Raw genomic sequence first — 57671 nt, 5'->3', positions numbered from 1 at the left:
TTCCCGATCCGGGCAATCGCCTTCTTGGTGCCCCGGACCTTATCGACCGAGTACACCTGGCCCTCGTCATGGATGGATAATATCGGCTTGATGTTCAGAAGCGAGCCGAACAGGGCCGCCGCCTTGCCAATTCTCCCGCCCCGATGCAAATATTCCAGCGTGTCGACCAGGAAGTAAATCCGGGTGCCGCTGCGCAGCTTATCAATCAACGCCAGAATGTCTTCCTTGCTCTTGCCCTGTCTGGCAGCGCTCGCCGCCGCGACGGCGAGCAGTCCGAAACCATATGAGGCTGACCTGGAGTCGTATACCGTCACATCGGCCTTATCCTCGATCATGGATTTCGCAAGCTGCGCCGACTGGAAGGTACCGCTCATCGCCGAGGAGAGATGCAGCGAAATAATCGGTCCGCTGCCTGCATCCGCCAGCTTCTGGTACACTTCTAGAAACTCTACAGGCGATGGCTGGGACGTTGTCGGCGAAACCTTGGAACCGGCCAGACGGTCATAGAACTCGTCGGCACTGATATCCACCGCATCGCGAAACGCTTCCGAGCCGAACAACACCTGCAGCGGCACCGTCTCGATGCCCAGTTCCCTGCGCAGCTCCGCCGGAATGTCCGAGGTACTGTCGGTAACGATACGTACTTGGCTCATAGGCCTCCCCCTATTCAATGAATTCTGCTATTCCGCAGAAATAATATAATAATACAATGGTTGTCCGCCGTCATGCACTTCGATCTCAACATCTGCATAAGCTTCCTGGGCATAATCGACCAGTTGCTGAGTCGTGTCGCTGACCGCGTCCTCTCCCGCGTACAGTGTCAAGATTTCCGCGCCGTCAGCCAGCAGGCTGTCAATCAGCCGGCTGCAGGAAACGGTCAGATCCGGATCAGAGACCACAATTTTACCGTTATGAATCCCGATATAATCGCCCTGCTTAATCTCGATGCCGTCCATCTGCGTATCACGTACGGCATAAGTGACCTGCCCTGCCTGTACGTGCCGGGCGGCCTCGTTCATAGCCTCCGTATTATCCTCCGCAGACGCACCTTCCTGGAAGGCGATCGCCGCGGCTAAGCCTTGCGGAATGGATTTGCTCGGAATCACGATCAGCGTCTTGTCCTCGATCAGGCCGGCAGCCTGCTGAGCAGCCATGATGATGTTGGAGTTATTGGGCAGCACGAACACGGTACGGGCTTCGACCTCTGACACAGCCTTCACGATATCCTCCGTACTCGGATTCATCGTCTGGCCCCCATGGAGCACTTGATCGACGCCCAGGCTGACGAAGATGCCGCTCAGGCCCTCGCCCGCAGACACAGCTACGAAGCCGTAAGGCTTCAAGGAATTCGAGGCTCCGGCAAGCTCCCCAGCCTCTGATGTCCCGTCCGGAACAGCCGGAGCCGTAACAGCCGTTTCTTCGCCATGCAGCGCGCCCCCCTGACTGCCTGCCATCATCTCCGACTCCAGAATATGAGTATGCTGATCGCGCATATTCTCGATCTTGATACGGCTCAATTCGCCGTACTGCTGGGCATGGGTCATCACCGTACCCGGATATTCGGCATGAATATGCACCTTGACAATGTCGTCGTCCGCGACGACAAGCAAGGAATCGCCGAATGCCGACAGGTCGCTACGGAACCTTCCTTCATCGAAAGTCTGGGAACCCGGCTTGGCCTTATCCAAACGCACCATGAACTCCGTACAATACCCGAACTCGATATCCTCGGTAGCCATATGCGCCTGGGCGCTTCTCGGCTCCGCATGGGCTATCCGAGCTTCCAGCAGCTTCACCTGCTCGACCAGATCGCCCAGCGGCTGCACGGCACCGAAGGCGACGTAAGGCATATCGGCCGGCTCGATGATCTCGTGCTCCGATTCCTGCTCCAGCACAGCCTGGAAGCCCTCGTAGATCAGCATCAGGCCTTGTCCGCCAGAATCGACAACCCCCACCTGCTTCAGCACGGGCAGCAGATCAGGGGTCCGGTCCAGAGCCTCCTGTCCGCTGCGGACCAGCTCAGCCAGCACCGCCGCGATGTCTGGCTGGCGCTTGGCAGCAGTAACGGCATGTCTTGCCGCCTCCTTGGCAACGGTCAGAATCGTTCCTTCGACCGGTTTGACGACCGCCTTGTACGCCATATCCACGCCGTTCTGGAATGCCGCCGCCACCGCCTGGGCGCTAGCCGATTCCAGATCCGAGACTGCCTTGGCGAAGCCGCGGAACAGCTGCGACAGGATCACGCCCGAGTTGCCTCGGGCGCCCATCAGCAGACCCTTGGCCAGTACCTCGGCGGCTTTGCCCAGATGAGCGGAAGGCTTGCGCCGCAGCTCCTCCACGCCTGAGGTTAGCGTCAGATTCATATTCGTACCAGTGTCCCCATCCGGAACCGGAAAAACGTTAAGCGCATTGACCCGGTCGACATTCGTCCTGAGCCGGAGTGCTCCTTCCTCCACCATGCGGATAAAATCCGTTCCGTTTAATTCAATGAAGCGCTTACTCAAAAAGACCATTCCCCTTCCTGCTGCTCCCTATCGCGCCGGCCTGACCGGTCGCCGTGCTGCCCTTGTAGTCTTATTGCGCAATACGTACGCCCTGAACGAAGATATTGACGGCTTCCACCTGGAGTCCGGCCACCTCGCGCAGCATATATTTGACCTTGGTCTGCACATTATGTGCGACAACAGAGATTTTCGTACCATAGCTGACGACTATATAAAGGTCGATCGCGAGGATCCCGTTCTCGTCACGGTGCAGCTCAACCCCGCGGCTCAGGTTATCCCTGCGCAGCAGCTCGGCGATTCCGTCCTTGAACGAATTGCGCGAAGCCATCCCGACGAGGCCGTAGCAATCCAGTGCTGCAGAGCCTGCGAGTATGGAGACCACATCATCCGTCACATATATTTTTCCGTAAGGTGAAGCCAGTTCGACAGCCATCTCCACAACTCTCCTTTTATTTACATCATACGATGGACTATATGAAGATCCTACAGTCGTCTTTGAAGGCGCTTCAACCAACTGCTTTTGTTCCATTGTACTATAAGTATAAGAAGAAATAAACAAACAAGCGGGAATTGCGGTAAGATTCGCCAGCGTTACGTTGACGGCCCAACCGCTCTATGCTATGATATTTAAGTATGTTTATGAGTGTGTATGTTGTAAGGAGGTGTAATAGATGTCCCGCAAATGTTTTATCACTGGCAAAAGCCCTAGCACCGGTAACCATGTATCCCATGCCAATAACAAAGCAAAACGTACATGGGGAGTCAACGTCCAGAAGGTTCGTATTCTGGTGGACGGCAAGCCTAAGCGTGTTTGGGTAAGCACCAAGGCTTTGAAATCCGGTAAAGTTACCCGTGTGTAACTTTTCGCTTGCAGACAAAAAGCACCTGGCCTCAGGTGCTTTTTTTGTTGGCCTCCAACCCTGGAGGCCGTTGCTGCAGGGATCGCCGAACCGGAGGATGAGGGGTCCGCTGTACGCTCGGTGAATAAGGCCTTCTGCGATTCGAATGAGGCTGCGATCGCCGTTGCTCCCGACTCTCCGCTCGCCAATCGCCGAATCTTCTAGTTCTTGCTGAACGTATTCAGCACGGCTTTCACGAAGCCACCTAAAAATTTCGGAAGCTTGATTGTGTAGAATTTCATTTTGCACCCTCCTCCCAAGCTTTGCTTGCAAAGCCACTTTCGTAAGTGAGCAGGAATTCCGGGCTTTGCACCGCAAAGCCGATTGACAGATCTCTCTCCCGCCCAACTCTGTCTCTAGCAGGGCCGATGGCGGAGTGTCCTCTTGCTTACACCCTCCCCGCCGCCGCCTTGCCGCCTGTGCAGGCATGGCCCGCACATCGTCTCCTCAGAAGTATATTCCGCCGCTGGGCAAAACGTGACTTGAATCATCCGCAACCTTTCCTGCAGATGCTCGCAGCAGCAAGCCGGTACGGTGAGACGGAGACTCTTTCTGCACACAAAAAAGGCTACAAAAGCCTTTCAACTTTTGTAACCATGTTATGCCGCGAGTCGGCTATTTATGCAATTTTCTGTCCTACTTCGCCAAAGTCTCAAGCCCCTCTTCCCGCTAGGCAGGAGGAGGAAGCTGCATAAACTGATAGATCGCATAGAAGAACGTATACACAAAATACGAAGCAACAGCCGTGCACACGAACCCGATGCGCATACCTCGCGAATCATTGCGGATGAAGAATTGATAACCTATGTAGAGCGCTCCCAAGGAAAACACAAACTTGAACAGGTCATCCAGAACGGAGAAGATAAAGATCAGGCCGCCGCAAAGCATGCCGAATAAAATCACTTTCAGCACTCGCATCCGCCCGATCAGCTTCCTTCCCCGCGAATGGCGCGAATCGCCGCGGCACGGTCCGATTGCCCGAACACCGCGTTGCCCGCCACGAGTATCGTTGCTCCCGCTTCAGCCACCTGCCGGGCCGTAACAGGGTTAACGCCCCCGTCCACCTCGATCTCGACGTGGGATAAGCCTCGCTGGTCCAGCAGGCTGCGCAGCTGCCTAATTTTGCCGAGCATGGCCGGAATGAAGCTCTGCCCGCCAAATCCGGGGTTAACCGTCATGATAAGTACCAGATCCAGAAGCTCCAGCGGAGCATATTCGAGTGCCGTTAGCGGGGTAGCCGGATTCAGAACAACGCCGGCCTTGACGCCGGATTCCTTAATGCCATGCAGCGTACGGTCCAGATGCGGGCACGCTTCCGCATGAACGGAGATCAGATCCGCTCCGGCTTTAGCGAACGCCGGGACATATCGATCCGGCTGCTCAATCATCAGATGTACATCCAGAAACAGCTGAGTTTTAGGCCTTAGTGCCTCAACCACCAGAGGGCCGAAGGTGATATTCGGTACGAAATGACCGTCCATCACATCGATGTGCAGCCAGTCGGCTCCGCTACGCTCGACATCGGCGACTTCCTCGCCCAATTTTGAAAAATCTGCGGATAAAATAGATGGTGCAATGCGCAGCATCACTAATACCTCCTCTTTTGATCCCGAATTTCTTCGAGAAATTGGGTATAGCTGGAGAATCGCGAATCCGCGATCAAGCCCAGCCCGTGCGCCTCCTGTACCTTACAGTCCGGCTCATGAAGATGCAGACAGCCGCGGAAGCGACAGCGTGACGAGTAGGCAGCGAATTCGCGGAAGCAAGCTCCCAGCCCGTCGGCATCGACCTGCAGGAAGTCAAGCTGGCTGAACCCTGGCGTGTCAGCGACGATACCGCCGCCCGGCAGACGAAGCAGCTCGACATGACGGGTCGTATGCTTGCCCCGGCCCAGCTTCATGCTGATCTCGTTCGTCTCCAGCCGAAGCCCGGGGATCATCGCGTTCAATAAGGACGACTTGCCTACCCCCGATTGTCCGGCAAACACACTGATCCGCCCGGACAACCGCTCCAGCACCCGCTCGACGCCAATCCCTTCCTTGGCACTCGTCAGGATGACCGTGTAGCCGATGGATTCATATAGACGGACCACCTCATCCAGGCTCTGCGGTACGCTGGCAGCATCCAGAGAAGAAGCTTCTTCCTCGCCTGCTTCCGGCGAAGCCCACAGATCCCGCTTGGTCAGGCAAATCACCGTCTCCAGTCCCGCACTCTCTGTGTGAACCAGGAACTTGTCCAGCAGCGGCAAGTTCAAGGCCGGTTCATTGACGGAGAATACGAGCACCACCTGGTCCACATTGGCGATAGGCGGACGGATAAGCTCCGAGGTGCGGGGCAAAATCTCCATCACCGTTCCTTCTCCATTATCGGTCAGCTCGTAGGCGACCCGGTCTCCAACAAGGGGAGAAACGCCGCGCTTCTTAAATATTCCCCGAGCCCGGCATTGGATCGACTCGAGCTCGGTCGTATGCTCAGGCAGCACGTAATAATAACCGCTCAATGCCTTGACGATCAATCCGCTCGGCATTATGAATTCCGCCCTCCCGTAGATGTTGTCGTTGTCGTATTCGCTCCTCCTCCGCCGGCTGGAGGCTGCGTCCCGCCTGCACCGTTGGCAGGCGGATGAGCTCCTTCTCCGGGTTGCTTGGCTCCATCTGCCGGAGGAGTTCCCGTGCCGATGTTCGGCGTTCCTGTGCCCGGCGTTACGGGCTTGCCGCTTTTTTGATCCTGATAATCCTTGTAATTTACGGTAGTTATGTCTGCCGTCTTGTTATCCACCTTGATCTGAATCACAGCCTCTTTATCCGGTGATACCGTCAGCTTGACCTGCAGCATCTCGGTTTTCGTGACATCATTCAGTGTCTGATATTCAAATGGCGTATCGTAGACGGCATCCGTCAGCAAAATTTTAACCGTAGACGGCGATCCTTCCTTGGCCGGCTTGATCGGTACGTTCACCGTCATCTGCCCAGCCTCAGGCGGCAGCCCCGAGCTCACAATCAAAGAAATTTCCGAGCCGGGAGCTACGTCATCATTAGGCTTGAACGGGAACTGATCCATCACCTTGCCCTTGGACTGCTTGTAGCTGGCTTCCTGTGTAATGCCATCCTTGGCCAGCTTCAGACCGCTTACGAGAATCATGTTCTTGGCTTCTTTCTCCGTCTTGCCGATCAGATTAGGCATCTTGACCGTTTCTATGCCTTTGGAAACGGTCAGCTTGACCATCACCGCAGCAGGATCGAGAAACTCCGTCAAGGCTGCAGGCTGCTGTTCGACAACCGTATCCGGCTCGACGTCCATGAACTTAGGATCGACCACGATATTTGTATCGGGAATACCAAGCTGCTTCAGTTGTGCCCTGGCCTCACTCAGCTTGAACTTGTTCAAATCCGGCAGCTTGAGCTTATCCGGTCCTTGGCTGACGGATAGAATAACCTTGGAGCCGACATTGACCTTTATCATCGCCGGACTTTGCCTGATCACCGTGTCTTTGGGCGAGTTTTTCTCATCCTTCACATACTCAGGGACCGGTTCTAGCTTGGCATTCACCAGCTCCTGATGCGCCTGCGCGAGCGTTTTGTTGACGACGTTAGGAACATCCACGGTTTCAATCGCGACCCGCTTCTTTACCTCGCCGACAGCGTACCACATGCCGCCCAGGAGGCCGATCATCACAATGATCAGCACAAGAGGCTTCACCCATCTGTTCTTCCTGGGGGTAGCTTCTTCCTCATCATCATCCTCCGGCTCGTCGGCTCCTGCAGACCGCTCCAGCTCGTACTGTCCCGGCCGCAGCGCAGGCATGACCCGGGTCCGCTCCTCGTCGAGCTCGTCATCATCAACGAAGCTGACCTTCGCTTCATTACGCCGCTGCGGGAGCAGGCACGTATCCAGATCAGCCAGCATATCGACCGCCGAACGGTAACGCTCCGACGTGCTCTTCCGCATCGCACGCAGAATGACATTTTCCACACTCTGGGGAATTAGCGGATTGACCTTACGCGGCTCCTCTACATCCTCCTGCAGATGCTTGAGCGCTACACTGATCGGGCTTTCGCCGAGAAAGGGCAGGCGGCCCGTCAGCATCTGGTACATCACAATCCCCAGCGAATATAGATCGGACTGCTCGCCCGTCGGCGTTCCCTTAGCATGCTCCGGCGAAAAATAATGAACAGAGCCGACTACGGAGCCCGTCTGTGTAATCGTCGAGGAAGTGACTGCGCGGGCGATGCCGAAGTCGGTCACCTTGACGCGGCCATTCTTGCCGATTAGAATATTGTGCGGCTTGATATCACGATGTATGATCTGATTATGATGGGCATGGTCGAGAGCGTCGCAGATCTGGCTCGCGATATGGACGGCTTCCTCCACCTGCAGCGGCGCTCTGGCCTTGATCAAATCATTGAGCGTCGTGCCTTCGACATATTCCATAACAATATAATGAATATCATCTTCCTGACCGACATCATAGATGCTGACTACATTCGGGTGGGATAAGGAAGCGGCTGCTTGAGCTTCCCGGCGGAAGCGCTGGATGAACTCCTCGTCATGCACATACTGCTGGCGCAGTACCTTAACGGCAACATGGCGGTGAAGCAGCATGTCCAGTCCCTTATATACAATAGCCATACCGCCGCCGCCGACGCGCTCGAGAATTTCATATCTCCCTCCTAGCTGTCTGCCGATCATTCCATTCCTCACCCCGCTTCCCCGTCAGTTTGTTCGCAATCCGGTCCGGCCGCATTTTCAATCAAAATCACCGTTACGTTATCATCCCCGCCTGCCGAGAGCGCTTCCTGAACGAGCAAGCGAACCTTGTCCTCCAGTCCGCCCTCCGTCAGGACTGCCTGCAGGATCAGCTGGCGCTCAACCAGACCGCTCAGCCCGTCACTGCATAACAGCAGAATATCTCCAGGCTGCCAAGAGATCTCCTGCACGTCAACCTCAATGGACGATTCGGTACCGAGCGCCCGGGTCAGCACATTGCGCCGAGGGTGATGCTCGGCCTCCTCGCGCGTAATCTGTCCGTTCTTCACCAGCTCGTTGACCAGGGAATGATCCTCGGTCAATAGCTCCAGCTGGTCCCCACGGACACGATAAGCCCGGCTGTCGCCGATATGACCGATAACCGCACGATCCCGGCTGGCCAGCACGGCCACTACCGTCGTGCCCATGCCATGATAATGCTCCCGTTCGGAAGCGAACTCGAATATTTTCCCATTGGCTGCTTCGATGGCAGTCCGCAGCCGCTCTCCGCGCTGCTCTCCCGACAAATCAGGCGACATCGAGAGGAGTCCCTGGGGAATCCACTCGATCGCCATCCGGCTGGCCACATCTCCCGCCTGATGACCGCCCATTCCATCCGCTACGATTGCCAGCGACCACCCGTCTCCCTGCTCTTGGACGAAGGCGCTATCTTCATTAACGGCTCGAACCAGTCCCACATCGGATAAATAGGCCACATTCAGCATCGCTCTGGTCACCTCGCACCCGACTCCATATGTTTCGCCCGAAGCTGACCGCATGCAGCGGCGATATCGCTGCCCTGCTCGCGGCGGATCGTGGCATTGACTTTATTTTTTTCGAGTATGCGCTGGAAGGTAAATATATCGTTACGCGGCGTACGCACGTAATCGCGTTCCGAGACATAGTTCACCGGTATGAGGTTCACATGCGCCATCGGGAAGGTCTTCAGCACCTGCGCCAGCTCCTCGGCATGCTCCGGACGGTCGTTAACCTGACCCATCAAGGCATATTCAAAGGTAATGCGGCGCCCTGTCTTGGCCACATAATACCGGCAGGCTTCCAGCAGATCCTGGAACGGGAACCTGCGGTTGACCGGCATCAGCTTGGAGCGCAGCTCGTCGTTAGGCGCATGGATTGAGATCGCCAGATTGATCTGGGTATCCTCATCCGCGAACCGGTAAATATTCGGCACGATACCGCTCGTCGATACCGTAATATGCCGCTGGCCAATGTTCAGCCCCTTCGGATGAATCATGACGTTCAGAAACTTCATCATGGCATCGTAATTCTCGAACGGCTCACCGATCCCCATGATGACGATGCTGCTCACTCGTTCCTCTGTCGCATCCAGGAGCTGCTGAGCCTTGACCACCTGAGCGATGATCTCGCCGGAAGTCAGATTGCGCTTCAGACCGCCGAGCGTGGACGCACAGAACGTACAGCCGACCCGGCACCCGACCTGCGTGGTAACACAGATGCTGTTGCCGTAGCTGTGCTTCATTATGACGGTCTCGATCGCGTTCTTATCCGTCAGCTCGAATAGAAACTTGACCGTACCGTCCTTGGACCGATAGTGGGCAACCTCATTGAGCGTGACGAAATCGAACTGCTCACGCAGCTTGTCCCGCAGCGATTTGGGCAGATTCGTCATTTCGTCGAAGCTTGAAACTCTTTTCACATACAACCAATCGAAAACCTGTCCGGCCCGAAAGCCAGACTCTCCATGTTCCTTGGCCCAGACCTGCCAATCCTCCAGCGTAAAATCGTAAACGTAGGGTTTGAGGTTCTTGGGCATCTTGCTTGCTGGCATGTCCATCATTTATCACAACCTGTTTTATCTAAAGTGAAGGCCTTTCGGACTTAGCTTCCGAGAAGGCCACGTTTTATTTTACCACAATTTACGGGATTATGCTCGTCTGCGCAGACGCGCGATGAAAAAGCCGTCTGAGCCGTAATCATAAGGCATGATCTGGATCATGGACGACGCGCTTCCGGTGGAAACGGATGAAACCTCCTTCGCATCCGCAACGCCGGCATCGGGGCTTCCCGCGGCGACTGCACCGCCGTGTCCAGGACTCCCAACCCATGGCGGCGACGGATCCGGATGGAACTCCGGATGCCCGGCCAGAAACCGGTTCACTGCCTCTTCATTCTCACTGCGCTCCACCGTACAGGTGCTATAGACCAGCACGCCTCCGGGCTTCAGCAGCGGCGCTACCGCATCCAGCAGCTCCTGCTGGATCTGGCTAATAGCGGCAATCTCCGCCTCCGACTTGCTCCACTTCAGATCTGGCTTACGGCGGATTACCCCGAGCCCCGAGCAAGGAGCATCCAGCAGAATCCGGTCGAAGCTGCCCGGTGGATAATGGTCGGCAAGCTGCCGGGCATCTGCCGTCAGCGTGCGGATCGACTTGAGGCCGAGCCGCTGCGCCTGATCGTCGATCAGCTGGCGCTTATGCTCGTGTACATCGCAGGCGACGACCTCGCCACGGTCGCCCATCTTCTCCGCCAGATGCATCGACTTGCCTCCAGGAGCGGCACAGCAATCCAGTACACGCTCGCCCGGCTGCGGATCTACCCATTCGGCCACCAGCATGGAGCTTTCGTCCTGGACGGAATACAAGCCACGCTCAAATTCCGGTGTCAACGCCATATTGCCGCCTCCGCGAACGACGACTCCGGCCGGTGCCAGGGCAGAGGCTTCCGCTTCCAGACCTTGCCCGCGCAACCGCTCCAGCAGCTGCGACGGCTCGGTACGCATCCGGTTGACGCGCAGGCTGACCCGCGGGGCTTCATTGTTGGCACGGCAAATATTCCGGGCCGTCTCCTCGCCGTACTGCGCAATCCAGCGACGCACGAGCCATTCGGGATGAGACTCCTCCAGTGCGATCTTAGCGGCCGGTGCAAGTCCATCCGGCAGAACCAGCTCCGCCTTACTGCGGATCACATTTCGCAGCACGCCGTTGACCATACCGGAAATCCCCGTATGCCCCCGGCGCTTCGCCAGGTTGACCGCTTCATTCACAACGGCATGATCCGGCACCCTGTCTAGGTATAGCATCTGGTACAGGCTCAGCCTGAGCAGGCTGCGTACCCAGGGCTCCAGCTTCGCCAGACCCTTGGCGACGAAGCGACCCAAGTAGTAGTCGATCGTATTCAGACGCTGCACGGTGCCGTATACAATCTCCGTAGCCAGTCCGGCATCCGGCTTGTCCAGCTTATACGCCTGCAGCGTCTGGTTCAGCAGCAGATTGCTGTAGGCCCTATCCACTTCCACGCGGGTGAGCACATCCAGTGCCGCCTCCCGGGCGGTACCGCGTACTGGCTTGTGCCCGGAAGCAAGCCTGCCGGCAGGCTTGGCGCCTCCCGAAGAAGACTTTCCGCCAGTGGCTCCCGGCCGATGGGCGGTTCCGTTCTTGCCCTGAGCTCCCGGAGTGCCTGTCCGGCGGCTCGCTGTTTTCCCCGGCTGATCCGGCTTCCGGTCAGATGAATGCTCGCTCACGATTCGTCATCAGCTCCGTCCTCTGCCGCATGCCCCAATACTGTGCCCACGGCCAGTTGACCGCCGCGAGCGAACGTAGCAGCGTCCATCGTCTTCTTGCCCGATGGCTGCAGCTCAATAATCCGCAGCACGCCGCTGCCCGTAGCTACCTCAATACCGGCAGGGCCAGCGCCGAGCACGGTTCCAGGCTGCACGCCGGTTGGCGAAGAAGCACCGTCCGGCTTGGCGCATGCCCAGACCTTGAGCACGTCGCCGTTCCACAGCGTGAACGCGCCCGGTCTCGGATGCAGAGCCCGCACCAACTGCCAGATGGCAAGCGCCGGCGCGTTCCAGTCGATCCGCTCCTGCTCGCGCGTAATATTAGGCGAATATACGGCAGCCGCGTCATCCTGAGGAACGGCCTGAACCGTCCCGGCCAGCAGCCCGGGCAGCGTCCGCTGCAGCAGTTCGGCTCCGGCGATGCTGAGCTTATCGAACATCGTGCCGGTCGTGTCGTCATCTCCGATCGGCACCGCGACCCGGCTGATCATATCGCCAGTGTCGAGCCCTTCCGCCATATACATGATCGTGACGCCCGTCTCGGCGTCCCCGTTCATGACCGCATAGTGAATCGGCGCGCCGCCCCGGTACAGGGGCAGCAGCGACGCATGAATATTGATACAGCCGAGCTTCGGCAAGTCCAGCACCGACTTCGGCAAGATTTGGCCGTAGGCAGCCGTAACGATCAGATCCGGCTGCAGCTCGCGCAGTGCATCCACGGATTCACCCCGGCGCAGCCGCTCGGGCTGCAGCACGGGCAGTCCATGCGATAACGCCTCCACCTTGACCGGCGTCGGCGTCAGTACGCGCTTGCGGCCCACCGGACGGTCCGGCTGGGTCACAACGCCGACAACCTCGACGATCTCGTCCTCCAGCAGCGACCGCAGCGACGGTACCGCAAAATCGGGAGTTCCCATAAAAACGACTCTAGGCTTATGACTCATGCTTCACCCTCTTCAGGCTCTTCGGTCGAACGGTACATCGTTTCGGCCAGATCGGTATACAGAATGCCGTCCAGATGATCCACCTCATGCTGAATGCAACGGGCAAGAAGTTCGGTTCCTTCGATCACAACCTCCACGCCGTCGCGGTTTAGCCCCTTCACCTTGGCACGAGCCGCACGCTTGACATCTCCGCGGAGCCCAGGAATGCTCAGGCAGCCTTCGGCGCCCAACTGCTCGCCTTCAAGCTCGATAATTTCAGGGTTGATCAGCTCAATCAGACCGCCATGCTCCTCACCGCAATCCATCACGATCACGCGCTTGAGAATCCCGATCTGCGGAGCAGCCAGCCCTACGCCCTCGGCGTCGTACATCGTATCGACCATATTATCGAGCAGCTTCAAGATATTAGGGGTGATTTTCGGTACCGGCTTGCTCTTCTCGCGCAATACCGGATCCGGATCCATCACAATCATTTTAATAGCCATACCTTCCACACCTTCCTGTCTTCTATGATTCTGCTTCAAAGTACTGTCATCCAGGCGCTGTGGGTTCCTCCACGCATCTACGCATCGGATCCACCGCACTTTTCATAGAATATTACGAATATTACGTATAAGTACATCGAGGATTTCTTACATCAAAATTTGCGGGTCCACATCGATCGACACAATCAGCTTGTGCTGCTTTACCGTCTCGTCCAGCACCGAAGCCGCTTGTTTGACCAGCTCGGCAATCCGGTTTTCCCCCCGATATTTTATCATGCATTGGAAGCGATATCTATCCTTGATCCGGGAGATGGGCGACGCGACGGGCCCCAGCACCTCCAGTTCCTCCGTATCCCGAGGCAAATCCTCGGCCAGGGCTTTCAATCTGGAAGCCAGCGCTTCTCCGGAACGGATCAGCAGCTGTACCTGTTCATGCGACAGGGTGACCAGCACCAGCTGATGAAACGGCGGGTAATTATGCAGCTTGCGCATCAGCATTTCCTTGCGCATGAAGCTCATATAATCGTGGCGGCTGGCATGAATGATACTATAATGCTCAGGCGTGTAGGTCTGCACGAACACCTCGCCCGGAAGATGATGGCGTCCCGCCCGTCCGGCCACTTGGGTCAGCAGCTGGAACGACCGCTCCGCTGCGCGGAAATCGGGCAGATTCAGCACCGAGTCGGCAGCCAGCGCCCCGACCAGTGTGACGTAGGGAAAGTCCAGTCCCTTGGCGACCATCTGGGTGCCCAGCAGCACATCGGCCTGACGGTTGCGGAACATCGTCAGCCATTTCTCATGCGAACCCTTCTCCGAGGTCGTGTCTACGTCCATCCGAATCACCCGGATGCCGGGGAACAGCTTGCCCAGCTCCTCCTCCACCCGCTGCGTGCCTGTACCGAAGTGCCGGATATGCTCGCTGTTGCATTCCGGGCACAGGGACAGCTCACGCTCGGCATAGCCGCAATAATGGCAGCGCATTGCCCGCGAGCTCTGATGATAGGTCAGCGAGATGTCGCAGTGTGGACATTGAGCCACATAGCCGCAAGTACGGCACATGACGAAGGTCGCATAGCCCCGGCGGTTCAGCAGCAATACAATCTGTTCCTTCTTGTGTAACCGTTCTTCAATGGCTTTATACAGGTCCCGGCTGAACATCGAACGGTTGCCGTTCTTTAACTCTTCCCGCATGTCGACGATTCGTACAGGAGGCAGCGGCCTGCCCTCCACCCGGCTCGGCATCGAGAGCAGCTCGAAACGCGGTCTTTCCTCCGTAGCCAGACGTGCCGCTTCCACACTCGTCCGGTACATGCTTTCCAGAGATGGGGTTGCCGAACCTAGCACCACTGTAGCACCATGCTCACGAGCGCGGGCAATCGCTACATCCCGGGCATGATACTTGGGACTCTCCTCCTGCTTATAGGTCGATTCATGCTCCTCATCGATCATGATGAGCCCCAGATTGGCGAAGGGTGCGAAGATTGCGGAGCGCGCACCGATGACGACGCTCACTTCGCGGCGGCTGATTTTGCGCCACTCGTCATAGCGCTCCCCATGGGACAGCCGACTGTGCAGCACCGCGACCAGATTGCCGAAGCGCCCCTTGAAGCGCTCCACCATCTGGGGGGTCAGTGAAATCTCCGGCACCAGCACGATCGCCTCCCGCCCTTCCTCCAGACAAGTCTGGATAGACTGAAGGTAGACTTCGGTCTTGCCGCTCCCCGTTACCCCGTGCAGCAGGAAAACCCGCTGCTCCCGGGACAGCACGGCAGCGCGAATACGGTCATAAACCCCTTGCTGCTCCTCGGTGAGTGCAAGCGGAGAAGTTGGCCGAAAGGTACGCGACGCATACGGGTCGCGCAGCACCTCCACCTCCTCCAGACGAATCCAGCCCCGGTCAGCGAGTCCCTTCACAGCCGAAGCCGTCATGTGAAGCGCAGTCAGCAGCTCGGTTAGCTTGACGGGCTCGGGATGCTCCTGGAGATAGCGCAGCACCTCCTGCTGCTTCGTTGCACGGGCAGGCAATTCCGCGATCCATGCATCCAGCAGGGAAAGATCATCCGGAGGAAAGACGGTCAACGCTTTTTTGACCGCCATCCGATCCTTCACCAATTGCTGTTCCAGCAGTATGCCTTCCTCTAGCAGCTGCTTGATCCGAACGCCATCCTCGGGAAACCGGGTCTGCAGCGCTTCCAGCTCCACCGCCCCCTGCTTCCGCACATAGTCCAGGATTGTCTCGTCTTGCGGAAGCAGCAGCGGCAGTGCCACCGGAGCAGCCGCTGCTGCGCCACTATCGGCACGCCCTCCGGCAGAAGAAAACCCCGCCGTTGAATCCTGCGGAGTCCAGCCGGGAGCCAGTGTCACCTGACGCTCGTATTTCGCTTTGAGCGCTCCTGGAATCATCGCCTGCAGCGCGGTGACATCATGGCACGCATAGGTACGCCCGATCCACTGTGCCAGTCTGACGAGCTCCGGCGTGAGCGGAGGCGACAGATCCAGCACCTGCTTGACGGCCTTCAATCGGCCGGGTGCCAGGTCCGAATCCTGCAGCAGCTCGATCACGAAGCCTTGTACCGTCCGCGGGCCGAACGGTACGCCGACCCGGCTTCCCACAGCGACTAACCCTCGTAACGACACGGGGACTTCGTAGTCGAACGCCCGGTTCGTCGGCCTTGCAGGAACATCTACGATCACTTTGGCGATCATGCTCGCGCAGCTTCCCCCTTCTTGAGCCTATCGGCAACCAGGCCGAGCAGACGGGAGGCCACCTCACGCTTGTCCAGGATCGGCAACGCCTTGACCAGACCCTTCGCGTCATAGACACTGACCACGTTCGTATCTGTTCCGAAGCCAGCTCCCTCTTCGGCAACGTTATTGGCTACAAGCAAATCACACCGCTTGCGGCGCAGCTTATCCATGGCAAATTCCTCGATATTCCGAGTTTCGGCAGCAAATCCAACAACGAATTGATGGGTCTTCCGCTCCCCGATTTGCTGCAAAATATCCGGATTTTTCACCAGTGTCAGCGTCAACGCTTCCTCTGACTTCTTGATTTTATGCTCATGCTGCTCAGCTGGCCGGTAATCTGCTACAGCCGCAGCCTTAATGACGATGTCCTGTTCATCCAGTCTGGATAAGACGGCTTCCAGCATATCTGCCGCCGACTCCACACGAACGAGCTTCACGCCGGACGGAACCGGCACCGACGCCTTGCCGCTGACCAAGGTCACTTCTGCCCCCATCCGAACTGCCGCCTCCGCGATCGCGTAGCCCATCTTGCCGGAGGAATCATTGGTCAGATAACGGACCGGATCGATGCGCTCCACCGTTCCTCCAGCCGTGACGAGCAGCCGCTTCCCCTTGAGCCGTCCTTGCTCCGCAAAGTGCCGCTCCACGGCTTGCACAATCTCCTCCGGCTCTGCCAGCCGCCCCTTGCCGACGTAGCCACAGGCGAGCTGGCCGGTCCCAGGCTCAATAAAGCGAATGCCGCGGTCAGCCAGCGTCTGCATATTGCGTTCGACAGCAGGATTCTCATACATATGAACATTCATCGCCGGGGCGATCAAAATCGGAGCCGTAACAGCCAGCAAGGTTGTGCTTAGCATATCGTCGCCGATACCGAGCGCGATCTTCGCGATCGTATTGGCGGAGGCGGGAGCTACTACCACCAGATCCGCCCTGTCAGCTAGATCAATATGCTGAACAACCGACGCATCCTTCTCGTCGAACGTATCAACCGCTACTTCATGCCGGGACAAGGTCTGAAAGGTAAGCGGCGCGATGAACTTGGTCGCGGATTCGGTCATAATAACCCTGACCTCGGCTCCGGCCTGGGTTAGCTTGCTGCACAGTGCAGCTGCCTTGTAGGCGGCAATGCCTCCACATACGCCCAGCACAATCGTTTTTCCGTGCAATGCTTTCATGAATGCTTCCCCCTTCAAATTCGGCGATGGTAAAAAAATAACAACCCGAAGGTTGTTTTTTTACTTGAAGGCGTCTTTTTCTGTTTCTTTTTCTTTGCTAGGAAGCTTCTCGTACGAGATATAATCTTCATAAATCTCTTCCAGCGCGTGACCTACCTGCTTGTGGGAACGCTTCTGGCGAAGCTCGCTCTTGGCTCCGTCACGCAGCATGCGCGCGCGCTTGGAGGCTGCGACAACCAGAGAGTATTTACTGTCTACTTTGTCCAGCAGACGGTCGATTGAAGGATACAGCATTATTTTTTCACCTCAGCCATCCAATGTTGGATTTTATTCACCATACGGTCCTTGCGGCAGTGCTCTGCGGTCAGAATGCTGCGAATCCGCGAGCAGGCCAGATCAACCTGATCGTTCACAATGGCGTAGTCGTACTGCTCCATCATCGCGATTTCCTCAACGGCCACGGACATCCGGCTGCGGATCGATTCCTCGGATTCGGTACCGCGCCCGACAATCCGGCTTTCCAGCTCTGGAAGCGACGGAGGCAGCAGGAATATAAATACACCGCTTGGGAATTTCTGTTTCACCTTGAGGGCGCCCTGGACTTCGATCTCCAGAATAATATCTTTTCCGCTGTTCAAGGTATCTTCCACGAATTTGCTAGGCGTTCCGTAGTAGTTTCCTACATACTCCGCCCATTCCAACATCTGGTCCTGCTCAATCAACTGCTGAAATTGTTCCCTGCTCTTGAAAAAATAATTCACACCATCGATCTCGCCTTCTCTCGGTGCCCGCGTCGTAGCCGACACGGAATACACGATATCTGGCGTGCAGGAGCGCAGCGCTTTACAAACGGTGCCCTTGCCTACGCCGGAAGGTCCGGACAAGACGATCAGTATGCCTTTTTCCGAAGGGGAAACCCCTACTTTACTCGTCATGATCATCGTCCTTATTGGAAAGTCGGTGAGCGACCGTTTCCGGCTGGACTGCAGACAGGATCACATGGTCGCTATCGGTAATAATCACAGCACGGGTACGGCGACCATAAGTTGCATCAATCAGCATATGGCGGTCGCGCGCTTCTTGGATAATCCGCTTGATCGGCGCCGATTCCGGGCTGACAATGGAAATGATTCGGTTCGCAGAGACGATATTCCCGAATCCGATATTGATTAATTTGATCGCCATAGTATACGGTTCCCCCTGGTTCTTCGCATCCTCGTACGGCCTAGTGGAAGGCGCGAAGAGAAAGTCATCCACTTTTATTCGATATTTTGAATTTGCTCCCGCATCTTCTCGAGCTCCGCCTTCATCTCCACGACGATACCTGCCAATCCGGCATGGCCGGCCTTGGAGCCGATCGTATTGACCTCGCGGTTTATCTCCTGCACGAGAAAATCAAGCTTGCGCCCGACGGGCTCATCTTCATCAAGCAGCCGCTCGAACTGTCCGAAGTGGCTCTTCAATCGGGTCAGCTCCTCATCGATGCTGGCCCGGTCCGCCATCAAGGCCACTTCCATAGCCAGGCGAAGCTCGTCCGGCTCAGGCTGATCCAGCATCTCCTGGATACGGCTTCTCAGCCTAACCGCATAATCCTGTACGATCTGCGGAGCCAGACTATGCGCCTGCTCCCGGAATTGCTCCAGCAGCTGCAGCCGGCCGGAGAGGTCTTCACGCAGAAACTCGCCCTCGCGCTCGCGCATGGCAGCTAGTCCAGCCGCAGCTTCCGACGCACAGGCAACCAGCTCCGCCTCCAATGACTCATTGGCAGCATCCAGCTTGTCCCGGAACGTCACAATGCCGGGCAGCGAAAGCAGGTCGCGAAGCGTCAGCTCGCCCGGTAGGGACAACTGCGTGCGAAGCGAATCTGCAGCCTCGCGGTAGCTTCCGGCGAGCGCCCAATCGATCTCCGGTACAGGCGCTTCGCCAGGGTCCCGTTCCACGGTAACGAACACATCGACCCGGCCCCGCTTCACCCGCTGCTGCACCGCCTGCTTCACGGAGCTCTCATAACGGGCAAATTCGCGCGGAAGCCGGACCGCTACCTCACAGTAGCGGTGATTGACGGATTTCAGATCGATCTGCAGCCGAAATCCGGCCAAAGCACGCTCCGCTTGCCCGAAACCGGTCATACTCGTTACCATGACTCTCACATCCGTTATCCTATTCTAATTCATTTTGCAAGAGGGGACAAGTGGTAATCACCGCGCCCCGACTTCTCCCATACATAGCGGGTGAGGTCGACGGTCATCTCGTAAGCCATAAACGGCGTCATCAGGTAGATGCCGTTAAAATGCTCAAGCGCTACATCCAGCAGTTCCTTGGCAATCTGGACCCCCATCGCGCGCCCTTCCTCGCCTTTCAGTCCGCTCATGCGAGAGCGCACCTCGTCGGACAGCAGCACGCCAGGAACCTCATTATGCAGAAACTCGGCGTTGCCGCCACTGGCCAGCGGCGCGATGCCGATGAAAATTGGAACATCCAGATGCTTCGTCGATTGCCGGATATTCTCGATCAGCTTCGCGTCGTACACAGGCTGCGTCATGATGTAATCGGCTCCCGCTTCGATCTTGCGCTCCAGTCGCTGCACAGCTTTATCCAGATGCTTGACATTCGGATTAAAGGCAGCGCCAACGACGAAATTCGCCCGTTTCTTGAGCGGCTTGCCCGAGAAGGCCACCCCTTCGTTGAGCTGCTTGATCATCCGGATAATCTCGAAGGATGTCAGGTCGTAAACCGAGCTCGACCCCGGCAGATCGCCGAACTTGGCCGGATCTCCGGTTACCGCAAGGACATGATCGATATCCAGCGCATGGAGCCCCATCATATGGGACTGGGTGCCGATCATATTACGGTCGCGGCAAGCGATGTGGATCAGCGGACGGATGCCCACCTGCTCCTGTACCAGCGAGCCGAGCGCCATATTGCTCATCCGGGTGACAGCCAGCGAATTGTCCGCCATCGTCAGCGCATCCGCGCCGACCGCCTTCAGTGCTTCTGCTCCGGCCATGAACTTGGCGATATCGAGATCCCTTGGCGGGTCCAGCTCGACGATCACCGTCACCCGCTCCTTCACCAGATCGACGATATTCGGTACGGTCTGAACGGTGCCCGAGACAGACCCTGCAATCGAGGTCAGCGGCTGCGGTTCAGCCACAGCCACCGGTGCAGAGGCTTGAGCCGTCAAGGAGGCCGCATTCGGCTGTGGCGCATAACCGTTTAGCGAGGCTGCGATTGCGGCAACATGCTCTGGCGTCGTTCCGCAGCAGCCGCCCACGATCCGGGCGCCCTGATCGACGAAGCGGCGGGCGGTTTCGCCGAAATATTGCGGCGTAGCCGCAAACGTATAACGCCCATCCACGTAGTCGGCGAGACCGGCGTTAGGAAACACGGACAACGGCGGCGCATCCGGTAAGCCAGCCACATGCTCCAGCGAGCGTAGCAGGCCATTCGGGCCACTGCGGCAATTGAAGCCGACAACATCCGCTCCGGCAGCCAGCAGCTTCTCGAATGCTTCCTTCAGCGGGAAGCCGTCCATCGTCGCCCCTGCTCCTTCCGTCGCAAACTGGCAGATGACCGGAACATCCGACTGCTTGCGAATCAGCTTCAGCACAAGCAGCATTTCCTCCAGATCATAGAATGTCTCCAGCAGCAGGCCGTCAACCTTCGCATCAATCAGCACAGCGATCTGCTGACCCAAATCTTCTTTGATTTTAGCCGTCCGTACGCTTTTCCGCTTTCCGGCACGGATCGAACCGACAGCTCCGACGACATAGGCATCCTCGCCGACTGCCTGACGCGCCAGCTCAACGCCGGCCCGGTTGATCGCTTCCACTTCGCCTTCCAGGCCAAACTTCGAGAGCCGCTCCCGGTTCGCCGAGAACGTATTCGTTTCGATCAAGCGGGCTCCGGCCTCGTAGTACCGGCGGTGAATTTCCCGGATCACATCCGGCTTCAGCAGATTCAGTTCCTCATATGAGATTCCTACAGGAAATCCCATCTGGTATAAATAAGTGCCCATCGCGCCGTCCCCGACCAGCACCCCGCGGCGCAGCGCTTCCCTCAAGTCCGGTTTCACAAGAGGCTCCCCTTCCCATGCTATCTTCATTTTAAAATGAAATTCGTCTGCGGCAGCGTCCCCGTGAATACCTGCCGGGCAGGCCCCGTCATGTACACGCGGTTGTCCGCTTCGCTCCACTCAATCATCAATTCTCCCCCGGCCAGCGCGACGATGGCCCGACGGTCCATCCGCCCTGTCAGCACTCCGGCTACCAGGGTCGCACAAGCTCCGGTTCCGCAGGCCAGCGTAGGACCCGCTCCCCGCTCCCACACGCGCATATCCGCAAAATCCCGGCGGTGGGCCGTAGCAAACTCCACATTGATCTTGTTCGGAAAAAACGGATGCTTCTCTAGCGGCGGTCCCAAGACCCCCACATCTAAGGAAACGGCATCGTCTACGAAGATCACACAGTGCGGATTGCCCATCGACACGGCGGTGAAGAGGAACTCCTGCCCCCCGGTTGAGATCGGCTGATCCACAACCGAGTCCGCATCAAGTGTCGTAGGTATGGACAGGCCTTGGAGAACCGGCTCGCCCATATCAACACGGACCCGGTCCACCCGGCCGTTGTCCAGTTCAAGCTGGACCGACTGAACGCCGGCCCCGATCGTCTCGATCGTGATCTCGCGAACCGAGGCATCGACCAAGCCGCTCTCATACAAATAAGTAGCGGCGCAGCGGATCGCATTGCCGCATTGCTCGGGCTCCGTGCCATCCGAATTGATAATTCGCATCATATAGTCAGCTTGGCTCGAGGGCAGCAGGAAGACCAGTCCGTCTGCACCGATACCGAAGTGACGGTCGCACAGGCGAACAGCCTGCTCCGACACATCGGCCGGCAAAGCGTCGAAGTCTGCAAGCACGATGAAATCATTGCCCAAACCTTGCATTTTCGTGAAATTCATAATGAAAACTCCCATTTTTAGAGGTTTACCCCCTACTATAGCGCAAAACCCCCGCGATGCATAGCGATTCCGCAAAATTTTACCTCATCGCCCGGTAAAATGCAAACGGCCGAAATCCCTGCCCGCGGGCAAAGACTTCGGCCAAGCTTGCGGCTTTATGAATCCTGAATCTACCGCACCACGGGCTTCATCGGTTTGACTCGCTTTGGTCCGTTTTTACGCGGCGGCGCCGTTTTGCGTCCCGATGTCGACAGCACGCTGCCGATGCCCATCAGGAAGGTCGGAATCCCGGCGAAAACCAGTACCAGCGCCCAATCAGTCACCCCGAGCGGAACCGTCTTGAAAATCGTCCGCAGCGCATCCACGTACAGCACAGGCAGCACCAGCAGCAGTGACGAGCCGACGGCGAGCACCAGCCACACATTTTGCAGCGGGTTGCGATGGAAGATCGAGCGGGAACTGCGGCAGTCAAACACATGAATCAGTTGGGCCATCACCAGCGTAACGAAGGCGATGGTCTGGGCTTTGATCAAGGTATTGGCGTCGTCCGAAGCCGTCGTCAGGGCAATGTAGAAGGCAGCCAGCGTGCAGACGCCGATCAGAATGCCCCGGCTGATGATTTTCCAGCCGAGCCTTCGGGCAAAGATGTTCTCCTTGGCGGAACGCGGCTTCTGAAGCATCAGATCCTTCTCTGCCTGATCCACGCCTAGCGCCATAGCCGGCAGTCCGTCGGTGACCAGATTAACCCACAGAATCTGAATCGGAATGAGCGGCAGCGGTAGTCCCGCCATCATCGCCAGGAACATCGTCATGATCTCGCCGACGTTGGAGGCCAGCAGGTATCGGATGAACTTGCGGATGTTCTCATAGATGCCCCGCCCTTCCTCGATGGCCGACACGATGGTCGCGAAGTTGTCGTCGGACAAAATGAGCGAAGACGCCTCCTTGGACACATCCGTACCGCTGATTCCCATCGCAATCCCGATGTCCGCCGCCTTGATGGCCGGGGCGTCGTTGACACCGTCTCCCGTCATCGCCACCGTATGCCCCATGCGCTGCAGCGATTTGACGATCCGCAGCTTGTGCTCCGGAGAGACGCGAGCGTATACATAGACTTCGTTGACCCGCTTATCCAGCTCGTCGTCGCTCATCGCCGCCAATTGGTGACCGCTCATCGCCTGCCCATCCTGCGGCAAAATCCCAAGCTGACGTGCGATGGCCTCCGCCGTCGTCTGATGATCTCCGGTGATCATCACCGTCTTGATCCCTGCACGGCGGCATTTCGTGATCGCTTCGCGCACTTCGCGGCGGGGCGGATCGATCATCCCGGTCAGTCCGATGAATACGAGCTGACATTCCACGCCGGGTTCGTCTAGCTGCTGGTCGGACTCCTTGAGCTCGCGGTACGCAAGTCCGAGCACTCGCAGCGCATTTTTGGCCATGCCCTCAGCAGCCGCGGCCACCTTCTGCTTCAGGGTCGGCGTAAACGGGATAACCCGGTTATCCCAGAGCACATAGGCACATTGCTGGATCAGCAGGTCTGGGGCTCCCTTCGTGCATGCCATCCGGCCGCCCTGATGCTCCACGACAACCGACATCCGCTTGCGATCTGAATCGAAGGGCAGCTCCAGCGTGCGGCGGTACAGCCCTTCCAATGAGCTCTGCGTCAGTCCCGCCTTGGCCCCCAATACGACAAGCGCGCCCTCTGTCGGGTCGCCCTTGATCGTCCACACGCCGGCAGCCGCCGCTTCCTTCCGCTTCCCCTCCTGCTTCTCTTCATGCAGTGACGCATTATTGCAAAGTACCGATACCTGCAGGAGGCGCCTCAGCATCTGGTTGTTATGCAGATCAACCGGCTTGCCCTCCTTGACAATCGCGCCTTGAGGCTCGTAGCCGTCTCCGGTCACTTCCATCACATCGCCTCCAAGCCACAGATGAGTCACCGTCATCTTATTTTGCGTCAGCGTGCCCGTCTTGTCCGAGCAGATGACCGAGGCGCAGCCGAGCGTCTCCACCGAGGGCAGCTTACGCACGATGGCCTTGCGCTGAATCATCCGCTGGACTCCAAGCGCCAGAGCAATGGTAACGATAGCCGGGAGCCCTTCTGGAATTGCCGCTACCGCCAGGCTGACGCCCGCTAGGAACATGCCATAAGGCTCTTGCCCATGAAGAATACCCGCTACGACGACAAGAACCGTAAGCGCCAAGGCGACGATGATCAGTATTTTACCAAGCTGCTCGAGCCGGCGCTGCAGCGGAGTATCGATCGCATCCGTATTCTGAATCATGTCGGCAATTTTGCCCATCTCGGTCTGCATACCCGTGCGTACGACCACAGCTTTGCCCGAGCCGCGTGTAATCATCGTTCCCATAAAGCCCAGGTTGCGCTGATCTCCAAGCGGGATCTCGTCCTGCTCCAGGGCAGCCGTATGCTTCGATACCGGAACGGACTCCCCGGTCAGGGCGGACTCCTCCACATACATGCCCGTCGTTTCAATAAAACGGACATCTGCCGGCACACGGTCTCCGCTCTCCAGCACGATCAGATCGCCCGGTACGAGCTCCCTCGCCGGTATGGATTCCAGCTTCCCTTCCCGCAATACCTTGGCATTCGGTGCCGAGAGCTCCTTCAGCGCACGCAGCGAGCGCTCTGCGCGGAATTCCTGCAGAAAACCGAGTATGCCATTCATGAAGATGATCGCTATGATCGTGATCGCGTCGAGGTATTCGCCGAGCAAACCCGATACCAGTGTCGCTCCCACCAGCACCAGCACCATAAAGTCTTTAAATTGATTCAGAAACAGCGTGATCGGGGAGATGCTTTGACCCTCAGCCAGCTCGTTCTTACCGTGCGAAGCCAGCCGCTTGTCCGCCTCCTCCCGGCTCAGGCCTTGTGAGGGCTCGGTTCCCGACGACTGCAGGATCTCCTCGGACGTCCATTGATACCATGGTTTCTGACTCATCTGCTCTTTCCCTCCCATAAGGTTGTCTAGGGTAAATGTATTCAGACAAGCTGCAAATTAGCACGGTTTCCTGGTGCTGCCGAGAAAGACCTTAAGTTTTTCGCAAAATTATGGCATGATAGGGAATGACGTTTATTAAGAATTGGAGTGGTTTACACCTATGTCCTTCGACGGTCTCGTCATACACGGCCTCGTTCAGGAGCTGCAAGAGATGCTCCCCTGCCGCATCAATAAAATCCAGATGCCCTCCGGCAATGATATCGTGCTGCAAATCCGGGCTGCAGGCCGGAATATCAAGCTGATCCTGTCGGCGAGTCCGACGTATCCGCGCGTACATATCACTGACGCGAACTTTGTGAATCCGCTGGACGCACCGATGTTCTGCATGCTGCTCCGCAAGCACTGTGAGGGCGGCATCATCGAATCGATCGAGCAGCCGCAGATGGAGCGGGTCATCCGCCTAAACATCCGGCAGCGTGACGAGCTCGGCGATCTCAGCGTAAAAACGATCGTCATCGAAATTATGGGCCGCCATAGCAACTTGATCCTGCTTGATCCGGCCACGAATACGATCATCGACGGCATCCATCATGTCACACCGTCCATCAGCAGCTACCGGGTCGTCATGCCGGGGGTCCCCTATGTGAACCCTCCGGAGCAGCATAAGGCAAATCCGCTGGACATCAACGAGGAGTCATTCACATCGCTGCTGGGAGAAACGGTTCAGGCCCTGATGGACGAGGGTCAAGCATCCGGCAGCAAGCTATGGGAGCAGGCACTGGTTCAGCGCTTCAGCGGCTTCAGTCCGCTGGCCGCCCGGGAGCTGGTCTACCGCGCGTTTGCCGGAGAAGCGTTAGCTTCGGATTCGAATGGTAGCCTGGACTCCGATACGACAGAGGGTGCCGGACAGCGCGAAGCGATCCGTAAGCTATGGGTACCGTTCAGCGATCTGAGCGCACAGCTTCGCGCTGGCAAGACAGATCCCGTAATCACGACTGTACAGCCTTCCGGCAAAAGCTTCTTTTCCATCACGGATCTCACGCATCTCCACGGAGAGACCCGCCGGTTCCCGTCAGTCAGCAGCTGTCTGGAGACGTACTACAGCGACAAGGCAGAACGCGATACGGTCAAACAACGGGTCAGCGACCTGTTCCGGCTGCTGACGAACGAGCGGAGCAAGAACGTCAAGAAGCTGGAGAAGCTGGCCGAAACGCTGGAGGATGCCCAGCAGGCGGACCGCTTCCGGATTCTCGGTGAGCTGCTGACAGCCTCCCTGCATCAAATCCGCAAGGGCGAGAGCCACATCGAGGTTATCAATTATTATGATGAGGAGCAGCGTCCGCTGGAAATCGAGCTGGACCCGCTGCTGTCTGCATCGGATAATGCGCAGCGGTACTTCAAGAAATATACGAAAGCCAAGAACAGCCTCGCCGTGGTTCATGAACAAATGCGCCAGTCCCAGGAGGAGATCGTCTATCTGGATAACCTTCTGCAGCAGCTTGCCAATGCAGGCATACAGGATATTGAGGAAATCCGCGAGGAATTGGTTGGGCAGGGCTACCTGCGTGACCGGAGCAAGAAGCTGAAGCGAAAAAAAGCGAATGCCAAACCCCTTCTGGCCTGCTATACGTCCAGTGAGGGCATCCCGGTCTATGTAGGCAAGAACAACACGCAGAACGAATACCTTACCAACCGGCTCGCCCAATCCGGAGACACCTGGCTGCATACCAAGGACATTCCCGGTTCTCATGTCGTGATCCGCAGCACCGAATTCGGAGATGCGACCTTGCTGGAAGCGGCGCAGCTCGCCGCCTACTATAGCCAGGCCAAAGAATCCAGCCAAGTGCCTGTCGATTATACGCTGATCCGGCATGTCCGCAAGCCAGGCGGTGCCAAGCCGGGCTTCGTCATCTATGATCATCAAAAAACCCTGTTCGTAACGCCCGAGGCCGAGCGGCTTAAGCAGCTGCCGATGACCGTAAAGTAGGACCGTACGTCACATAAGCCGAAAAGCGCCACATCAACCTACAAACCAAAAAACCTCCAATCCCACCCTGATCAGCGTGGAATTGGAGGTATTTTTTATGGAATGAGTACGGTACGCTACAGGCCTACAGCCCGAGTCTGCGCCGAAGGTAGGCTTCGAGGGGTCCCTTCAGCTCGTCGCGCTCCAGCGCCATCTCGATCGTCGCTTCGATGTAGCCCAGCTTGTCCCCTACGTCATAACGCCGTCCGGTAATAGAGTGCATCACCATGCGCTGCTGCTCGTTCAGAATCCGCAGCGCGTCCGTCAGCTGGATTTCCCCGCCGCGTCCAGGACCGCTATGTTCCAGGATATCGAAAATTTCCGGCATCAGAATATACCGGCCGATGATGGCTTGATTCGAAGGCGCAGCTTCACGCTCCGGCTTTTCGATCAGATCCTCAATCCACGCGAACGCAGACGAATCCTTGGCCGGCGACAAGATCCCGTACTTGTTCACATCTTCCCATGGGACCTCCTGCGTGCCGATCACCGAGGTTCCAGTCTGATCGAACAGGTCCATCATTTGCTTGAGGCAGGGTGGTTCGGATTGGATAATATCGTCGCCCAGCAGCACGGCAAACGGCTCATTCCCGATAAATTTACGCGCACATAAGACGGCATGTCCCAGGCCCAGCGGCTGCTTCTGACGGATATAATGGACATCGGTCAGATTAGAGATCGACTGCACCATCTTCAGAAGCTCGTGGTTGCCCTTCTCCTCCAGCACGGCCTCCAGCTCGACCGACTTGTCGAAATGGTCCTCAATCGCGCGCTTATTGCGTCCTGTTACAATAATGATATCCTCGATACCGGAGGAGATCGCTTCTTCTACAATATACTGGATCGCCGGCTTGTCGACGATCGGCAGCATTTCCTTCGGCTGCGCCTTGGTCGCCGGCAGAAACCGGGTTCCCAGACCGGCAGCCGGGATAATGGCCTTGCGTACTCTCATAGCTGCTCTCCCCTTCGCTTATACAGTTGATGGATAACTTCCGCTTCGACCCTGCGCGCTCCGACCGGAGCATGGAATACAACGCCCCCGCGTTCTCCGTGGTAATCGGAGCCCGCCGTAACCAGCAGACCGTGGCGCTGCGCCATGGCCGCATAGGCCGTTTCCTGCTCAGGCGTGTGGTCTGCATGGTATACTTCCAGCCCGGCCAGCCCTTGTGCAGCCAGCGTCGGGATCAATTCATCGCAGCCGTATAGGCCGGGATGCGCCAGCACCGGAGCACCGCCTGCTTCCCGAATCCACACGAGCGCCTCGAACGGCGTGATGCGCGGCGGGTTCGCATACGCGGCCGCTCCCTTGCCCAAGTACCGTTCGAACGCTTCGGCCATCGAGCCGACATAGCCTTTGCGTACAAGCGCATCGGCGATGTGCGGACGCCCGACAGTGTCGCCCTCACGCCTCAGCAGGCTGACCGATGCCAGAACATCCGCCATCGTGATCTCCATGCCCAGTGCCTGGAGCTTCTCCACGATCATCTCATTCCGGCGGTCTCTGACGCTCCGAAGCTGCTCCAGCCGCTCCAGAAATACCGGGTCGCGCCAGTCGACCCAATAGCCGAGCACATGAATATCGGCACCTTCATGAACGGTGCTGATTTCGATGCCGGGCACAACGGTAATCCCATAGCTCTCTCCGGCGGCCAGAGCCTCCTCCAGCCCGCCTACCGTGTCATGATCCGTGATCGCGACCGCGGCCAGCCCGGCAGCTGCCGCCAGTCTGACATTATCTGCAGGCGTCCCGGTCCCGTCAGACGCGATGGTATGCGTATGCAAGTCTGCATAAGGCAAGCAAATCCCCCCTTGATTCATACTTATCCTGCCTGGAGCAGCAGCAGATTACTTCGTTGATCGATCCCCCTGGCCGCTAGAGCCACTGGCTCAAATCCCGCTCTCTCAGGAAGGTCAGGAAGGTAACCGCCGATATCGGAAGCAGCGTGGAGCCCAAGTAAATGGCGTGGAAGCTTCGCGCGAAGCTTACCCCTTCTACATCCCTAACCTGCAGCACACCAAGAGCCGCTTCGTGCTTGAGCGAAGATTGAGACAGTACCGAGACTCCCAATCCCGCTTCGACCGCGGACTTGACCGCCCCTGTGCTGCCAAGCTCCATCACGATCTTGAGGGAAGAGACTTCACAGCCGGCCCGCTCCAGCTCTTCCTCCATCACCCTCCGTGTGCCGGAGCCCTGCTCCCGCAGCACGAACGGATATTCGCGCAGTTCATCTACCGGCACCTTGTCAAACCGTCCCAGGGGATGGTCCTTAGGCAGGATCAGCTTCAGTTCGTCACTCAGCACGGCCTCCGTGTGCAGGTCCGGATGATTGACCTCGGCCTCGACCAGTCCGAAGGTTAGCTGGTGATTCAGCACTTCCTCTAAAATCTGCTTAGTGTTAATAACCTTCATGCTTATGGAAATATGCGGATACTCCTGGCCGAAGGGACCGAGCAGCCGCGGCAGAATATACTCTCCAACGGTCAGGCTCGCTCCGAGATGAAGCCTTCCCTCGAGCATGTGCGTAAACTTGGACATGCTGATATCCGTTTCCCTAATCAGGTCGATGCTCCGCCGCGCGAACGGCAGCAGCGTGCGGCCGGCCTCCGTCAGCTCCACCCGCTTGGTGGAACGGATAAAGAGCTTGGTACCAAAATAATCCTCCAGCGACTGAATCTGCATCGTCACGGCAGGCTGCGTCATGTGCAAGGCGCCGGCCGCAAGCGAGAAGCTGCCCTTCTCGGCAACCGTGAAAAAAATATGAAGCTGATGAAAGTTATGCGCCATAACAACCTCCGCAAAAGCGTTTTCCTCCAAATTATATATAAAAACCGTTCCGAGGCCAACCGCAACGCGAAGCTGCCGCCCAAAAAACAGAAAAAGCATGCCGCCAGAGACAGCATACCCTGCTTGTATCGTGATCGCAGCCTGTCGGACTATCTCCGCTTCCGGCTGTTCTTAATCAGCGTCATCCTCCGGGAGTGTCGCAGCCAGGAGTAATAGGATCGAAGGTCGCGCAGCTCCATGGTCTCGGACATTCGGCCCAGGAAAGTGACGACAATCATCTTGTAGATGGGAGGTCCTGGAGGCTGTCCCGGGGCTCTTACCACTTCTGAGAACTCTGCCACCATCACCAAATCGTCGTCGATGAGAAATACATCTTGTTCATTCTTATAGTAGGTGCGGATGGAGCGTGATTTCAGCTTGTCCCATACAAATTCGGCAATATCGAGAAAACCTGTTTTCTCGGATTCGACACGGTCAGCCCAACGGCTGCGGGCGTGATGTGTGATGATAATGTCCGCAATGACCTTGCCTCCGAGTAAGATCGGAGTGGTCCCGTTACTGTTCGCCTTCTCGCCGGATTTTATGTCAGCCACAACCAAACCCTCTTCCTAAAAAAATAGTCCGCTCCACCTATGTACTTCCCATACCCCCTTAATTTTACCTTATTGTCGTATAGAATCAACTTAAGAAATCTTTAGATTACCAGGAATGACCAAAAGACCCCGTCATGAGCTCCGGGGTCTTCCTCGCCATAACCAGACTCTCGAACCGCTGACGGCATCCCATCGCCGCCCAAGTTGCATCCAAGCGGCTACAACGTGTAGAATCTTGTTTTGTCAGGCATATTACTATTATATTCAGTCGGAATTTCATTACGATGGGAACGCTCCACCTTCTTGACGAACGGCAGCCGCTGCAGCTGCTTGACGGTTTCATCCAGACGGCTTGCGTAAATATACATAGCTGCATAATGCAGCTTCTTGGAAATGAAATGCACATTCCCGTATTTCTCCAAATGCTTGGCTGCTGCCTTCACATCGGAAACCCATACGATAATCCCGGCTCGCTCGGTAAACATGGCATGACCTTCTTTCTTTAGCAAAAATGAAAGGGCTGAACGTTCTCTATGTCAAATTCTGCTTCCGAATCTCTCGTAGCCGTCACGCGCGGACCGATTACGGAAAGCGTCCACCGCGGCCACCTGGCTGCCGTCGATTCCTCCGGCCGCCTGATCGCCTGTATAGGCGATGCGGGGTTCTATACTTATGCGCGGTCGACCGCCAAGCTGCTTCAGGCCATCCCCCTGCTGGAGATGGGCGGCGCGGACCAATTCCTACTCACCGAGGCCGAGACAGCCCTCGTATGCGCCTCACATAACGGCGAACCCAAGCATACGATCACGGCGGCCTCGATCCTGGCAAAGGCCGGACTCGATGTAAGCGCTCTAGACTGCGGACCGCAAGAACCGCTGCTGAAGAGCGAGGCGGATAGACTCAAGTATGAGCGCGAGCCCGCCACTCCCGTTCATAATAACTGCTCCGGCAAGCATGCAGGCATGCTCGCCTTGTCGCGCCTGATGAATGTATCTACTCATCAGTATACTCGTCCCGAACATCCTGTCCAGCAAAAAATGCTGCAGACCGTCAGTGACATGTGCGGCATACCGGCGAGCCAGATCCGCATCGGCGTCGACGGCTGCGGCGTTCCGGTCTTTGCGATGCCGCTCTCTTCGCTGGCTCTGGGCTACGCCAGACTCGGCAATCCTGATGGACTGGAGCCAGCGCGGGCGGATGCATGCCGCCGGATTTTGAGCGCCATCGGTCATGAGCCGTTCTTTCTGGCAGGCACCGACCGCTTCGATACGCGGCTGGCCGAGGTGACGGGCGGACGTATCATCGGCAAGATGGGAGCCGAAGGCGTGTTTGCCGCGACTATTCCGTCCGAGGGTGTAGGCCTAGCGATCAAGCTGGAGGACGGAGCCGAGCGGGCCTTATATCCTGCGGCGGCCGAGGCGCTGCTTCAGCTCGGCTTTCTGAGCGAAGCCGAAGCTCAGCTGCTCGAACCCTTCCACCGTCCGTACGTTGTCAACCGCCGCGGTGAGAACGTCGGGCGGCTAGAGCCGGTCTTCCGGCTTTCTCATCTCTGATAGCAGTATTCAACATCCCTACTATTCCCATAAAAGTACGAAAGCATGTCATCCATCCTTTGCGCATATTCATGAAAAAAGAGGCCTCGAGGGCCTCTTTTTACTGTACAAATTTATCCGCATCCGCCGCTGCAGCTGCCTCCGGAAGAGCATCCCCCGGTACTGGCAAGCGGATCATTCGAGGGGACCTTGATCGTATCGGACACGGCACGGGCGATCGTCTCCGATACGGAATACAGCAGTTCGTCGAGTCTGCGCTCTGCTTCCTTGAAGCGGCGCACTGACTCGACCGCATCCAGCTTCGCCTCGACGGCTCTTACTTGGTCGAGCGCCTCATGATAGTTCGGATGATAATGGCCGAACCGCTCGCATTCCTGAAATTTCTCCTTGCTCTTCAGGAACTCCTTCACGAGCAACTGCACTTCGGCATCCGAATCCTTGCGCTGTTTCCAATATAGATAATCCGCCGTATCCGCGGAGTTTTTGATCAGATCGGCTAAATCGTAGGCTCCCATCAGCATTGTCGACATGTCAAGCGTGCGCGATTCCATAACCGCCATCCAAACAGCACCTGCCTTTCGGTACAAATAATAGGCTTGCCTCACCAGTATAGCACAATCGCAAGGCTGCGTGTTCGGTTAATATTTATCGTTAACCCCCGGCAGGATCAGCTTCATCTCCTGCCATTCCCCTTCCAGCAGCCGGATCTCTGCCGGTCGTCCACGGCCTTCTCCTTCTGCAGCTACACGCGGCTCGGCCCCTGGAGACTCAGCCTCCATCCCGGTGATGCACCAGCTCCCCCGGGTTTCCTGCAGCTTGCGAGGGACTATCCTGCAGTCTTCCCCTGCCTTGCGGATCTGCAGCAGTGAGCGAAGCTGGATCGCCTTCTCCACGATTTCCCTCCGCGTAGAGGGGTGGTAATTGCGGTAATCCTTCAACCACGATGCGGGAATATCACGCAGATCCGGATACAGCTCGAAGGGCTCAGGCAGCGCCGCGTCCATCTGGAAGTAGCCTGCTGAGTGCCGAGCATACACGAGCCCTTGGACTTCCGAAGGAAGCTCTAGCGCCTCAGGCTCAGCAAAAGCCATAACTTCCGGTTGGCGCAGCACCGGATAATCCCGCTGCTCGTCCGCTTGCTGCAGCTTCAACCCGGCGATAAAGCCTGCCTTCTCCAGCACGGAGGCGAGCGTCTTCACATGAACGGGATCTACAATATAGTCTCGTTCGCCGATTAGCTCACCCAGCAGCTTGGCGGCCGCTGGCAGCCTCCAGACGGTGCGTGCCGTCTCCGCATCAGCACATCGGAGCATGGTCAGGCTGACCACATGGGTCAAGCCGAACGGTTTGGCCCATTGCTTCAGGGCAAGCCGGATATTCTCCGGAACGCCATAAGCCGCATGGGCGTCCAGGAAAGCTATGACCTCATCTGCGGACCGGCCATTTTCCAGTGCGTGCTTCATACTATCCTTGGTCAACTTATACACACTCAGCATGTCCCGGAGCGGTTCCGTCGCCAGACAGCCCAGCTCCCACTGAACATGCAGAGGTACGTCTGGCGGCACGAGAATATCGAAGTCCGGCTGCACCAGAAGCCTGCCTTCCTCTAATTCCTGGGCTGCATAAGACCCCGCTTCCCCGGGATGCCGTCTCCAGCGGTAGCTGTACTCCACGAAACTCTGATGATCCATCCCGTTGGCATTCGGGACGATCGGGATATGCATCTCCTTCTCCAGCCATCCTAAGCCGCATAGCGGCTCCAGCCATAGCTCCTGCAGCAGACGGACACGCTCCCGAAGTTCTAGCGGCTCAGCCGCCAGGTCCAGCAGCCCTACCCGGACGAAGGACGTCACGATCTGCGACGCCTGGAGAGCAGCGGAGGCCGGCCATGCTTCAACCAGCAGTGCAGCATGCTGCAGCCAGACCTCCGAAGGAAAGGCAATGTCCTTCCACCAGGCATACAGCTGCTTATTCTGCTCGGCCCGAGACAGGAATAAGAAAGTGTGCAGCGCTTCAGGCTCAAGGCGAAGCTCATCCTCCTGACGGCTTAGCAGCTTGAGCTTGAGAGCCATGTCCAGCACAAGCGCAACCCTGAGCGGATAGGCGTCGGCATAAGCATACTTCAAGGAGATCCCGCCGAAGCTGCGCTCGTCCCAGGAAGCTAGCTCCGCCACCTGCTGTACAATACGCTTGGGCAGCGTACCTTGCTTCGTCAGCTTGAGCTTATGCTTGGCGGCATAGACGAGCACATCGAATAACGGCAGCACCGGATCAAAACCGTCTTGCAGCTCTTCAACCTTCTCGGTTTGATTGGGAGGTCCAGATAAGGAGGCAAACAAGATCCGCTGCCACCGGGCAAAGCCATCCTCCGGCAGCAGATACATGAGCTCGCCCCAGGATTTGCGGAAGGCAAACACAAGCCCTTTGCGCCGGAGTCCGGCGAGGCCCGAACGAATCTCCGCACCGGATAAGCGCGCCTCCGCCGCCCGGTCCAGACGCGTATCGTCAAACGGAGAGCAGCCGATCCGGCGGACGATGATGTCCAGAATCACCCGCTCCGCCCTGTTTAGTCGGTTGTAGACAGTCTCCAACACAACGTCATCCTGCCACGCTTGCTCCAGAGTTTTTCCTTCCCTCAGCCAAGCGGCATAAACCGGCTCTCCCTCCAGCCGGATTCGCAGCTCCTGAGGCATCAGCGCGGCAAGTTGCGGGTACTTCATGGATAGATCGCCTCCTTCGGCTCATCCTCATGGCCTGTTGGATCTTCTCCCGGATAGTCGGTCCCGTTGCCGGAAGCTTCTGGGTCCGACAACAGCCGTCCGTAATCCAGTTCCTCCGGCAGCTCCACCACCCGATACGAATATCCCTGCTCGATCAGAAACAATTGCCGGTTCATCGCAAACTCCTGCTCCTTCGTATCCATACTGACGAGCGAGTAGAAGTAAGCTTTATTTTTCCCCGCCTTGGGGCGCAGGATGCGTCCGAGGCGCTGCGCCTCCTCCTGCCGCGAGCCAAAACTGCCCGATATCTGAATAGCAACCGCCGCATCGGGCAGATCGACGGCGAAGTTGGCGACCTTTGATACGATCAGCACCTCAAGCCCGCCGCTCCGAAAAGCCTCGTATAGCTCCTCGCGCTTCTCCTGCGGCATCTCACCGCTGATCATCGGCGCTCCCGTCCGCTTGGCCAGCTCCTGCAGTTGCTCCAGATAATGTCCAATAAGCAGGATCTGCTCGCCTTGATGCCTGCTTAGCAATGCTTCCGCTGCCGCAAGCTTCGCCGTATTGTCACTCGCGAGCCGTGTGCGTTCCCGCTCTTCGGCCATCCGGTAAGCTTCCATCTCCCGAGGAGGAAGCGGGACCCTCAACTCGACGCAAGCCACCGAGGCGATCCAGCCCTGGGTCTCCAGCGTTTTCCACGGCATCTCATAGCGTTTGGGCCCGACCAGCGAGAATACATCCTGCTCGCGGCCGTCCTCTCTCACCAACGTAGCCGTCAGACCGAGCCGGCGCGTCGCCTGAATATCCGCGGTTATCCGGAACACCGGGGCAGGCAGCAGGTGGACCTCATCATAGACGATTAACCCCCAGTCTCTCTTATTAAATAAATCAATGTGGAGGAAAGGGCCGTTCTTCGACTTCCGGTACGTCAAGATCTGATACGTCGCAATGGTAACCGGGCGAACCTCCTTCACGGAGCCCGTATATTCGCCAACCATCTCATCCGTCAGGTCCGTCTTGCTCAATATCTCCCGCTTCCACTGCTTCACCGACGTGCTGTTCGTCGTCAGGATCAGCGTCGCGCAGGACAGCTTGCCCATAGCGGCTATGCCGATGACCGTTTTACCTGCACCGCAGGGCAGCACGAGCACGCCGCTGCCGCCCTGCATCGACCCTTCCCGGTAAAACGAATCCACGGCCTTGCGCTGATAATCCCTTAGCTCGAACGAGCCCTCGTCAGTTCCCGGATCGGAGCGCAACCGGATCGGCAGCGCTTCTCCCTGACTGTAGCCAGCCAGATCCTCGACGGGGAAACCGAGCTTGATCAGCTCCTGCTTGAGCAAGCCCCGGTGCTGAGGCGAGAATCGCAGCGTACGGGCATCTGTCTGCACCAGCCCGTAAGAACGGAGCGACTTAAACGATACCATCTCCTTAATCACATCCAGGTCGTCGGAAATCAGCAGCAGATCGTCACCGATACGTTCCAGACGAACAAGCCCATACCGCTCGATAAACCTCAGTATGTCCTGCTTCACTGAAGCCGGCACACCGAATTTGGCATGCTTCTCGAGAAATTCCACCACTTCGTCCGAGGTCAGACCGGATGCGGCCGCATTCCAGAGCGAAAGGGAGGACATCCTGTACGTATGCAGATTATCCGGCGACTTCACCAGCTCTGCGAACCTGGCAAGCCCGGCACGCACCTCCTCGAATTCCGGATGGCGCGTCTCGGCCAATATGCAAAAATCATGCTGCACGATCAGGGGGCTATTCTTCCGATATCCAGCCATAGGCGATCCCTCCAAACTTTAACAGTTAGTTTTAGTATGAGGGAACAGCCTAAGATTTAAACATTTTAGAAACAACAAGAACCATCCCTTGGCTTTGGCCGAAGGATGGTTCTTGTTATTTCAGCGAACAAATGGACGGGACATCCGTTACATCACAGGTTGTTTATCCGATTTGGAAATGCGGCTTAACGCCTCTCCCGCTTCGTCCTCGAATTTATCCCGTACGGCCAAGTCGCCGATGGATACGATACCTACAAACTCACCATTCTCTACGATCGGCAGCCGGCGGATTTGCTCCTTGGCCATCACCCTCGCCGCTTCATCTGCCGTCGTATCGGGAGATACGGATACGACTCTGTCGCTCATGACTTCCTTAATGGCGGTAGAGCCTTCCTTCTTGGCGGCAAATCCCCGGATGACCAGGTCACGGTCGGTCAGCACGCCGATCAGCTTCTTGCCATCGACAACCGGGATAAAGCCGGTATCCTCCTGCTTCATTTTGACCGCTGCTTCATATACATTGTCCTGGAGTGTTACCGTCACGCAATCCTTCGTCATGATTTCCCGAAGCGTTCTCGCTGCCATAAGCGGAAATCCCTCCTGAGCTTTGAAAGTCCGGAGCCTTGCCTGCCCTTGCCGCAGACATAAGGCTTCGTCTTCCATAGAGTTTCCCTCAGGCCATCTTCCCATGCGCGGCCCGGCTGTTACTTAACGGCAATGCTCAACCGGTTTTGTTCCAGGTAGTCCAGTGTCATATTCACGAAGAGTTTGGCCGCATACAGCATGGAGGTTTCATCAATATCGAACTTTGGGTGATGATGCGGATACACAATTCCCTTCTCGGGATGCCCCGCTCCTACGAACATAAAGCATCCAGGAACCTTCTCCAGGTAGTAAGCATAATCCTCGCCGGCCATAATCAGCGGCGACAGCAGTGTACGGTCATTGCCAAACGTTTGCGGAGCAGTCCGGAAAAACCTCTCCGCCTCACTTGCATGATTGACCACAGGCGGATAGCCCATCTTGTACTCCAGCGTATAGCTGGCCCCGTGCATCAGACAGGTTTGCTCCACGATCGTCTCCAGCCTTTTTCTCACCTTCATGCGCAGTTCCTTATTGAAGGTGCGTACTGTTCCTTTGAGCGTAGCGGTTTCAGCAATAATATTGAAGGTAGTTCCGCTATGTATAGACCCGACGGAAACGACACATGGCTCAGTTGGATCAGCCGAACGGCTGACGATGGACTGAAGATTCACGACAAGCTGGGAGGCAATAAATACACTATCGATTGCTTCGTGAGGAAGACCTCCGTGCCCTCCCTTGCCCTTAATCCCCAGCACGAACTCATCGGCAGCGGCCATGGCCGGGCCTGGCTTGCAGGCGGCCGTTCCGACTTCGAACGGAGTCCACAGATGGATGCCGTACATCACATCGACCTGATCGAGCACGCCATCCTCGATCATCCCGAGCGCGCCTCCCGGGGTCGTCTCTTCGGCAGGCTGAAAGACGAATACGAGCTGCCCCCGAATCTGCTCCCGCCGTTCGCTCAACACCTTCGCTACGGCAAGCAAGGTGGACGTATGGGCGTCGTGGCCACAGGCATGCATGACGCCAGGCACGGTCGAAGCATATTCGCAACTTTTCTCGTCCTGGATCGGCAAGGCATCCATATCCGCCCGCAATGCGACCGTCGGTCCGTCCTCCAACCCCCGCAGACGTGCTACGACTCCATGACCTTTACCCGCTTGCTCGCGTACCTCAAGCCCCCATCCGCGAAGCTTCTCTGCGACGAACGCGGCTGTTGCGGACTCCTGGTAAGACAATTCAGGATGGCGGTGCAGATGCCTTCTCCACTCCACCATATCCGGGTAAGCAGCTTCCAAAGCTTCATATATATCCATATCAATGCCTCCGATGATATAGCGCTTAGATTTGTTATCCTATTATTGTAACAAAAGCCTTGGCAGGTTTCATCCCATGTGTCACAAATTTTCAAACTTTCCCTGGCGGGCAGCCGGGGCGGCCATGCATTAGGCTTGCACAAGTAAGGGAAACATACTATCATGGGTAAAGTGATGTACATAGATTAGGAGGGCTTGCTGTGATTATTGAAAACAGTGGTTTGAAGGGCCTCAAGAGCGATCTGGCCCACTTGGACGAAAGCATGGAGCAGCTTGGCTTCGTACGCTGGCAATGGGAGTACTACCGCGCCACCTACGACCTGAAGCTCGAAGATAAAGCAACCGGCAACGATTATTTCCTGCGTATCAATACGCGCGTGGAAAGCGGCAAGCTGGAATCCCCTTACGCCATCCTTTACGTGGAAGAAACTTATATCGGAAGAGCTACATTCCCGCACGGACTCGATTACAACTCGCCGGTTCCGGACTCCATCTCGAAGACGGTTACCGGGAAGCTGGCTGAGCTGAAGTCGAAGCTGACCCAATAGGCGGAAGCTCACGATGAGCGCCCCGCGGCGAGGAACGCCTGATTTTCTGCTGCTTTTCCTGACGTTTTTACTCGTGTGCTTCGGTCTGGCCTTCGTATTCAGTGCGAGTGTGGCGGAGAAGGACCCCTGGTCAATGGTCATCAGCCAGGGCAGCAAGGTTGTCATTGGAACGTTCATCATGTTCTTCTGTATGAATGTCGATTTCCGCAAATTCCAGAAATGGGTGGCTCCTTTCTTGACCCTGGCCATCGTCCTGCTGATGCTCGTGCCGATTATCGGCATTGAGATCAACCGGGCGAAGAGCTGGCTGAATCTCGGCCCCTTAGGTACCTTTCAGCCCACCGAGTTTGCCAAGCTTGCCGTGATTATGTATCTGGCCTCTCTCATCAGCAAGAAAGGCGATAAAATCCAGGACTTCAAGCGCGGGCTGGTGCCGCCGCTGCTCGTCGTCGGGTTCATCTGTCTGCTGATCATGCAGCAGCCCGATCTCGGCTCCACGATGATTCTCGTCATGGGCGCAGCGCTGGTCATTATCGTCGGCGGCGCGAGCTTCAAGCATATCGCCACGCTGGGCATCGGCGGCTTCATGGCGATGTGCGTAATCGCAATCGTTTACTTTCTCAAAACGAACGGCGAGAGCTACCGGGTAGGCCGGTTTACGACTTACTTGAATCCTTTCGCGGACGCGAAGGGGGAAGGCTACCAGATCGTACAGTCGCTCTTCGCGTTCGGTCACGGCGGTTTGACAGGGGCCGGTTTCGGCCAAAGCATCCAGAAGCTGCACTACCTGCCCTTGGCCTACAATGATTTTATCTTTGCGGTTATCGGCGAAGAGCTTGGATTTATCGGAACTTCCCTGTTTTTGCTGGTTTATCTGCTGTTCCTGCTCCGCGGTCTGATCGTCGCGCTTCGCTGCCAAGAGCTGTTCGGGATGCTGACCGGTGTCGGCATCGTCGGCATGATCGGCATCCAGGCCTTTATTAATGTCGGCGGGGTCACCAATACGATTCCGATGACGGGAGTTACACTGCCGCTCATCAGCTATGGGGGGACTTCCATCATGATGACCTTGATGAGCCTGGGCATACTCCTCAGCATCTCTCGCGAACAGAACGTGCCCGCCAAGGAACCGCAGCAAAGGGTACATGGCAGAAAGAGAGCCGTCTAGGCTCTCTTTTTTTGCCTTCCACGCTGCCTGAGACCATTCCCGGCCGTATTCAGATCAAAAAAGCAGAGAAGCGCGCGGCTCCCCTGCTCCCTATGTTTTATTTCACTCGATGCTGCGGGTCTTCTGCCGTATGTACAGGTTCCTCTTCGCGGAAAGCGACACCTTCCACCTTCACATTGACTTCCACCACAGACAGGCCCGTCATGTTCTCAACGGCCTCCCGGATATTCTCCTGAAGATCGCGACAAACCTCCTGAATCTTACTGCCATAGTTGACGATAACACGCAGATCGATGGCTGCCTCAACCTGGCCGACTTCGACGGATACGCCGCGCTGCACGTTCTTACCGCTCAGACGCTTCGCCAAGCCTTCCGAAATTCCTCCCGACATGGCGGCGATCCCTGGCGTTTCCAATGCAGCGAGCCCTGCTATTGTCGCAACGACGTCATCTGAAATGCGGATAAGTCCTGTTTGAATTTCTTCGCTCATGAGGATCACTCCTTCAAGGATTATATCTCTATTGTAATAAGTTACAGGATGGAAAGCAAATCCAAAGAGACCGGTATTGACAGCGTTCGACAATCCCCGCTCGGAGTCCTGGAGGACGCTGGCAAATCCCGGCTTGCTGACCGTTTACCCAAGCGAGACAGGCTGTTTAGCAGCAGCTTCATGGACACGTGATACACGAATCCAGCGGATGCGGTGGCTGTCTCTCTCAAGCACCTCGAAGGCAAGATCACCATGCGTATATACACTCCCTGGACTGAGCTCCGGAGACTGCATATACAGCCAGCCGCCGATCGTGTCGACTTCGTCATTGTTCAGATCGGAGCCAAGCAGTTCATTCACCTCGCTCAGCAGCACCTTCCCTTCAAGCCTATACTGACCGTCATCCAGCTTTTCGACTGGCTTCACTTCATCCGCATCGAACTCATCCCGGATTTCTCCGACAATCTCCTCCAGTATATCCTCAATAGTGATCATACCGGCAGTTCCTCCGTATTCATCGATCAGTATGGCAAAATGCACCTGCTGCAGCTGCATTTTCCTCAGCAGCGCTTGAACCGGGATCGAGTCCGGTACTGTCAGTACGGGCTGAATCAGCGAGTTCAGATCCATAGGCTCGCCATGGCCCCCATCGTGCAGAAAAAACCGCTTCGTGTTGACCATGCCGACGATTCTGTCCTTGCTCTCCGAAGCCACGGGGAACCGGGTATATTGCTCACGGCGGATAATGGCTATATTCTCCTCTAGCGTCAGATTGGTGTAGAGGCAGGCCATATCGGTCCGCGGAACCATGATCTCCCTCGCCAACAGCTCGTCGAAGGCAAAAATCCGGCTGACATATCCATACTCTGCTTTATTGATTTTCCCGCTCTGGTAGCTTTCCGACAGGATGATCTGAATCTCTTCCTCGGAATGGGCATCCTCATGCTCCTTAGCCGGCTTGATGCCGAACGCACGGATCAGTGAGTTCGCGGAGCCGTTCAGAAGCCAGATAAACGGGTACATAATTTTGTAGAAGAGCATAATCGGCCTAGCCACAAGCAGACTGACTTGCTCCGCCTTCTGGATAGCCAGCGACTTCGGCGCCAGCTCACCCAGCACCACATGAAGATAGGTAATCAAGACGAACGCGATCAGGAAGGAAATCACTCCGCTCACCTCGCCGCTAAGACCGATGTAGCTGAATAAAGGATGGAGAATTTTTTCGACGGTCGGCTCACCGAGCCAGCCCAGTCCGAGCGCCGTAATCGTAATGCCGAGCTGGCAGGCCGATAAATAGCCGTCCAGATTCCGGGTGACCTGCTGAACCGCAACCGCATGTTTGCGTCCTTCCATCACCAGCTGGTCCACACGGCTGGAGCGGAGCCTGATAATCGCGAACTCCGTAGCTACGAAAAAAGCCGTCAGCACAATCAGCAAAGCAACTAATACGAGATTTACAATCATGGTTACCTTCCTTTTCATATTTAGACTAATCTAATAACGAGTTCCTATGAACTTATTTTATGATCTTTCATATGAAATCACAAACCGATTTTTAGCCGCTGTCAGACCGAATACGTCCGTTTTGAGCTCATCTTGCTTCTGCACACCACTCGCTCGCTTATTCTTTCCCTTTGACAAGCTTTTTTCTAAATCTTAAGATAAGTTCATAAGAACTTGACGCTAACAGAAATTGAGGTACGTGATATGGAAACCTTCACACTCACCCGCAAGGAAATGTCTTCCCTGCTCGTTTCACTCCAGAGCGGCTCTGACAAGAAGCCGGTAGCCATTCTTCAGGAAGCCTGGTCCAAGCTTCATCAGCATGAGCTTCGCCAGGGGGCGAGCTTGACGGCCTTCCTGTCTACAAGGCTGCCCGGCGTATTCGAAAAGCTGCTGAAAACCGATCGGATCGGCGGCCTTTCCCTTCAGGAAATCGTCGCCCTAGGGAATACGATTGAATATACTAACTTCTCCGTGACTTCCGTGCAAAACTGGGTAAAGCGCGATTTCAAGGAATTTCTGGGCGCTCCCCAGGCGGGTAAGAAATATTCGCTGCAGCAGGCCGCCCTGCTGTTTATAGTCGAGGACTTGAAGAGCAATCTGGACTTCGAGTCCATCCGCAGTTTGTTTCATATCATTTTTCTGAAGCCTGAAGACGAGCATGACGATCTGATCCGCCCGCTGGATCTTTATGTTGCCTACACGCATCTCTTTGAGGAATTAGATGAGAATAATGACCAGATGCTGGATGTACAGGGCCATGAAGAGGGCAAACGCAATCACGACGTGTTGATGGAGAATATGCTCCGCTTGCGCGCCGATCAATATGTTCGTCAGCTCAGCACCCTGAAGCCGGAGCAGAGCGAAGCGGTGCGCAATGTGCTTTTTATCGCAATGGTATCGATCCAAACCGCTTATTTTCATTCCTTAGCCCGGCAGTACCTCAATGCCACCCTGTTCCTGCAAAACTTGTAAACAAGAAAGAACGTTAAGGACTAAAAAATTCATGATTCGAAAATTCATGATTGCTATAATTTACCTCCAGGATTAGAATAGATTTTGTTGATTTGAGGAACACTTTTCCATATGGGGTGATTGGGTTGAAACGCCACGGATTCACGATTGGACTCGTGGGCAGCTTTGCACTCAGTGGCATCGTCCACTATGCCGGAGCGGCCTTTATAGGTTCTACCGTACAGTTTATTATTTCGGCGATTGCGATTATTTTTGTCGCCGGTTTTTTGGGCAAAGCAACGGAGAGTGTGGCTCATTATGCGGGAGAACGTGTTGGGGGATTTTTGAATGCAACCTTCGGCAATGCGGCGGAACTGATCATCTCCATATTTCTGATTAAAGACGGGCTGTTCGATGTGGTCAAAGCGAGCATCACAGGTGCGATTATCGGAAATATGCTGCTCGTGCTAGGTCTTAGCGTATTGCTCGGCGGGATGAAATACCGCGAGCAAACCTTCAATGTCAAGCTGGCCGGACATAACGGCTCCCTGATGCTGCTCGCTGTGATCGCGCTGTTCATCCCTGCTGCCTTTACCCGCAGTCTGACCTCCAACGAAACGATTAATCTGAGCGTTGTCGTCTCTCTGATCCTGATCGTGGCGTATCTGCTATGGCTGTTCTTCTCTATGGTTACGCATAAGGATGATTTGACAGATCCGGTCGTCGAGCACGGAGAGGCTCCCTGGTCGAAAGGACGGTCGGTATTCTACCTGATTCTCGCCACCGTCATGGTCGGCTTCGGCAGCGAATGGCTCGTCGGTACGCTGGATGCATTCAGTCATCAGTTCGGATTGTCCGAGCTGTTCGTCGGGGCGTTCCTGATCGCCATTGTGGGCAATGCCGCCGAGCATAGTGCCGCCATCATCATGGCTCGCAAAAACAAGATCGGCGCCGCGATCGAGATTGCCATCGGCAGCTCGCTCCAGGTGGCCTTGTTCGTAGCGCCTCTGCTCGTACTCTTGTCCATGCTGTTCGGCAAGACCATGGATCTGGTATTTACGACTTACGAGCTGATCGCGATCGGTGTGGCTGCCTTCATCGCCAAATCGATCTCCCAGGACGGGGCAACCACCTGGTATGAGGGTGTGCTGCTGCTTGTCGTGTACGTCGTGCTCGGCATCGCCTTCTACCTGGTGTAGAGATGATCCGGAACACAAAAACAAAGGGTAACCTTCCTTAAGAAGGTTACCCTTTGTTTTGCAGCTCCATGGCCTCATACAGCGTAGCCAGATTGCGCTCCAGCTTCACCAGAATCTGCTTGCCCGTCGACTCTGTAATCAGCTCCGCACGGATCGCAAAATCAATTTCCCGCGACAGCCCGTAAATTTGCGTATCTAAGACCTCTTCATACAGAGGACATTTCCGTGTGGTCAAGTTTTCCATCTGTACTTCAATCAGCTTCTCGATCTTATCCGCATCCTCTTGCAGCAGATGCAGCGCTTTCTGCGATAAGCTGAGCAGCACATCCGACGACATGGCGCTCCCCCCTGTAATCCCCGTAAGCATGATCCCCGAGCTATCCAGGCGATCGCCCGAGTTGTTCCGAAACCATGCGAATCTACAATATGGCTTGTTAGTTTTATATTAGTCTAAATTGCGCTATTACACAAGTCCAACTACAAAACAAAAAGGCATTTTCGCCTATGCGAAAATGCCCGTAACGCCTTACATCCTATTAATCCTGAATGCTGTTGATGCTCAGACCATGCTTGGCAAAAACTTCTGCCATCGATTTCTTAGCTTCTTCCGCGTCCGGTCCGTGAACATGCAGGTCATATTGGCTGGAAGTAAGCAGCGTTGTGAACAATCCCAAGATACTTTTCACATCGATGAACTTATTGTCATACTGTAATACAATGGATGATCTGAACTTGTTAGCGGTTTGCGAGATCTCCACAATAGCAGCGTTGTTTGCGTTCGGCATCAAAAAATCCCTCCAGGCGTTAATCGAGAAAATATGAAAATAAATCGCTTTCTTTATGATCATACATGGGAAGACTCTAACATGCAACTAGATTTTTTGGCAATTTTTATTTCAAATTTTCAGGGTTCAGCCCTTCCAGTTCAGGGATCACAAAGCGGCCGTCCTTGCGGATCAGACGATCGTCGAAATAAACTTCACCGCCCCCGTATTCCGGGCGTTGAATCAGCACCAGGTCCCAGTGAACCGAGGAACGGTTGCCGTTATCCGCCTGTTCGTACGCTTGTCCTGGCGTGAAGTGCAGGCTGCCGTCGATTTTCTCATCGAACAACGTATCCTTCATCGGAGTTGAGATATGTGGGTTGAAGCCCAGGCTGAACTCACCGATGTAACGCGCCCCTTCATCTGAATCCAGAATATCGTTCAGCCGCTGGGTTTCATTGGACGTCGCTTCGACGATCTTGCCGTTTTCGAATCGGAAGGTGATGTTTTCGAACGTCACATCCGTGTAGATCGACGGCGTGTTGTAGGCGATGACTCCATTTACCGAATCACGGACCGGTGCGGTATACAGCTCTCCGTCCGGAATATTGCGGCGACCGCAGCATTTCACAGAGCCGATGCCCTTGATCGAGAAAGAAATGTCGGTAGCTCCCGGGCCGACGATCCGCACCTTGTCTGTCCGGTTCATCAGCTCCTGCAGCGGGTCCATGGCGCTGGACATGGCCGCATAATCCAGGTTGCACACGTCGAAATAAAAATCCTCGAACCGTTTCGTGCTCATCCCCGCCAGTTGGGCCATGGAGGCATTCGGATAACGCAGAACGACCCAGCGCGTTCGCTTTACACGCTCCTCCATGTGAACGGGCTTGGAATAAATCTGCTTGTACAGCTTCATTTTCTCCGCAGGCACATCTGACAGCTCACTGACATTGTCCGATGCGCGGACCGCCACGTAACAGTCCATTCCCTTCATCCGCTCCAGATCCATATTGGACCAATCCTCCAGGTGCTCCTGTGTGGCCCCCGTCAGCAGAGCGGCATGCACCTGCATATCGATCAGATCTACGAAAGGGCGTCCCCCCCGTGCGTAAACCTCTTCCACGAGACTGCTTGCCAGTTCCGTATCACGGATACCGGACATTTCGATCAAAACCTTTTCACCGGGCTGAACGTCCAGGGAATATTGGACGATATTGCGGGCGAGCGTATGTAAACGCGGATCTCTCATCGTGATCTCTCCTTCGACTTATCGTTTTGAATGACTCGGTTTGCCGCTGCTGGCTGGCGGGCCTGTCCGGGTCCATTTGTTGCGGAAATAAGCGCCCATAGCGAACATCAGAACTAGGATAGCGCCCAGTATAAGAAGTCTCCCCTTGTGCTGGCCAAAATGAAACAGATCGTGTCCGACCATCGATTCCAGCCAGATCATCGGGGCATTGCCGATCAGGGTTCCTATGATAAAGTGCCGTGTCCGCACCTTCATGAAGGCCGCGCCGATGCTGACGATCGAGGACGGAAGCACCGGGAGAACCCGGCTGGCCGCGATGCACCACAGTCCGTAACGCTGCAGCAAGCTGTTGATATTGTCCAGAAAGCTATACCCTGCCAGCTTGCGCTGTACCCAGGAACGCCCCAGGTTCCGAGCAAGAAAGAAGGCGAAGATGGCGCCGATGCAGGCAAAGATATAGTTCACGGCTAACCCGCCCCAGAACCCGAACAGCAGCACGTTCACTCCCGCTACGACTACAAACGGAACAAAAGGGACCATCGAATGCAGCAGAATAAGCAGCGCCCCGACCACATGTCCCCACCACCCGAACGAGTTGAGTAGTTCCGATAAATGCTCCACATTCCAATGGCTCACAGGCTCGTCTCCCTCCGCACACGGTTACTATTGTATCAAAAAAAACGGCAATTCACGAATGCCCGTCCTCCCCCTTCCCTTTATATATGCCCCCAATACCGGAAAAGCACAAAAAAGAATAGAGAATTGCCGCTGCTCCCTTGACATTACCTACCTGCTTCTTATAGAATTAGAAGTCGAGATAAGCGCGTCTGATTCGCCAGATGACTGACCGCTTATGGTGGAAGATTGTGTCACCCTCTGTAGATTTTGTTGCCGACAGGACCGCGGCTGGGTTCTTCCTGTCGTTTGCTGCCATCACCGGCTGCATAAACAAAATCGGGCCCATCTTCACCCGTTAGCTTCACAAACACTATACCAACTATTAAAGGAGCCACCATACATGTCCCGTTACACTGGTCCTAAATTTAAATTGAGCCGCCGCCTCGGCATTTCCCTGAGCGGAACTGGCAAAGAATTGAAACGCGCTTTCCCTCCAGGTCAACACGGCCCTGGACAACGCAAGAAAATGTCCGGCTATGGCGTTCAATTGCAAGAAAAGCAAAAGCTTCGCCACATGTACGGCTTGAACGAGAAGCAATTCCGCAACCTGTTCGACAGAGCTTCCAAGCAACAAGGTATCGCGGGCGAAAACTTCATGTTCCTGCTTGAAAGCCGTCTGGACAACCTGGTTTACCGTCTGGGTCTTTCCAACTCCCGTGCAGGAGCACGTCAATTGGTTGCTCACGGTCACATCACGGTTAACGGCAAAAAAGTGGATATCCCTTCGTACATCGTGTCCACTGGCGACGTAATCGGTCTTCGTGAAAGAAGCCGCAGCCTGTCTGCTGTCAAGGAAGCACTGGCTAACCGCAACTACCTGCCGGCTTACCTTGAGTACAACGAAGCTGCTGTAGAAGGCAAGTTCATCCGTCTTCCTGAGCGCTCCGAGCTGGCTCAAGAAATCGATGAAAAGCAAATCGTCGAGTTCTACAGCCGTTAATAAAATTGACGCGCAAGCGACTACGACAAAAAGCCCGAAACCCCCTTGTATATCAGGGGTTTCGGGCTTTTTTTTCATTCAATCCATATTGCAAGTTATAATTGTTATATCATGTGTTCAGCTCCATTGGCTTCAAGCACCCCCTTTACATTTTCGATGTAAAGAAGAACCCCAATACCCGTTGAATATGTAAAGCGAAAAACAGTGCCCATGTGGAAACCGTACGGGGAGATTCCCCCGTACGTCACGTTCGCCTTCTCATCACATTAGATACAGAATGTTGCCAGGATGATCACGAGCAGGATGTACAGCACCAAAATGACACCAGTCGATGTTCCCAAACCGCCACAGCTACAGCTTGCACCAACGCCACCTACATAACCCATAGTGTCTGCCTCCTTTCAGGTCAGCTAATGTATAGTATGAGTATGAGTGATTGGACGATTGGGCCATAGCAGCAAATTCCTGTAACAGCTAAATCATCTGTAGGTCTTCCCTTCCGCAGCTCCAGACCGTAATTCAGACAAAGAGGCGTACCGGTTCACACCTCCCAGCGGCTCTCTGGAGCACCTATTCCTTGTCCTACTGGATGTCCATCCAAGTATTTACAGATATATGATTGAGTTCATCATTTCCATACCGGCTTTTCTTGTCAATCCATCGGTCTGTCCTATAGGTCAAACGTCATGAAACAGTCATCAAAGCATGTGCCTGGTTCGATGTTCGTCTTGACGGGGTATGCTATAATAAAGTGGTATGTTTTTCATTTCAGGAGGTACCTATTTGCATGGATGAGGAGAAAAAGACAAAATCATACAAGAACGTACTTCGCGGGACCGTCAAATACACGCTGTTGACTTTTAAATGGCTGTTTATTTCCGGGATCATTGCCGGATTTTTGGCAGGAGGGGCCGCCTTCGGCTATGTATCCGCCCTAGTCAAGGACGACCCTGTGCGTGACAAGGAAACGATGCTTCAGCAGATGAGCGACGATGCGCTGACGGGCTTTGTGTATTTCCGTGACGATACCGTAGTCGGCCAGCTCCGTACGGAGGAAGACCGGAGGCTCGCAGGGCTTAACGATATTCCCCAGATCGTGCTGGATGCGGTTTTCGCCATCGAGGACAAGAACTTTTACAATCATATGGGCATCGATATCAAGGGAACCGCCCGTGCCATCGTCCAGAAGCTGCTCAATCAGGATGTACAGACCGGAGGCAGCACGATTACCCAGCAGCTGGCCCGTCGTGTGTTCCTCTCCCTCGACAAAGCGGACAGCCGGAAGGCCAAGGAAATTTTTCTGTCGATGCGCCTGGAGCGGATGATGTCCAAGGAGCAGATTCTGCTCGCCTACCTCAATAAAATTCCTTATGGCAACGGCTCTTCCGGCTACAATGTATACGGCATTAAGGCGGCAGCCAAAGGTATCTTCAACATCGAGGATTTGTCCAAGCTTAATCTCGCTCAGGCCGCTTATCTCGCAGGCCTCCCTCAGATGCCTAGCAACTTCTCCGCATATAGCAGCAGCGGGGTATTCGACAGTGCTGCCTTCAAGCGTGCCGTTCAGCGGCAGCAGCTTGTGCTGCGCCGTATGCTGGAGGAAGACAAAATTACGCAGCAGCAGTATGAAGAGGCACTGGCCTTCGATCTCCAGGGATCGCTGGCTGAGCGTGTCAAAAAAGCTTACTCTACCTATCCCTACCTGATGATTGAAGTAGAGAAGGAAGCAGCCAAGGCTCTGCTGAAGGCTGAGCAACCGGACCTGAATGCCGAGAAAAATCCCGAGTCTTACAGCGAAGCGCTTAAGAGCATGCAAGCCAAGCTGAGCCGGGGCGGCTATCATGTGTACACGACGATCGACAAGGATATTTACGAATCCATGCGTGGAATTGCGCAAAATCCGAAGAACTTTACACCGGAAGACAAAGTCAAAGGTATCGAGCAAATCGGTGCGGTCATGATCGAGAACAAAAGCGGCGCGATTCTGAGTATGCTCGAAGGCCGTGATTTCTTCAGGGAGCAGCTTAACCATGCAACGCAGGCCATGCGTCAGCCTGGCTCGACCATGAAGCCGATCGCAGCCTATCTGCCCGCGATGGAGATGGGTGCCGTCCAACCGGCAACGGTTATCGACGACGTTCCCGTCCTGCTCAAGGAAGGAACCAAGGCAGGCTATTTCATTCCAGAAAACTGGGATGACGGCTATCACGGACTGATCACCGCCCGAGTTGCCTTGAATCAGTCTTATAATATTCCGGCCATCAAGCTGTTCACCGAGACGGTAGGCATTAAGAAAGCCTGGGAATTCGCGCGGAAAATCGGCATCAAGTCGGTGACGGAATCGGATTATGTGGCCCAAACCGGCGTCATTGGCGGTTTGAGGTACGGCGTAACGGTCAAGGAATTGACCAATGCCTACGCCTCCATCGGCAACCAGGGTGTGTTCAATGAAGCCTACCTGATCCGCAAAATCACGGATTCCAACGGTAAGATCGTATTCGAGCATCAAAGCAAGCCGACGACCGGCTTTTCCGTCGAAACGGCTTACCTGATGACCGATATGATGCGTACCGTCATCACTGCAGGAACAGCAACAGACCTGAAATCAAAGTTTAAATACTACAACAAGATTCCTATCGTAGGTAAAACAGGCTCGACTCAGGACGACGCCGATGCTTGGTTCATGGGATATACCCCGGATGTGACGCTGGGCGTATGGGCCGGTTATGAGCTCCCCATTCACAAGCTGACCAAGGCCAGCGGCGGAACGAACCGGGCCAAGAATGTATGGGCTATGGCACTGAATGAAGCGATCGACAAGCATCCGGAGCTGTTCCCGACCAAGGAGTTCAAGCGCCCGCCGAACATCGTCGATATGACCGTATCGAGCTTGTCCGGCAAGCTGCCAAGTGAAGCCATTACCGCAGCAGGCAAGCTGAACCGGGATATTTTCAACAAGAAATTCGTACCGACCGAGGAAGACAATGTGCTCACGCGTCTGCCCATTATTTCCTACAAAGGGATGAACTATATCGCTCAAGCCGGCACGCCTGCGGAATTCGTCACGGAGAAAACTACCGTCAAGCGAGAGAAGCCGCTGGGCGATCTATTCAAGCAAATCGCCGCTGTTATGGATCGTATCCCGGCCGAGCGAAAACGAAGCATCGACTTCTACAAGCCCAGAGATTTCGACGAGGACGCTCCCTCCGAGACCGACCCGCGGGTCGATGACGGGAAACCGCCTGTGCCGCCGACAACCGTCGTGGCCACGCATGCTGGCGACACCAGCGTGATCACCTTCCAGCCAAGCAGCAGCGAGGATACGGTCGGCTATCGCCTGTACCGTTCGGCGAATAAAGGAAGCTATCAGAGAGTCAACGGCAAGGTACTGCTGGCCGGTCAAGAGACCAAGTTCACCGATCAGGTAGGGGCAGGCCTATATGGTTACTACATCACAGCCGTCGACGTAGCCGGGCATGAATCCCAGCCTAGCAAGGCTGCCTATACGGACGGTACCTCCACAGATCTGCTGTTCTTGAGCCCTGACAGCGACGGAACGATCGATCCGGGCAATGTGATTCCTCACCCGGGTGGTGAGACGACGGGCGGAACGAAGCCAGAGACAGAAACCACGCCGACAGGCAAGCCCGGGGGCACCAAAGAGGAGTGGAAAGCACCTCCATCCACCCCGTCTACGCCAACGGTCAAATCCACTGGTGGCGGCATCGAATTAAGCTGGAAAGCCAATGCCAGCCAAGAGAAAATAAAGTCTTACACCATCTCGTACAGCGAGAAGGAGGATGGAAGCTTCACCAAGCTCGGCACGGTCACTCAAGCGACGCAGTTCCGCTACTACGCGGTCTCCACAGACGGCTATTACCGAGTCGTCGCGACCAATGAGTACGGTGATTCCAAACCGTCTGCGGCTGTATCCTTTAAGAAGCCTACTGAATAACCAAGCAGACTCTTCGTATTCCCGGCCTCGCTCAAGCGAGGCCTTTTTGTTGCTTCGCTTACGCAGAAGAAGAGACCTTCAGACTGAAGGTCCCTTCTTCTCTATACATCTATAAGTCCAATCGCTCCTTAGTCCTCGATCGTAGACAGATCGCCTGTCGGCAGGTTAAGCTCCCATGCCTTCAGCACGCGGCGCATGATCTTCCCGCTGCGTGTCTTCGGCAGCTTATCCTTGAATTCAATCTCACGCGGCGCAGCATGAGCGGACAGCCCTTCCTTCACGAACTTAGAAATATCGGCTTTCAATTCATCCGAAGCCGAGTACCCTTCGCGCAGCGCGATGAATGCCTTGATAATCTCGCCCCTCATCGCATCGGGCTTACCGATAACACCAGCTTCCGCAACAGCCGGATGCTCGACGAGCTTGCTTTCCACTTCAAACGGACCAACCCGCTCGCCCGCCGTATTGATCACATCGTCGATCCGGCCCTGGAACCAGAAGTACCCGTCTTCGTCCATATAGGCTGAGTCTCCGGAAATATACCAGCCCGGAATCCGGAAGTATTCTTCGAACTTGGCCGGGTTTTTCCAGATCTTGCGCATCATCGACGGCCAAGGCGTCTTGATAGCCAGGTTACCCATACGCAGTGGAGGCAGCACATTGCCAGCATCGTCGATAATCGCAGCCTCCACACCCGGAAGAGGCTTGCCCATCGATCCCGGACGGATGGCCATGCACGGATAATTGCAGATCAGCTGGCCGCCCGTTTCTGTCATCCACCATGTATCGTGAATACGTTGGTTGTAAACCTTGAGCCCCCAACGGACCACCTCAGGATTCAGTGGCTCGCCGACGCTCAGCACGTGACGAAGTGAAGACAGATCGAACTGCTTGACTGCCTCATCCCCGGCTCCCATCAGCATCCGGAAGGCTGTAGGCGCGCTGTACCAGACCGAAACCTTGTAGCGCTGAATCGTATTGTACCAGTCCTGAGGACTGAAACGCCCGCCACGGATGACATTGGTCGCTCCGTTCAGCCATGGGGCGAAGATCCCGTACGAGGTTCCGGTAACCCAACCCGGGTCCGCCGTACACCAGTATACGTCCTGCTCCTGCAGATCCAATACGACACGTCCTGTGTAGTAATGCTGAATCATTGCATTGTGAGCGTGAACGACGCCCTTCGGCTTGCCCGTAGAGCCTGAGGTATAATGGATCAGCAGGCCGTCCTCACGGTCCACCCACTCCAGCTCCAGCTCTTCGGAAGCCGACGCCATTTCCTTATGGAAATCAACCTGCTTCTCTTCCAGCTGCAGATCCTGCCCGACCAGTATGACATGCTTCAGATTAGGCAGTTGACCTACCGGAACACGGGATAATTGGGAAGGTGTCGTGATAATCGCTACAGCCTCGCTGTCCTCCAGACGGTCTCTGACCGCCGTTTCCATGAACGCTTCAAAGAGCGGACCCACGATCACTCCGACCTTGAGTGAACCGAGAAGAGAGAAATAAAGCTCTGGCGTTCTTGGCATAAAAATAAAGATACGGTCGCCCTTGCCCACACCAAGCTTGCGCAGAACGTTGCCGAACCGGTTGGATTGCTGCTTCATCTCGAGGTAAGTGTACTGTTCATCCCTACGGTCATCGCTATAGTACAGCGCGACTTTATCTTTTCGTTCGGAATTCGCATGTCGGTCAATCGCTTCATGTGCCATATTGACTTTGCCCGTTTCAGACCAACTGAACGTGTTCTCGATCGCTTCCCAGCTAAAGCTGGCACGTTCTTCTTCGTAATTTTTCATATTCGAAGACGTTGATACAGGTGCAATACTCTCTACACTTGCTTGATCCATGCCACTTACCTCCCGAATTTTCCATCTAATTTACATTATTATAAAACGCTTTCATGAGACACACATGTCATATTATAGCACAACCCTTTCTATTCGACTATTTATTTGTTATGCTGAATGAGCGAAAGTGCTGCAGGGAAAGGATGCATAAGATGGAACATCTGAAACAGTATCACTCCTTCACCATCCCGTATCAGGACAGTGAGCTTGTCGTAGAAGGCCCGGTTCCCGCCGACCGTCTGCGCACCTATGTCATGCATCCGGATCTGGATGCTTTCCGGCGTCCCAAGGAGCAATTCGTAGCGCTCGTCGAAATATCCGAGCTCCCGGAGGGACGCATTATACTGGCCCGTCACGGCGACCAGATCGTCGGTTATGTGACCTTCCATTACCCGGATGAGCTGGAACGCTGGTCAGAGGGTCAGATGGAGGATTTAATTGAACTCGGAGCCATCGAGGTTGCTGACGATTACAGGGGCTTCGGGCTCGGTAAGCATATGATTCGGACCGCTTTTCTGGGCGATCAGCTGGAGAACGTCATTACCTTTACAACCGAATATTACTGGCATTGGGATCTGGAGAAAAGCGGGCTGAACGTTTGGCAGTACCGGGATATGATGGAGAAGCTGATGAAGTGTGTGGATATGGTATGGTTTGCAACCGACGATCCGGAGATTTGCTCACACCCGGCTAACTGCCTGATGGTCCGGATCGGTAAAAACGTGCCGCTGTCGTCCGTCGAGCAATTCGACAGGGTCCGTTTCCGGCAACGGTTCATGTATTAATGGAGGCGCAGGATAAATGAGAGCGAATGCCATGTTTATTTACGACGAGCGGGAAACCGCCTACCGCTTTAATGACAGTCATCCTTTCAACCAGAAACGGCTTCACGTTACAGTCGATTTATTGAAAAAATCCGGCGCCTTGCCGGATTCCTGTATACAGGCTCCACCGTCAGCAGCTGAGGATCATCTGCTGCTGGTACACAGCCGCGAGTACATAGATTGCGTCAAAGCGCTTAGCCTCCCTTCTCCGGAAGAACAATGGCTAGGGAAGGCCGGGCAGTATGGGATAGACACGGAGGATACGCCTTTTTTTCCGAATATGCATGCGGTTACACTGGATGTTGTAGGAGGCTCGGTCTATGCCGTGGATGCTGTGATGCGCGGTGAGACCCTCCACGCGATGCATCTGGGCGGAGGGCTGCATCACGCGCTGCCTAGCAAAGGGGCTGGGTTCTGCGTCTATAATGATGCGGCTATCGCTATCGCCCATGCCAAGTCCGTGTACGGAGCCAGAGTACTGTATATCGATACCGATGTGCACCACGGCGACGGGGTCCAGTGGAGCTTCTATACAGACCCGGACGTCTGCACCTTCTCGATTCATGAGACAGGCAAATATTTATTTCCCGGAACGGGCGCCGTGAATGAACGTGGAGATGGGGCTGGGTTCGGGATGAGCGTCAACATTCCTATGGAACCGTTTACGGAAGACCAGTCCTGGCTGGAATGCTTCAGCGAGGTGCTGCTTCGCACGATTGAACAGTTCAAGCCCGATCTGATCGTATCTCAGCACGGCTGTGATGCCCACGCGTTCGATCCACTTGCTCATATTCATTGCAGTATGGAGATTTACCGGGAGATGCCGCGGATCATTCATGAGCTGGCCCACCGGTACTGCGATGGCCGCTGGGTGGCCTTGGGCGGCGGCGGCTATGACATATGGCGCGTCGTTCCTCGAGCCTGGAGTCTGGTATGGCTTGAGATGAGCGAACACCCGCTGCTCAGCAGCCTGAGTGCTGATGAGTATGGCCCCCTGCCTTCGGAATGGCTGGATACCTGGCAGCCCCACAGTGAAGAGATCATCCCGGGTACATGGCTTGATCCCGTAGAAACCTGGGATCCTATGCCCCGTAGAGAAGAGATCGTAACAAAGAACCGTCAAACGAAGGAGTTGTCCATGCTTTACCTGGGGTGATTTTCCGTGCTTCGGCACATATAACCCTGCAGTCGCTCGCTGCAGGGTTATATGTCGATGCCAAGCGCGCGCAGCCGCGCTCTCGTTCTCCTTCCGTACACCTGCTTAAAGTGCTTATGAAACATATGCTCAATATAACCCATCTCTTGCTCCGTAAGCTTCATGATGGATACGTATTGCTGCGTCTCCTCGTCGTTGCTAAATTCCTCCCAGGTTAATACTTGGTTACGCTGGGCAGCCTGGCTCAGGGCCATGCCTATCTTCTTCTTGATGCCCCCCGTTACCATCTTAATCTGATCCGGTTTATAGTTATTGTTCGTAAGCACGAGTTCCTTATGCATCAATAGCAAGCGGCAAGCCTGAAGAGCGTCATCGAGAGCCGAATGCTGTTTACCCGAGAATTCCATATGATGTTCAATTAATGCCTGCTGCAAGCCGCCATTATAATACTTGGACATGTCGATCATGCCTGATATCCAGTCAGTCGGTATGCCGTTGGATTTGCAATCAATCAGCAGTTGAAAAAAATCAGTTCCTCCCCAAGCCACCAGGGTGCATGGGCCACCGCAAAAATCTATAAACTGTCTGATCACTTGCGGGAATGGATCGCTTGCTTCCAGTACTCCCCTGTCGATCCCGCAGAAGTCCAACGCAAACTCCTGTATCGGAAACCGTGGACGAACATAGCTTTGAAATGTATCCATGATCTCTACAGTTTCATTTAGCTTCACAGCCCCGATCTCAATGATCTCCATAGGATGTATTTCATAATGTCTTCTTCCATTGAACTCCAGATCGATGACTACATAGTTCATGTTAGTTCCTCCTTGCTGCACTCCTTCTAAGTATGCACAAAAAAGCATGATTAGCCAAGCCGTCGGAAGCGGATAGGAGCAGCCATCCACATGAACAAGAACACAAAAAAATAGAGAATCAAGCTTTAATCGCTTCATTCTCTATTTCGCTAAGATTTCATCTATAGATAAAGGGCGGCTCCGCCCGGATTAGATCAGCCTATTTCTCTGCCCTTTCAGTTTAACCCAGCCCGGTGGGGTATTTTTTCTGGAAGCCGCTATACTGCTTTGCTTGGCAAGGTTCTCTGCAGCTAGTTTAAGCTCCAGGTTCTCGAACCATTCCTTATCATGTGTCATCAGCGCCAGATCTATAAGGCCAAGCAGCTCTTCCCGCGTAGAAGGCGAGCGCTCAGGCAGCTTCTTTATTTTAATGCGGCTTGCTTCAATCGAAGTATTTACAATCTCTTCATGATCACTTTGCGTTACTCTGACAAGTACGGCACCATGCTCATTAAAGGATTCCACATAACCGATAAACTTTTCATCTGCGGCAGAGGAACCGCTAACCCAGTCCCCTTCATAAACAGCCTCATACTGATTGGCTTGTGTCATGATCTTCACCTCTCTCATTAACATGTGATTCCATTACAGTACCAAATCCAGCAATGAATCGTTAGTTAGAAGGAATCACAGTTGTATTACTGTTATTATATAAATTACAGTTAAAAAAGTCAACTACTTTCTTTTATTTAGTACATAACAAATGAGAATGGTATAAAAGAGATTCTTCTTTGATAGAGTGCCTTCAACTTGTGCGCAAGCAAATAAAAAAACCTACCGTCTAAGGTAGGTTTTTTTATTTGCTTGGCGACGTTCTACTCTCCCAGGACCCTGCGGTCCAAGTACAATCGACGCTGGAAGGCTTAACGTTCGTGTTCGGGATGGGTACGCGTGGTTCCCTTCCGCCATCATCACCAAACCGGATTTTTCGAGGATCACTCCCCGGCAATCTCTGCGAGAAAATATCCCACAGTTCAAGACGGCTTGCACCTTGAAAACTGGATACGAAACTTAGCATGCTGAATGCTGTTTAACTGCTCATGCTTCCGAAGTAGTTTTCTTCGAAAACTTTTAGGATAAGCCCTCGACCGATTAGTATTCGTCAGCTCCACACGTTACCGCGCTTCCACCCCGAACCTATCTACCTCGTCGTCTACAAGGGGTCTTACTAATTGGGAAATCTCATCTTGAGGGGGGCTTC

53 protein-coding genes and 2 rRNA genes (1 of these 55 running past the window's edge) are annotated in these 57671 nt (G+C 55.3%); 11 read left to right on the top strand and 44 right to left on the bottom strand.

All coding sequences use genetic code 11. The features are described from left to right. From WMW72_RS29045 to WMW72_RS29035, 3 genes are all read right to left on the bottom strand, one after another. Nucleotides 1–653, bottom strand: partial view of a DegV family protein gene (locus WMW72_RS29045; protein WP_341419089.1) — the 5' portion only. It extends 202 nt beyond the left edge of the window; the window shows 653 of its 855 coding nt (coding positions 1–653); it begins with the start codon at nt 651–653; its stop codon lies beyond the left edge, outside the window. Nucleotides 654–680: 27 nt separating this feature from the next. After that, nucleotides 681–2513, bottom strand: a complete 1833-nt coding sequence (locus WMW72_RS29040) for a DAK2 domain-containing protein (RefSeq protein ID WP_341419088.1) — start codon at nt 2511–2513, stop codon at nt 681–683. A 61-nt stretch (nt 2514–2574) separates the two neighbouring features. Next, nucleotides 2575–2937, bottom strand: a complete 363-nt coding sequence (locus WMW72_RS29035; RefSeq protein ID WP_341419087.1) for an Asp23/Gls24 family envelope stress response protein — start codon at nt 2935–2937, stop codon at nt 2575–2577. A 238-nt stretch (nt 2938–3175) separates the two neighbouring features. Here WMW72_RS29035 and rpmB point away from each other — a divergent pair, with 238 nt between their 5' ends. After that, complete coding sequence (rpmB, locus tag WMW72_RS29030) at nt 3176–3364, top strand: 50S ribosomal protein L28 (RefSeq protein ID WP_054798201.1); 189 nt, start codon at nt 3176–3178, stop codon at nt 3362–3364. 200 nt (nt 3365–3564) lie between these two features. Here the strand turns inward: rpmB and spoVM are convergent, their stop codons facing one another. From spoVM to WMW72_RS28935, 19 genes are all read right to left on the bottom strand, one after another. After that, nucleotides 3565–3645: a stage V sporulation protein SpoVM gene (spoVM, locus tag WMW72_RS29025; protein WP_014652194.1), complete on the bottom strand. Its 81-nt coding sequence runs from the start codon at nt 3643–3645 to the stop codon at nt 3565–3567. A gap of 427 nt (nt 3646–4072) precedes the next feature. Then, the gene (locus WMW72_RS29020; RefSeq protein ID WP_341419086.1) at nt 4073–4321 is read right to left on the bottom strand and encodes a hypothetical protein; all 249 of its coding nucleotides are present in this window, start codon (nt 4319–4321) and stop codon (nt 4073–4075) included. Between the two features lie 8 nt (nt 4322–4329). Further along, the gene (rpe, locus tag WMW72_RS29015; protein WP_341419085.1) at nt 4330–4989 is read right to left on the bottom strand and encodes a ribulose-phosphate 3-epimerase; all 660 of its coding nucleotides are present in this window, start codon (nt 4987–4989) and stop codon (nt 4330–4332) included. Nucleotides 4990–4991: 2 nt separating this feature from the next. Next, nucleotides 4992–5930 (bottom strand): ribosome small subunit-dependent GTPase A, encoded by a 939-nt coding sequence (rsgA, locus tag WMW72_RS29010; protein WP_341419084.1) that lies wholly within the window; start codon nt 5928–5930, stop codon nt 4992–4994. Then, nucleotides 5930–8092 carry a Stk1 family PASTA domain-containing Ser/Thr kinase gene (gene pknB, locus WMW72_RS29005; protein ID WP_341419083.1) on the bottom strand — a complete coding sequence of 721 codons (2163 nt, stop codon included), beginning with the start codon at nt 8090–8092 and terminating at the stop codon, nt 5930–5932. Before pknB ends, rsgA begins: the two co-directional genes overlap by 1 nt. 8 nt (nt 8093–8100) lie before the next feature. Further along, complete coding sequence (locus WMW72_RS29000) at nt 8101–8874, bottom strand: Stp1/IreP family PP2C-type Ser/Thr phosphatase (protein ID WP_341419158.1); 774 nt, start codon at nt 8872–8874, stop codon at nt 8101–8103. 8 nt (nt 8875–8882) lie between these two features. Then, nucleotides 8883–9959, bottom strand: a complete 1077-nt coding sequence (gene rlmN, locus WMW72_RS28995) for a dual-specificity RNA methyltransferase RlmN (RefSeq protein WP_341419082.1) — start codon at nt 9957–9959, stop codon at nt 8883–8885. 96 nt (nt 9960–10055) lie between these two features. Further along, nucleotides 10056–11651: a 16S rRNA (cytosine(967)-C(5))-methyltransferase RsmB gene (gene rsmB, locus WMW72_RS28990; protein ID WP_341419081.1), complete on the bottom strand. Its 1596-nt coding sequence runs from the start codon at nt 11649–11651 to the stop codon at nt 10056–10058. Beyond that, complete coding sequence (gene fmt / locus WMW72_RS28985) at nt 11648–12607, bottom strand: methionyl-tRNA formyltransferase (RefSeq protein ID WP_341419157.1); 960 nt, start codon at nt 12605–12607, stop codon at nt 11648–11650. The genes rsmB and fmt overlap by 4 nt, the downstream gene beginning before the upstream one ends. Nucleotides 12608–12630: 23 nt before the next feature. Further along, the gene (gene def, locus WMW72_RS28980) at nt 12631–13119 is read right to left on the bottom strand and encodes a peptide deformylase (RefSeq protein ID WP_341419080.1); all 489 of its coding nucleotides are present in this window, start codon (nt 13117–13119) and stop codon (nt 12631–12633) included. A 147-nt stretch (nt 13120–13266) separates the two neighbouring features. Further along, nucleotides 13267–15825 (bottom strand): primosomal protein N', encoded by a 2559-nt coding sequence (gene priA, locus WMW72_RS28975; protein WP_341419079.1) that lies wholly within the window; start codon nt 15823–15825, stop codon nt 13267–13269. Next, entirely contained in the window at nt 15822–17042 is a 1221-nt protein-coding gene (gene coaBC, locus WMW72_RS28970) for a bifunctional phosphopantothenoylcysteine decarboxylase/phosphopantothenate--cysteine ligase CoaBC (protein WP_341419078.1), read from the bottom strand. The genes priA and coaBC overlap by 4 nt, the downstream gene beginning before the upstream one ends. Before the next feature lie 60 nt (nt 17043–17102). Continuing rightward, nucleotides 17103–17336, bottom strand: a complete 234-nt coding sequence (rpoZ, locus tag WMW72_RS28965; protein WP_341419077.1) for a DNA-directed RNA polymerase subunit omega — start codon at nt 17334–17336, stop codon at nt 17103–17105. Next, complete coding sequence (gmk, locus tag WMW72_RS28960) at nt 17336–17977, bottom strand: guanylate kinase (protein WP_341419076.1); 642 nt, start codon at nt 17975–17977, stop codon at nt 17336–17338. The genes rpoZ and gmk overlap by 1 nt, the downstream gene beginning before the upstream one ends. Then, on the bottom strand, nt 17967–18227 hold the full coding sequence (gene remA / locus WMW72_RS28955; protein ID WP_009672664.1) for an extracellular matrix/biofilm regulator RemA: 261 nt from the start codon (nt 18225–18227) through the stop codon (nt 17967–17969). The genes gmk and remA overlap by 11 nt, the downstream gene beginning before the upstream one ends. 74 nt (nt 18228–18301) lie before the next feature. Then, a complete protein-coding gene (locus tag WMW72_RS28950; RefSeq protein ID WP_341419074.1) occupies nt 18302–19183 on the bottom strand; it encodes a YicC/YloC family endoribonuclease in 882 nt (293 codons plus the stop codon). Between the two features lie 29 nt (nt 19184–19212). Further along, nucleotides 19213–21117, bottom strand: a complete 1905-nt coding sequence (locus WMW72_RS28945; protein ID WP_341419073.1) for a bifunctional homocysteine S-methyltransferase/methylenetetrahydrofolate reductase — start codon at nt 21115–21117, stop codon at nt 19213–19215. A 26-nt stretch (nt 21118–21143) separates the two neighbouring features. Continuing rightward, nucleotides 21144–22004, bottom strand: a complete 861-nt coding sequence (gene dapF, locus WMW72_RS28940) for a diaminopimelate epimerase (protein ID WP_341419072.1) — start codon at nt 22002–22004, stop codon at nt 21144–21146. A 170-nt stretch (nt 22005–22174) separates the two neighbouring features. Further along, the gene (locus WMW72_RS28935) at nt 22175–24967 is read right to left on the bottom strand and encodes a calcium-translocating P-type ATPase, SERCA-type (protein ID WP_341419071.1); all 2793 of its coding nucleotides are present in this window, start codon (nt 24965–24967) and stop codon (nt 22175–22177) included. 160 nt (nt 24968–25127) lie between these two features. On the opposite strand from WMW72_RS28935, the gene WMW72_RS28930 reads away from it, so the two are divergent. After that, nucleotides 25128–26954, top strand: coding sequence for an Rqc2 family fibronectin-binding protein (locus WMW72_RS28930; RefSeq protein WP_341419156.1), 1827 nt, complete (start codon nt 25128–25130; stop codon nt 26952–26954). A gap of 124 nt (nt 26955–27078) precedes the next feature. On the opposite strand, the gene galU is transcribed toward WMW72_RS28930, so the two are convergent. From galU to WMW72_RS28905, 5 genes are all read right to left on the bottom strand, one after another. Further along, the gene (galU, locus tag WMW72_RS28925) at nt 27079–27945 is read right to left on the bottom strand and encodes a UTP--glucose-1-phosphate uridylyltransferase GalU (protein WP_341419070.1); all 867 of its coding nucleotides are present in this window, start codon (nt 27943–27945) and stop codon (nt 27079–27081) included. Beyond that, nucleotides 27942–28790: a PHP domain-containing protein gene (locus WMW72_RS28920; protein WP_341419069.1), complete on the bottom strand. Its 849-nt coding sequence runs from the start codon at nt 28788–28790 to the stop codon at nt 27942–27944. Before WMW72_RS28920 ends, galU begins: the two co-directional genes overlap by 4 nt. A gap of 76 nt (nt 28791–28866) precedes the next feature. Beyond that, the gene (locus WMW72_RS28915; protein WP_341419068.1) at nt 28867–29778 is read right to left on the bottom strand and encodes a selenium metabolism-associated LysR family transcriptional regulator; all 912 of its coding nucleotides are present in this window, start codon (nt 29776–29778) and stop codon (nt 28867–28869) included. Between the two features lie 149 nt (nt 29779–29927). Then, nucleotides 29928–30371: a hypothetical protein gene (locus WMW72_RS28910; protein WP_423227614.1), complete on the bottom strand. Its 444-nt coding sequence runs from the start codon at nt 30369–30371 to the stop codon at nt 29928–29930. 218 nt (nt 30372–30589) lie between these two features. Beyond that, the gene (locus tag WMW72_RS28905; protein WP_072334436.1) at nt 30590–30856 is read right to left on the bottom strand and encodes a YlbG family protein; all 267 of its coding nucleotides are present in this window, start codon (nt 30854–30856) and stop codon (nt 30590–30592) included. A gap of 48 nt (nt 30857–30904) precedes the next feature. Here WMW72_RS28905 and WMW72_RS28900 point away from each other — a divergent pair, with 48 nt between their 5' ends. After that, a complete protein-coding gene (locus tag WMW72_RS28900) occupies nt 30905–31924 on the top strand; it encodes an asparaginase (protein WP_341419067.1) in 1020 nt (339 codons plus the stop codon). 113 nt (nt 31925–32037) lie between these two features. On the opposite strand, the gene WMW72_RS28895 is transcribed toward WMW72_RS28900, so the two are convergent. The 5 genes from WMW72_RS28895 to WMW72_RS28875 all read right to left on the bottom strand — a co-directional run bounded on the left by WMW72_RS28895 (nt 32038) and on the right by WMW72_RS28875 (nt 38335). After that, a complete protein-coding gene (locus WMW72_RS28895; protein ID WP_341419066.1) occupies nt 32038–32484 on the bottom strand; it encodes a YlbF/YmcA family competence regulator in 447 nt (148 codons plus the stop codon). 78 nt (nt 32485–32562) lie between these two features. Then, nucleotides 32563–34644 (bottom strand): helicase-associated domain-containing protein, encoded by a 2082-nt coding sequence (locus WMW72_RS28890; protein ID WP_341419065.1) that lies wholly within the window; start codon nt 34642–34644, stop codon nt 32563–32565. Further along, complete coding sequence (locus tag WMW72_RS28885; RefSeq protein WP_341419064.1) at nt 34641–36434, bottom strand: DNA repair helicase XPB; 1794 nt, start codon at nt 36432–36434, stop codon at nt 34641–34643. Before WMW72_RS28885 ends, WMW72_RS28890 begins: the two co-directional genes overlap by 4 nt. Nucleotides 36435–36581: 147 nt before the next feature. Further along, entirely contained in the window at nt 36582–37019 is a 438-nt protein-coding gene (locus WMW72_RS28880; protein WP_341419063.1) for a CBS domain-containing protein, read from the bottom strand. A gap of 119 nt (nt 37020–37138) precedes the next feature. Beyond that, entirely contained in the window at nt 37139–38335 is a 1197-nt protein-coding gene (locus tag WMW72_RS28875; RefSeq protein WP_341419062.1) for an amidohydrolase, read from the bottom strand. Nucleotides 38336–38535: 200 nt separating this feature from the next. Between WMW72_RS28875 and WMW72_RS28870 the strand changes: the two genes are divergently transcribed. Beyond that, nucleotides 38536–38883 (top strand): YugN family protein, encoded by a 348-nt coding sequence (locus tag WMW72_RS28870; RefSeq protein WP_341419061.1) that lies wholly within the window; start codon nt 38536–38538, stop codon nt 38881–38883. 13 nt (nt 38884–38896) lie between these two features. Next, the gene (gene ftsW / locus WMW72_RS28865; RefSeq protein WP_341419060.1) at nt 38897–40051 is read left to right on the top strand and encodes a putative lipid II flippase FtsW; all 1155 of its coding nucleotides are present in this window, start codon (nt 38897–38899) and stop codon (nt 40049–40051) included. Between the two features lie 97 nt (nt 40052–40148). Here the strand turns inward: ftsW and WMW72_RS28860 are convergent, their stop codons facing one another. Beyond that, nucleotides 40149–40541, bottom strand: coding sequence for an Asp23/Gls24 family envelope stress response protein (locus WMW72_RS28860; protein ID WP_341419059.1), 393 nt, complete (start codon nt 40539–40541; stop codon nt 40149–40151). Nucleotides 40542–40685: 144 nt separating this feature from the next. After that, the gene (locus WMW72_RS28855; protein ID WP_341419058.1) at nt 40686–42005 is read right to left on the bottom strand and encodes a hemolysin family protein; all 1320 of its coding nucleotides are present in this window, start codon (nt 42003–42005) and stop codon (nt 40686–40688) included. Nucleotides 42006–42248: 243 nt separating this feature from the next. On the opposite strand from WMW72_RS28855, the gene WMW72_RS28850 reads away from it, so the two are divergent. Together WMW72_RS28850 and cax are read left to right on the top strand one after the other, a co-directional pair. Continuing rightward, nucleotides 42249–43019: a DUF1836 domain-containing protein gene (locus WMW72_RS28850; protein ID WP_341419057.1), complete on the top strand. Its 771-nt coding sequence runs from the start codon at nt 42249–42251 to the stop codon at nt 43017–43019. A gap of 125 nt (nt 43020–43144) precedes the next feature. After that, entirely contained in the window at nt 43145–44197 is a 1053-nt protein-coding gene (gene cax, locus WMW72_RS28845; RefSeq protein WP_341419056.1) for a calcium/proton exchanger, read from the top strand. A 46-nt stretch (nt 44198–44243) separates the two neighbouring features. Here the strand turns inward: cax and WMW72_RS28840 are convergent, their stop codons facing one another. From WMW72_RS28840 to WMW72_RS28825, 4 genes are all read right to left on the bottom strand, one after another. Then, nucleotides 44244–44534: an Fpa/YlaN family protein gene (locus WMW72_RS28840; protein ID WP_341419055.1), complete on the bottom strand. Its 291-nt coding sequence runs from the start codon at nt 44532–44534 to the stop codon at nt 44244–44246. Nucleotides 44535–44733: 199 nt separating this feature from the next. Next, the gene (locus WMW72_RS28835; RefSeq protein ID WP_341419054.1) at nt 44734–44982 is read right to left on the bottom strand and encodes an HPr family phosphocarrier protein; all 249 of its coding nucleotides are present in this window, start codon (nt 44980–44982) and stop codon (nt 44734–44736) included. 106 nt (nt 44983–45088) lie between these two features. After that, entirely contained in the window at nt 45089–46210 is a 1122-nt protein-coding gene (locus WMW72_RS28830) for an aminopeptidase (RefSeq protein WP_341419053.1), read from the bottom strand. A gap of 18 nt (nt 46211–46228) precedes the next feature. Further along, a complete protein-coding gene (locus WMW72_RS28825) occupies nt 46229–46846 on the bottom strand; it encodes a TVP38/TMEM64 family protein (protein WP_341419052.1) in 618 nt (205 codons plus the stop codon). A gap of 382 nt (nt 46847–47228) precedes the next feature. Between WMW72_RS28825 and rpsD the strand changes: the two genes are divergently transcribed. After that, on the top strand, nt 47229–47828 hold the full coding sequence (gene rpsD, locus WMW72_RS28820; protein WP_341419051.1) for a 30S ribosomal protein S4: 600 nt from the start codon (nt 47229–47231) through the stop codon (nt 47826–47828). 266 nt (nt 47829–48094) lie between these two features. On the opposite strand, the gene WMW72_RS28815 is transcribed toward rpsD, so the two are convergent. Further along, nucleotides 48095–48214 carry a YjcZ family sporulation protein gene (locus WMW72_RS28815; RefSeq protein WP_341419050.1) on the bottom strand — a complete coding sequence of 40 codons (120 nt, stop codon included), beginning with the start codon at nt 48212–48214 and terminating at the stop codon, nt 48095–48097. Between the two features lie 401 nt (nt 48215–48615). Here WMW72_RS28815 and WMW72_RS28810 point away from each other — a divergent pair, with 401 nt between their 5' ends. After that, nucleotides 48616–51783 (top strand): transglycosylase domain-containing protein, encoded by a 3168-nt coding sequence (locus WMW72_RS28810; protein ID WP_341419049.1) that lies wholly within the window; start codon nt 48616–48618, stop codon nt 51781–51783. A 128-nt stretch (nt 51784–51911) separates the two neighbouring features. On the opposite strand, the gene acsA is transcribed toward WMW72_RS28810, so the two are convergent. Then, complete coding sequence (acsA, locus tag WMW72_RS28805) at nt 51912–53636, bottom strand: acetate--CoA ligase (RefSeq protein ID WP_341419048.1); 1725 nt, start codon at nt 53634–53636, stop codon at nt 51912–51914. 152 nt (nt 53637–53788) lie between these two features. On the opposite strand from acsA, the gene WMW72_RS28800 reads away from it, so the two are divergent. Together WMW72_RS28800 and WMW72_RS28795 are read left to right on the top strand one after the other, a co-directional pair. Continuing rightward, the gene (locus tag WMW72_RS28800) at nt 53789–54421 is read left to right on the top strand and encodes a GNAT family N-acetyltransferase (protein ID WP_341419046.1); all 633 of its coding nucleotides are present in this window, start codon (nt 53789–53791) and stop codon (nt 54419–54421) included. 16 nt (nt 54422–54437) lie between these two features. Continuing rightward, nucleotides 54438–55616, top strand: a complete 1179-nt coding sequence (locus tag WMW72_RS28795) for an acetoin utilization protein AcuC (protein ID WP_341419045.1) — start codon at nt 54438–54440, stop codon at nt 55614–55616. Between the two features lie 47 nt (nt 55617–55663). Here the strand turns inward: WMW72_RS28795 and WMW72_RS28790 are convergent, their stop codons facing one another. The 4 genes from WMW72_RS28790 to WMW72_RS28775 form a co-directional block, all read right to left on the bottom strand. Beyond that, nucleotides 55664–56431 (bottom strand): 3'-5' exonuclease, encoded by a 768-nt coding sequence (locus tag WMW72_RS28790; RefSeq protein ID WP_341419044.1) that lies wholly within the window; start codon nt 56429–56431, stop codon nt 55664–55666. A 189-nt stretch (nt 56432–56620) separates the two neighbouring features. Beyond that, entirely contained in the window at nt 56621–57022 is a 402-nt protein-coding gene (locus tag WMW72_RS28785) for an IDEAL domain-containing protein (RefSeq protein WP_341419043.1), read from the bottom strand. Between the two features lie 250 nt (nt 57023–57272). After that, nucleotides 57273–57389: ribosomal RNA gene (gene rrf / locus WMW72_RS28780) — 5S ribosomal RNA — on the bottom strand. 153 nt (nt 57390–57542) lie between these two features. Continuing rightward, nucleotides 57543–57671: ribosomal RNA gene (locus tag WMW72_RS28775) — 23S ribosomal RNA — on the bottom strand; the annotation flags it as partial.

It is taken from the genome of Paenibacillus filicis (genome assembly GCF_038070315.1).
In the GTDB taxonomy this organism is placed as follows: domain Bacteria; phylum Bacillota; class Bacilli; order Paenibacillales; family NBRC-103111; genus Paenibacillus_G; species Paenibacillus_G filicis.
This window is presented reverse-complemented; position numbering and strand designations above follow the sequence as displayed.

Bases quoted from the DNA above. Each gene is read 5' to 3' on its own strand.
- rlmN (WP_341419082.1), bottom strand. From the start codon at position 9,959: ATGCCAGCAAGCAAGATGCCCAAGAACCTCAAACCCTACGTTTACGAT.
- galU (WP_341419070.1), bottom strand. From the start codon at position 27,945: ATGAGAGTACGCAAGGCCATTATCCCGGCTGCCGGTCTGGGAACCCGG.
- WMW72_RS29035 (WP_341419087.1), bottom strand. From the start codon at position 2,937: ATGGCTGTCGAACTGGCTTCACCTTACGGAAAAATATATGTGACGGAT.
- remA (WP_009672664.1), bottom strand. From the start codon at position 18,227: ATGGCGATCAAATTAATCAATATCGGATTCGGGAATATCGTCTCTGCG.
- WMW72_RS29020 (WP_341419086.1), bottom strand. From the start codon at position 4,321: ATGCGAGTGCTGAAAGTGATTTTATTCGGCATGCTTTGCGGCGGCCTG.
- pknB (WP_341419083.1), bottom strand. From the start codon at position 8,092: ATGATCGGCAGACAGCTAGGAGGGAGATATGAAATTCTCGAGCGCGTC.
- WMW72_RS29000 (WP_341419158.1), bottom strand. From the start codon at position 8,874: ATGCTGAATGTGGCCTATTTATCCGATGTGGGACTGGTTCGAGCCGTT.
- WMW72_RS28835 (WP_341419054.1), bottom strand. From the start codon at position 44,982: ATGCCGAACGCAAACAACGCTGCTATTGTGGAGATCTCGCAAACCGCT.
- gmk (WP_341419076.1), bottom strand. From the start codon at position 17,977: ATGACGAGTAAAGTAGGGGTTTCCCCTTCGGAAAAAGGCATACTGATC.
- rpe (WP_341419085.1), bottom strand. From the start codon at position 4,989: ATGCTGCGCATTGCACCATCTATTTTATCCGCAGATTTTTCAAAATTG.
- WMW72_RS28950 (WP_341419074.1), bottom strand. From the start codon at position 19,183: ATGGTAACGAGTATGACCGGTTTCGGGCAAGCGGAGCGTGCTTTGGCC.
- WMW72_RS28935 (WP_341419071.1), bottom strand. From the start codon at position 24,967: ATGAGTCAGAAACCATGGTATCAATGGACGTCCGAGGAGATCCTGCAG.
- def (WP_341419080.1), bottom strand. From the start codon at position 13,119: ATGGCTATTAAAATGATTGTGATGGATCCGGATCCGGTATTGCGCGAG.
- WMW72_RS28895 (WP_341419066.1), bottom strand. From the start codon at position 32,484: ATGGCGGTTATGGAATCGCGCACGCTTGACATGTCGACAATGCTGATG.
- WMW72_RS28815 (WP_341419050.1), bottom strand. From the start codon at position 48,214: ATGGGTTATGTAGGTGGCGTTGGTGCAAGCTGTAGCTGTGGCGGTTTG.
- WMW72_RS28900 (WP_341419067.1), top strand. From the start codon at position 30,905: ATGTCAAATTCTGCTTCCGAATCTCTCGTAGCCGTCACGCGCGGACCG.
- acsA (WP_341419048.1), bottom strand. From the start codon at position 53,636: ATGGATCAAGCAAGTGTAGAGAGTATTGCACCTGTATCAACGTCTTCG.
- WMW72_RS28930 (WP_341419156.1), top strand. From the start codon at position 25,128: ATGTCCTTCGACGGTCTCGTCATACACGGCCTCGTTCAGGAGCTGCAA.
- WMW72_RS28890 (WP_341419065.1), bottom strand. From the start codon at position 34,644: ATGAAGTACCCGCAACTTGCCGCGCTGATGCCTCAGGAGCTGCGAATC.
- WMW72_RS28840 (WP_341419055.1), bottom strand. From the start codon at position 44,534: ATGTCGTCGGATGTGCTGCTCAGCTTATCGCAGAAAGCGCTGCATCTG.
- WMW72_RS28855 (WP_341419058.1), bottom strand. From the start codon at position 42,005: ATGATTGTAAATCTCGTATTAGTTGCTTTGCTGATTGTGCTGACGGCT.
- rsgA (WP_341419084.1), bottom strand. From the start codon at position 5,930: ATGCCGAGCGGATTGATCGTCAAGGCATTGAGCGGTTATTATTACGTG.
- WMW72_RS28915 (WP_341419068.1), bottom strand. From the start codon at position 29,778: ATGGCGCATAACTTTCATCAGCTTCATATTTTTTTCACGGTTGCCGAG.
- dapF (WP_341419072.1), bottom strand. From the start codon at position 22,004: ATGAATTTCACGAAAATGCAAGGTTTGGGCAATGATTTCATCGTGCTT.
- WMW72_RS29040 (WP_341419088.1), bottom strand. From the start codon at position 2,513: ATGGTCTTTTTGAGTAAGCGCTTCATTGAATTAAACGGAACGGATTTT.
- WMW72_RS28880 (WP_341419063.1), bottom strand. From the start codon at position 37,019: ATGGCAGCGAGAACGCTTCGGGAAATCATGACGAAGGATTGCGTGACG.
- WMW72_RS28795 (WP_341419045.1), top strand. From the start codon at position 54,438: ATGAGAGCGAATGCCATGTTTATTTACGACGAGCGGGAAACCGCCTAC.
- WMW72_RS28860 (WP_341419059.1), bottom strand. From the start codon at position 40,541: ATGAGCGAAGAAATTCAAACAGGACTTATCCGCATTTCAGATGACGTC.
- rpmB (WP_054798201.1), top strand. From the start codon at position 3,176: ATGTCCCGCAAATGTTTTATCACTGGCAAAAGCCCTAGCACCGGTAAC.
- WMW72_RS28810 (WP_341419049.1), top strand. From the start codon at position 48,616: ATGGATGAGGAGAAAAAGACAAAATCATACAAGAACGTACTTCGCGGG.
- WMW72_RS28885 (WP_341419064.1), bottom strand. From the start codon at position 36,434: ATGGCTGGATATCGGAAGAATAGCCCCCTGATCGTGCAGCATGATTTT.
- fmt (WP_341419157.1), bottom strand. From the start codon at position 12,607: ATGGGAACTCCCGATTTTGCGGTACCGTCGCTGCGGTCGCTGCTGGAG.
- WMW72_RS28875 (WP_341419062.1), bottom strand. From the start codon at position 38,335: ATGGATATATATGAAGCTTTGGAAGCTGCTTACCCGGATATGGTGGAG.
- rpoZ (WP_341419077.1), bottom strand. From the start codon at position 17,336: ATGCTGTATCCTTCAATCGACCGTCTGCTGGACAAAGTAGACAGTAAA.
- WMW72_RS28785 (WP_341419043.1), bottom strand. From the start codon at position 57,022: ATGACACAAGCCAATCAGTATGAGGCTGTTTATGAAGGGGACTGGGTT.
- WMW72_RS28830 (WP_341419053.1), bottom strand. From the start codon at position 46,210: ATGAGAGATCCGCGTTTACATACGCTCGCCCGCAATATCGTCCAATAT.
- WMW72_RS28850 (WP_341419057.1), top strand. From the start codon at position 42,249: ATGGAAACCTTCACACTCACCCGCAAGGAAATGTCTTCCCTGCTCGTT.
- WMW72_RS28905 (WP_072334436.1), bottom strand. From the start codon at position 30,856: ATGTTTACCGAGCGAGCCGGGATTATCGTATGGGTTTCCGATGTGAAG.
- WMW72_RS28800 (WP_341419046.1), top strand. From the start codon at position 53,789: ATGGAACATCTGAAACAGTATCACTCCTTCACCATCCCGTATCAGGAC.
- WMW72_RS28790 (WP_341419044.1), bottom strand. From the start codon at position 56,431: ATGAACTATGTAGTCATCGATCTGGAGTTCAATGGAAGAAGACATTAT.
- priA (WP_341419079.1), bottom strand. From the start codon at position 15,825: ATGATCGCCAAAGTGATCGTAGATGTTCCTGCAAGGCCGACGAACCGG.
- spoVM (WP_014652194.1), bottom strand. From the start codon at position 3,645: ATGAAATTCTACACAATCAAGCTTCCGAAATTTTTAGGTGGCTTCGTG.
- ftsW (WP_341419060.1), top strand. From the start codon at position 38,897: ATGAGCGCCCCGCGGCGAGGAACGCCTGATTTTCTGCTGCTTTTCCTG.
- rpsD (WP_341419051.1), top strand. From the start codon at position 47,229: ATGTCCCGTTACACTGGTCCTAAATTTAAATTGAGCCGCCGCCTCGGC.
- coaBC (WP_341419078.1), bottom strand. From the start codon at position 17,042: ATGAAAGCATTGCACGGAAAAACGATTGTGCTGGGCGTATGTGGAGGC.